This window comes from Microbacterium sp. K27 (assembly GCF_004794435.1).
GTDB lineage: Bacteria > Actinomycetota > Actinomycetes > Actinomycetales > Microbacteriaceae > Microbacterium > Microbacterium maritypicum_A.
This window is the reverse complement of record NZ_SSDK01000038.1, coordinates 56,280-113,950: the sequence shown is the minus strand read 5'-3', so window position 1 is coordinate 113,950 and position 57,671 is coordinate 56,280. Positions and strand designations below refer to the sequence as shown.

The window sequence follows — 57,671 nt, the reverse complement described above, 5'->3', positions numbered from 1 at the left end:
GGTTCTCGACCGAGCAGCGTTCGGTCGTGAAGTGGGTGTTCCATCTGCGCATGATGACGGGCCACCAGGTGCGGCTGGCGTGCACGTCGGCGACATCGCAGTGGATCGCGTACTCGAAGGCGATCGGGTGCGATCCGGTGAGCTCGCGAGAGTCCGGGAAGGAGCCGTCCGTCGGTCCGTCGAAGGGCCCGGCCCCGAGGAACCGCATGTTCGAGATGCGCACCCCCGCGACCGGATCCACCTGCCGCCAGACGAGCTTTCGCCCCTTGTCGAGCGGCCAGCCGTTGAGGTAGTCGATCCGGATGTGGGTGCCGTCGATCTGCTGCGTCACCTGGACGAATCGCTGAAGCTCGCGCTCATCGGCCCCACCGCCGGCGACCGGATCGCACTGCACCGCCCACCAGGTGTCGACGGCGAACGTGGACGCATCGGGCACGGCGACCGCATCGGTCAGCTCCGGCCAGGCTTCCGCCAAAGTGTGCTCGACGGTGACGTCTCTGGATGCCCCGGTGAAGAACATCACCGCACCGAACGGGTTGTCGTGGGTGTTCGCCTCGATACCCTCCGTCGTGATCACATGACCGCCGAAGTCGATCTCGAGGTGGGAACGGGTGAAGCGGTGTCGCCGCTGGAAGAGCAGATCGGTGCTCGCCTCGATCCGCCGGACGCGGAGGTCGTTCACCAGGGCGTCGAGCGCGTCATCGGCCGCCGTCTCGGGCCCGGTGATGCCGAAGACCCGGAAGTCGACCGTGCCGTCATGCTGCAGCAGCCACGTGGTGCCGCGCTTTCCGGCAATCACCGTGCCGCCGTTGGCCGCGACGTCGGCCCCACCGCAGCCTACGTAGACGAGCAGCCCGGAGTCGCCGGGGGTCCGGTAGCCGGCGACGATGGCCACCTCGCCGTCGCGTGCCCGCAACCGGGACAGCTCGGAGACCGTCTCCGCGCGGAGGATGTCCTTCGCACCGGCCGCGACGGGAGCGGCCTGAGCGGTCGTCGCACCGGCGAGAGAGCCGGCAGCGCCGAGGGCGACCGCACCGAGTCCGGTCATGAGGGCGCGGCGACCCGTCGATCGCACACTCGCATCCAGTTCGGCGCGGGACATCACCGCACCCCGGACGTGGCGTCCGCTTTCAACTGCACCTCGGCCGGAACCGTGAAGTCCGCCCGTCGACTCAGCACGAACGCGATGCTCGCGCCGAGCAGGGTGAGCCCGGCGATGAGGAGCAGACCCCAGATCGCCGATCCGGTGGTCTCGCTGATCCAGCCGATCGCATACGGACCGGCGAAACCGGCCAGGTTGCCGACCGAGTTGATGAAGGCCAGCCCGGCAGCAGCCGCCGTGCCCGTGAGCACCATGGGCGGCAGGCTCCAGAACAGCGGTGTCGTCGAGAACAGGGCCGACATGCCGACGCACAGGGCGGCGAGCGCGAGGATCGGCGTGCCCTGGGCCGCGACCGCCGCGATGAGCGAGAGCGCGGTGATCGTGAGCGTGATGCCGATCTGCAGGGGGATGTTGCCCTGCTTCCTGGCTGCGCGCTCCCAGGGGAGCATCACGAGCGCGGCGCACAGGTTCGGCAGGGCGACGAGCCATCCGGTGGTGGAGTTGGAGAAGTCGCCCATGCTCTTCACGATCGTCGGCAGCCACATGCCCAGCCCGTACGCGCCGAACACGACGCCGAAGAAGAGCACGATCAGGGTCCACAGACGCCCGTTGCTGAACACCTCGCGCAGGCGCAGCCGCCCGTGCTTCTGCTCGGTGGCCGCGGTCTCGGCGGCCAGGGTGTCGTTGATCCACCGCTGCTCGGTCGGGTCCAGCCAGCGGGCGTCCTGCGGGCGGTCGGGCAGCCAGAAGAAGACGACGAAGGCGAGGATCACCGCGGGGATGCCCTGCAGCAGGAAGACCAGCTGCCAGCCGTCGAGGCCCCACATCCCGTGCAGTTCGAGCATCCAGCCCGACAGCGGTGCCGCGACCGCGTTCGCGATCGGGTTCGACAAGACGAACACCGCGAGCACCTGCGTGCGGTACTGCCGCGGGAACCAGAGCGTGAGGTACAGGAGCACTCCGGGGAAGAAGCCGGCTTCGGCGATGCCCAGCACGAAGCGTGCGATGGCGAACTGGGTCGCATCCTGCACGAAGGCCGTCAGAGCGGCGACCAGACCCCAGGAGACCATGATGCGCGCGATCCACTTGCGCGCACCGAAGCGCTCGAGCAGGAGATTGCTCGGCACTTCGAACAGCAGGTACCCGATGAAGAAAATGCCGGCGGCGAATCCGAAGGCCGCTTCGGTGATCTGCAGCGCCGCCGTCATCTCCAGCTTGGCGAAGCCCGCGTTGTTGCGGTCCATGTAGGCGACGAGATACAGCAGCCCGAGGAACGGGCCGAGGCGCCAGATCGCCTTCTTCATGGCGGAGGCCCCGACCTCCTCTGACGTGCGCGTATCGGGGGCGATTCCGTTCCCGGACATGACAACTCCTTCGTCATCGATGGACTGGCTTGCTATAGCATCTAGCAAAACCGGCGCCGTGTCCACTCATCCAGAAAATGCCATAGCATCGAGCGAACGAATGCGCGCCCGCTCGACGAGACGGAACCGCGGATCGAGAAGGGCACCGAATGCGCAGCGTCTCGGATCAGAACATCGCCGAACAGGTCGCAGACGAGCTGCGTGCTGCCATCCATTCCGGAGAACTCGCCCCCGGTGAGCGCCTCGTCGAACGCAAGCTCGCCGACCGGCTGGGCGTCAGCCACATCCCGGTACGCGAGGCACTGACCCGTCTCGCCGAGGAGCGCCTCATCACCCGGGAGCCCCGCCGCGGCGCCCGCGTCGCCCAGCTGAGCGCACAAGACTTCCAGGAGATCTCGAGCCTGCGGATCGTGCTCGAGCAGTTCATGGCGATCCGCGTGCAGGAGCGGTGGAACGAGGAATCCGCCGCCCGACTCGGTGCCATCATCCAGGCGATGGCGGATGCGGCACCCGGCGACATCGACGAGGTGCTGCGCCAGGACCGCCTGTTCCACGAGACGCTCGCCGACCTCGCCGAGCACCGCTTCCTCGACGAGTTGAGCGGCCAGCTGCGCGGACGCATCACCGGTTTCCTGCATGCCGCCAACGCCGCCCTCGACCCTGCCGAGCAGGAAGAGCATGTGCGCAGCCACCAACAGATCGTCGATGCCATCGCGAGCGGTGACCCGGAGCAGGCGCAGGCCGTGATCGCCGCGCACGTGACCAGGGCGGTCGAGCGCATCACCCCGTCGACCGACGCGGACACCCCGTGACCGCGCGCACGATCGTCCTCACCGGAGCCTCCGACGGGATCGGCGCGGCGGCCGCCCGCCAGCTCGCGTCGTCCCCGCATCGGCTCATCCTGGTGGGACGTTCGGAGGAGAAGACCCGTGCGGTCGCTGCGGAGACGGGTGCTGCGTGGTTCACCGCCGACTTCGCACGCCTCGATGACGTGCGGGCGCTCGCCACGAAGATCGCGGAGGCCGTCGGCGACGGCGGCATCCACGTGCTGGCGAACAACGCCGGTGGCATCTTCGGCGATCAGACCCCCACGGTCGACGGCTTCGAGAAGACCATGCAGGTCAACCACCTGGCGCCGTTCCTGCTCACGAACCTGCTGCGGCCTCAGCTGTTGAAGGCCGAGGGCGCGGTCATCAACACCTCCAGCATCGCGCACCGCCTGTTCGGCCACCTCGACGTGGACGACCTCGACAATCACCGCCGCTTCAGCGCGAACAAGGCCTACGGCGACGCGAAGCTCGCGAACGTGCTGTTCGCCAAGAGCCTGCACACGAAGTTCCACGCCGACGGGCTGAGTGCGGTCGCGTTCCACCCCGGCACCGTGCAGACGAACTTCGCTTCGGACTCGTCGAGCATCATGCGCCTGCTCTACCGCACACCGCTCAAGCACCTCATGCTCATCGGTGCCGACAAGGGGGGCGCGACCCTGCGCTGGTTCATCGAGGGCACCCCCGATGAGACATGGTTCTCCGGCGCCTACTACGACGAGCGTCAGCTGACCGCGAAGGTCAATCCGCAGGTGGATGACGCGGCCCTGGCCGAGGCGCTCTGGCAGCGCAGCGCCGAGCTCGTCGGCATCCCCTCCACCTAGTCCCGCCTCCTCCCGCCGCCTCGCTCCGGCACCTCTCCCGCCGCCTCCCCCGCAGGTGAGATTCGCCCTTCTCGCGCCCGGTCCACCGAATCGCCCATATACTTGCCACGGAAAGTAAGTCAGTGCTCGTGGAAAGGATTCGCCGTGGACCTGCATCGACTCTTCGATGATGTGATCCGCTTCGAGATGGAGATCTGGGAGGCGGTCGACCGACGTCTCCGCGCCGAGCATTCCCTGCCGCTGAGCTGGTTCGAGCCCATGCGGGCCATCGCCCGGATCGAGAACTGCCGGGCTTCCGACATCGCGACCGAGCTCTCGATCACCGAGGGCGGCACCAGCAAGCTGGTCGCTCGCATCGAAGCAGCGGGCTATTGCGAGCGCACACCGAACCCCGACGACCGGCGGGCCTCGTTCATCACGCTCACGCCGGCGGGCGAGGACATGTTGACGATCGCGACCCAGACCTTCGGCAGAGAACTGGAGCCGTGGTTCCAGAGCGTCTCCGCCGACGACCTTCAGCACTTCGCCACCACTCTCGCCACCCTTCGGGTGCGCAAGCCCATACCGACGACAGGAGTCACCCCATGACCGAGATGATGCGCGCGATCGTGCTCGACGCACCCGGCCCCGTTGAGGCCCTCACCATCCGCGAGCTGCCGATCCCGACACCGAGTGAGGGCTGGGTGCTGATCCAGGTGAAGGCGTTCGGCTTGAACCGCTCCGAACTCCACACCCGACTCGGCCTGGCGGAGGGCGTCACCTTTCCCCGCGTGCTCGGCATCGAGGCGACCGGAGTCGTCGTCGAGGCGCCCGGGGGCGAATTCACCCCCGGCCAGCAGGTCGTGGCGGTGATGGGCGGGATGGGACGCGCGTACGACGGCGGATACGCGGAGTACACCTGCGTTCCCACGACCCAGGTGATCGCTTTCGAGAGCGACCTCGACTGGGGCACCCTCGGCGCCCTGCCCGAGATGCTGCAGACCTCGTACGGATCGCTCACCGTGGGGCTCGACGCTCAGCCGGGCCAGTCGATCCTGATCCGCGGCGGCACCTCGTCGATCGGGATGGCGACCGCGGTGCTCGCGAAGCAGCGCGGGATGACGGTCTTCTCGACCACACGCAACCCCCGCAAGGCCGAGGCGCTCACCCGCATCGGCGTCGACCACGTGCTCATCGACGACGGCGACGTGCAGGCGCAGGTCAGAGCGATCCTGCCCGAGGGCGTCGACACGGCTCTCGAGCTGGTCGGCACGCCGACCCTGCCGGACACCCTCCGCTCGACGCGCGTGCACGGCGTGGTCTGCTTCACCGGGATGCTCTCGAACGAGTGGACCGTGAAGGACTTCTACCCCATCGAGTACATCCCCCGCGGCGTGCGCCTCAGCGCGTACGGCGGAGGCGCGGCCGACCTGCCGCCGGCTGTGCTCCAGGGCTTCCTCGATGCGGTCGCGGCCGGCGAGGCCACCGTGCCGATCGACCGCGTCTATGCCTTCGACCAGATCGCCGAGGCGCACACCGCGATGGAACAGGGCACCGCCGTCGGCAAGCTGGTCGTCGTCACCGGCCTCTGACCCGACACCCCCACACCCCACACCCCGCCGAGTGCACGGGATGCTGCCGAGTGCACGGCTTCTTCACGTCGAGAAGCCGTGCACTCGGCAGCATCCCGTGCGCTCGGCGGCATCCGCTGCACTCGCGCCAGGAAGCGCGCCCGGCTCAGACCCTGAGGTTCGCCGTGTCGACGACGCGCGGGCCCTCGGCGGGGAAGGCCGTGCGCGTGACGCCCGACTCGACGTTGCCGGTGTGCACCAACGTGGACGAGGCGCCGAACGCGGCATCCGCCAGCTCCAGCGCCCCGCCCTCGAAGCGGTTGCCGACCGCGCGGTAGTGAGTCGCGCCCTTCGTGACCGCGACGTGCGTCGCCGCCCCCTCCGCGCGGAAGGTGCTGTCGGAGAGCGTCAGATGCAGCTCGCCGTCGCCGGTCCGGGAGACGCCGGTGCCGCCCTTGACCGCCACGTCCGATCCCGCGATCTCCACGGCCTGCCGCTCTCCTCTGGCCGCGGCGATACGGGCGTTGCGGAGTGTCGATCCCTCGAACCGCAGACGCTCCGACGACGAGGCGATCGGCGCGGCATCGTCAGCCGCCGTGAGCGTCGATCCCCGGAACGTGACCGCTCCGGCTCCCGCGATCTTCATGCCGCCGACCCGGTCGAGCACCGTGTCGACGAACGTGACGGGTGTCTTCACCGTGGCGTTGGTGAGTTCTCCCGGCGCGACGAACGTGAAGTGCGAGTCGGCGATCACCGTCGGCCGTGCGGAATTGTCGGACGCCTGCGTGATCACGAGGGTGTCGGATGCCGTGCACCCGCGCAGCTGCGCGCCGTCGGCGTTGATCCACAGCATGCCGGAGCCGGCGAGCGAGGGCTTGCCGATCACCTGCACGTCTTCGAGCGTGAGGTCGGTGATGCGCACACGGGCGACGAACCACGAGCACACGTGCTTGCGCACCGTGATGCGCTTGGCCGCCGAGCCCCAGGCCGCACCGGAGTTCGCGAACGTCATGAGACCGGAATTGCCGGTGTACGTGAGGTCGTGCTCGTACTGCCCGTGGGTGACGAACGGACCCTGGTCGTCACCGTCGCCGTGGCAGTTCTCGACCAGGCAGTAGGCGCTCGCGGTGAAGTCGTTCAGGTGCCGGGCGTTCGCGGTGTGGCAGTTGGCGACGTATCCGTAGAGGCAGTAGATCTGCTGCGTCAGGTAGCCGGCCCCTCCCCAGGTGACCGAGGTCGGGTTCTTGAGCGTGCAGCTCACGGTCGAATAGTAGGTGTTCCACCGGCGCTGGATGAGCGGCCAGAAGGTCCCCGTGCCGTCGATGTGGTCGACGTCGCAGCGCACCGCGTACTCGAACGCCAGCGGGTGCGATCCCGTGTACTCGTCGGTACCGGTGCCGAGGAACTTCAGGTTCGACACCGTCACGTCCTGCACCGGCACGACCCGGCGCCAGGTCATCGTGCGGTCCTTGCCCAGCGGCCAGCCGTTCTTGTAGTTGATGCGGATGTGCGTGCCGTCCACGATCTGCGTGACCTGCACCATGCGCTGCAGCTCGCGCTCCCAACGACCCGACAGCGCGTTCACCTCTGCCGCGTACCACTCGCCGACAGCGAAGAACGACGAATCGGCGACCGGGAAGATGTCGCCGAGATCCGGCACCACCTCGCCGAGCTTCGCCTCCTGCACCGCATCGGTCACCTCGCCGCGGAAGAACATGACCGCCGCGAACGGATCGTCTTTGCCGGCGTTCTCGATGCCGACCGTGGTCATGAGGTGTCCCCCGAAGTCGAAGGCGATGTTCGACCGTGAGAACGTGTGGCGGCGCACGAAGTTGAGGGGGCTGTGCCCCTCGATGCGGTGGATGCTCGCGTCGTTCACCATGGCGTCGAGGGCGTCGTCGGCGTTCACGCTCGCATCCATGATCCCGAACATCCGGAAGTCCACGACCCCGCCGTGCACGAGCAGCCACGCTCCGCCCTTCGGGGCCGCCAGCACGGTGCCGCCGTTGGCCGCCGGAGCGTCCTTCTTCACGAAGCGGTACAGCCCGGCACCCCCGTCGCCGGCTGCGGCGTAACCGGTCGTGCGGACCAGATCACCGTCCTTGCCCTTGCGCTTCACGAGCGTGGTCGCCGTGCCGCCGTTCGCCACCGACGACGATCCCGAATCTCCCTGCGTCACGATCGGGCCGGCAGCCTGCGCCGGAGTCTGCGCGCTGACGGCCGCCACGCCTCCGATCGCCGCCGCACCGAAGCCGGCGAGCAGCATGCGCCTGCTGCGCAGGGTCGCGGTCGGGCTCTCGAGAGCGGCCGTCTCCTTCTGGGTCGTGCTCATCTTCTGGGTCATGCTCATCCTCCTTGCGGCGTCATCGCCGCGGTCAGGCGTCCGGTCCTTCGGCCGGGCCGCATCATCCGATCGATCCCCCGTCCCCAGCGCTTCTCCGAGCGAGGCGCTCAGAAGTAGTCGCCCGCCGTGAAATGGCGGATGCCGTCGAGCCGCGGCGCACGCCGCAGCGCACGGATCATCCCGGTGCGGTCGTCCTGCCGCACAGCCTCGGGCGCAAAGGCGCGGAGCGCGCGATCCTCCTCCGGCAGGGCGGGAACGGCGAGCTCGCACGATGTCACCCCGGCGGAGTGCCAGTCGACGGCGATGGCGGAGAGCAGCTCATCGCGCACCTCGTCGCCGTCCATTCCCGGGAGCACAGCGCTCTCCAGGAGCGTGCCGATCCCGCCGCGACGCTCGGCGACCGCGTAGCCGAGCACCGTCGACCCCTCGGTCCGGCAGTACAGCGTCGCACCCCGCATCCGCACCTCCGCCATCGCCCTGTCGCGGTCACCACGCACCGGGGCGAGCACGACCCTGCCCGCACGTGAGCACTCGTAGACCTCGCACAGCGGGCGGAAGCTCCCGAGTCCGACGGTCGCGCGCTCGACTCGCGCATCGGTCCCGGCCGACACGGGTGCCGTCCAGGAGCCGGCCAGAGTGCGCGCCATGGAGAAGGTGTCGAAGCCGCTGGACCGATACACCTCCGGGGTGCCGGTGAACAGCAATGCCCAGTCGGCGTCGCCGCCCGTCTGCAGGGTCGCCGCCACGAGTCGACGGGCGAGGCCCTGTCCTCGCGCCCGCTCGGCCACCGCGACGCTGCCGATCGCGTGCACCTCGGCGACGCCATCGGACTCGCGCAGCTGCTTGGGCAGACCGTAGATCGAACCGCACAGGCCGTCATCGTCCTCGGCGACGAGTGTGTGCGCGAGCCGCTCCTGATCGATGAGCCACTGGTCGGGGGCGAGCGGCGGCGTGAACGCCTGCGCCCACAGCGCGGTGAGCGCGGTCTGATCCTCGGCCCGAGCCGCACGGATGATCGGTGCACTCATGCGTCGCTCCGGGCGATCTCGGCCGCGCGGATCGTGTTCGCCACGACCACCCGCGACTCGCCCCAGGGAGCCACGGTCGCCCCGCGCGGTGCCGCATCGAGCAACGCGTGGATCAGGTCACGGAACCCCAGCGTCTCGTTCGGCCCCTCACCCTGATCGCCCCCCGCGTCCTGATCGCCGTCCACGTCGAGCGAGACCGAACGGATGCCGGCGGCCGTCACCACCTCCGCTCCGTACGCATCCGCGCCCGGCGTCCCCGTGACGAGCACCTGCACCGGCACTTCGCGCTCCGCGCCGGGAACCCGCAGCAGACCCTCGATGCCCGCAGCATCCTCCGACGCGCTCGTCGATCCGGGGCGCGTGCGCGTCCAGCCGGACCCCGAGACGAGAGCCGCCCCGGGCAGCAGCACATCGACCATCTCCCAGGCGTGCACCCCGACCGTCACGGCCGTACCGCCACCGCGCCGCGGGTCGTCCTGCCACGCCCGGTCCGGCAGTTGGAAGGCGGCATTGTCGTGCTGTGCGTGCACGCGGAGCGCGAGCACATCCTCGCCCCCGATCTGCCCGGCCAGCGCGACGAGCGCCGGAGCGAAGCGCAGGACGGAGCTCGTGCCGACGGGGGCCGACGATGCCGTCAGCACGCGGTCGATCTCGGCGAGTCGAGCCCCGGTGGGGGCGATCACCTTGTTCACGAACACCGGAGCGTCTCGGCTGCCGAGCAGGTGCAGAAAGCCCCGGACATCGTGCGGGCGCGGTGTCGCGATGACCAGGTCGGGACGCAGCGCCGTCAGCAGATCGACCGAGGCCACCACCGCGCCACCGAAACGCAGGGCGAACTCCTCGGCCGCCCCCGCATCCGCATCGTGCACCCCGACGACTTCGGCACCGAGCGCGCGAACGTTCGCCGCGTCGCTGTAGGGGTGCGAGTGCGCGAGTCCGGCGAAGGCCACACGCAGCGGCGTGCCGGTCATGCCATCGACGACAGCTGGTCGCGGGAGACGGCGTGCGCGAGGGGACGCCCCGCGGCGAAGGCCTCGACCTCGTCGGCGACGATCCGCCCCTGACGCCGTCGCCCCTGGGTCGTCCCGGCGGCGCGGTGCGGGGTGACCAGCACTCCGGGAAGCGCGCGGAACGGGCTGTCCGCGGCGAGCGGCTCCTCGTCGAACACGTCGATCGCGGCGCCCAGCCGTCCCCGCTGCAGCTCGTCGATCAGCGCCGCCTCATCGACGATCCAGGAGCGCGCGGTGTTCACGAGCCCCGCGCCGTGGGGCATCAGCGCGAGTTCCCGCCGACCGATCAGGTGGTGGGTCTCGGGCAGGGTGGGGGCGTGCACCGCGACGATCCGGGCACGCTGGAGTGCCTCGTCGAGCGGGACGAGTGCGGCTCCGAGAGCGGTGGCCGCCTCCGCATCGATGGTCGGGTCGACCAGCAGCGGCTCGGCGCCGAGCACCCGGATCAGTTCGAGGTAGGCCCGCCCGGTGCGGGACGCCCCGATCACCGCGATGGGGGTGCCGAGGATCTCGCGCTGCACGCCCACGGCATCCGCGTCGTACCAGCCGTCGCCGGCGCGCAGGGCGTTGTGCATCTCGGGCACCCGGTGCAGCAGGGCGAGCGTGAAGGTGAGCGACACCTCGGCGACCGGCCGCGCCATGCCCGCACCCGCCTGGGTCACGACGACACCGCGGTCGAACAGCTCATCGGTCGCGAAGGGCTTGATCGTCGCACCGGTGTGTGCGATCAGCTCGAGCTTCGGCAGCGCCGCGAGCACTGCCGCGTCGAAGGGGCCGACGCCCCAGCTCGTGATCACGACGCGTGCGGCGCCGAGCTCTGCCTCTGCGAGTCGATCGACCCGTGCGAACCCGCCGCCCAGACCCGCGGCGACCGCACGGAGGCGTTCGGCATCCGCGTCGGAGAAGAACTCCGTGAAGAGCTCCTCCGAGACGACCGCGACCACGGTCGGCGCACTCATGCCCACGCTCATCTCGACACTCACCGCAACACTCACCTCAACCAGGTCTCGAGGTTCTCGGCGATGAAGGCGTCGTCGTTCAGATCGGGATACGCGAGACGCACCCGCGCGATCTCCTCCGCCTGCCCCGGCGAGAGACCCTCGGCGGGGTCGAGGCACCAGGTGCCATCGAGCAGCCCCTGCTGGCGGAGCATCTCATGCACGCCGGCGATGACGCCGTGGAAATCGTTGCCCGGATCGAACACCGCCTGGTTCACGTCGACCATGTCGGAGGCGATGAGGCCCAGCTCGCGGTAGGCGTCCTCGTCTCCCCCCATCGCCCGCTGTGCGCGTTCGAGCAGCGAGACGGCGGCACGTGTGCCCACGGCCCACTGGCCGAGCAGCCCACCGACGAACCGCAGGGTGCGCGGACCGGTCGGCGAATCCACGTGGAACTCGGAGAGCAGGTCGGCCACGATCGCGTCGTCGTTGCCGGTGTAGAGAGCGATCTCGTCGGCACGGCCGGAGGCGGCGACCCCGCGCACCAGCTCCAGCGTGCGGTAGCGGTCGAAGGGAGCGGCCTTGACGGCGACGACGGCCGGGATCGAGGCGAACTCGCGCCAGAAGTCGCGATCGAGCACAGGTCCACCGATCGCCGTCTGCAGGTAGAAGCCGACCACCGGCAGCACCTCGCCCACCGCGCGGGCGCGTTCGAGCAGAGCCCGCTCGTCGGCACCGGCGACGCGAGGGCTCACGAGCACGGCGTCGTAGCCCAGGTCGCGGGCGAGCTCCGCTTCGGCGACCGCCTGGGTCGTGCCACCGGCGACACCGGCGATGCGCACCACGTCGGCATCCGCGCGGGCATCCAGCTCCTCCGCGGCGAGCGCGAGGACCGGTTCGAACAGGGCGTGCTCCGGATCGCGGATCTCGAACTGGGTCGTGTGCACCCCGACCGCGATGCCTCCGGCCCCGGCGTCGAGGTAGTAGCGGGTGAGCGCGCGCTGACGGCGTTCGTCGATGCGTCGCTCGGCGGTGAGGGCGAGCGGATGCGCCGGGATCACGGCGCCACGGGCGAGGGTCGCCGCGGCCTCCGGGCGCAGAGGGGGAACGGTCATCAGAACTTCCCGTCCCGCACGGCCCACTTGGTCGGCTTGGCGATCATCGGCAGCTCCTTCTCGATCCAGTCGGCCTGGAGGCCGATCAGGGTCTCGGCGGAGACCGCCGGGTATCCGAACAGCGCCATGCACCGGCGGGCGTCGCTGAGCAGCGCAGTGGGCTGCGGCTCGTCGACGATCTCGACCTCGCGGTCGAACAGGGTGCCGAAGCGACGGGCGATCGATTCCACGCTCAGCAGCTCCGGGCCGGTGAGGTTGATCGTGAAGGGGTCGGTCGAGGCGTGCACGAGGCTGCGCAGCACGACCTCGTTCGCGTAACCCTGCCAGATCACGTTGACGTTGGCGGTGGCGACCGACACGGGCTGTCCCGCATGCACGGCGCTGCCGATGTCGGCGAGCACGCCGTAGCGCAGGTCGACGGCGTAGTTCAGGCGGATGATCGCGACCCTGGTGCCGCGCTCCTGCGCCCCGAACTCGAAGACGCGCTCACGTCCCAGGCACGACTGCGCATACTCGCCGATGGGTGCGGGCTGCACCTCTTCAGACGCTCCACCCGAAGCCGCAGGAAGGAACGGGTAGACGTTGCCGGTCGAGAGCACCGAGATCGCGCTGTCGCGGTAGCGGCGGGCGACGCGGTCGGGCAGCGCGGCGTTGACTTCCCACGCCCACGACGCGTTGGTCGCGGCGCCGAACTTCGCACCGACCATGAACACCACGTTCGGGGCATCCGGGAGGGATGCGAAGTCGTCGTTCTCGATCAGGTCGAACGGGACGACCTTCACCCCGGCGCTCTCCAGGCGCTCGCGGATCGCGGCGTCTCCGAAGCGGGAGACGGCGTAGACCGTGTCGCCCTGGCGTCCGGCGGCATCCATCCCGCGGCGCGCGAGCATCGCCAGGGTCGGACCCATCTTGCCGCCGGCGCCGAGGATCACGAGGTCGCCCGCACCGCGTGCGAGATCGGCGATCAGCGCGGCGCTCGGTGTCGCGAGCGCCTCCTCGAGTTCCGCCTCGGAAGTGAACTGGTGCTGAGTCATGTGGTGCTTTCCCTTCTTCTCAGCCCTTGATGCCCGTACCGGCCACGCCCTCCTGCACGTACCGCTGAGCGATGAGGTACGCGAGGAAGATGGGCAGCAGTGCCACGACGGATCCGGCGAGCATGGTGCTCAGCGGCACGTTCTGCTGCTGCAGCGACGAGATGCCGACGGTGAGTGTGAACATCGCGTTGGACTTCGCGATGATGAGCGGCCACAGGAAGTCGTTCCAGTGCCACAGGAAGACGAAGATGCCGAGCGTCGCCAGGATCGGCTTGCACAGCGGCAGCACGATCCGCAGGAAGATGCGGAACTCCCCGGCGCCGTCGATGCGTGCGGCCTCGAACAGCTCGTCCGGCAGCCCCTGGATGAACTGCCGCATCAGGAACACGGCCTGTGCGTTCGCGAGCGACGGCAGGATCAGGCCCCAGTACGTGTCGACGCCACCGAGGTTCGCCATCAGGATGAACGTCGGGATGAGGGTGACATGGAACGGCACCATCACCATCGCGAGGAACGACCAGAACATCACCTCCTTGCCGCGGAAGCGCTTCTTGGCGAACGCGTAGCCGGCGAGCGCCGAGAGGAAAAGCACCGCGACGACCGAGACGAGCGAGTAGATGAGGGTGTTGCCGAGCCAGCCGAGGATGTTCTGCCCGGCGAGCACCTGCTCGTAGGCGTCGAACGAGATGTCCTGGAAAGGCAGCAGGGAACCCGGGAGCTCGACGACCATGCCGGGCTTCAGGCTCAGCACGACCATCGCGTAGAAGGGGAAGAAGCTGAGGATGCCGGCCAGGCTCAGCCAGATCCATCGCCCCACGATCCCCCAGCCGGTGGGCTGCAGCGCGCGGTAGGCGCGGCGCTGCTTCGTCGACGTCTTCGGCGGCGTCGCCGGGGTCTGGGTCGGCGGCTGCAACAGAGCGGTCATTTCTGCTTTCCGATCACCAGGCGCTGGATGAGCGCGACGACGAGGGTCATGACGAACAGGGCCACACCGATCGCGGCCGCGTAGCCGTAGTCGAAGTAGCGGAAGCCCTGGTCGTAGAGCATGTAGACGAGCGAGTAGCTGGCGTTCGCCGGCCCGCCCTGGGTCATCACGTAGATGACGTCGAACACCTGGAACGCGGCGGTCGTCTCGATCACCGCCAGGAAGAAGAACGTCGGCCGCAGCACCGGGAGGATCACGTAGCGGAAGCGCTGCCAGGCGTTGGCGCCGTCCATCAGCGCCGCCTCTTCGAGCTCGCGCGGCACGTCCTGCAGCGCGGCGATGAGGATCATCATCCCGTAGCCGAATCGCGACCAGACGCCGACGACGACGATCGCGGGGATCACCAGGACGGTGCTGCCGAGCCAGGATCCGCCGAGACCGAGGGGCGCCATCAGCGCCGACCAGGGTCCGTTCGCGGAGAAGATCCAGACGAAGATCGACCCGGCCAGCACGAGCGAGGTGATGACGGGGAGGAAGAAGATCGAGCGGAAGAAGCGTGCGCCGCGGAAGGCCTGACGCACGCCGAGGGCCATCACGGTCGAGAGCACCAGCGCGATCGGCACGGCGCACACCGTGTAGATGAGCGTGGTGCCCATCGCCCGCCAGAACAGCGGGTCGGCGATCATGCGCTGGAAGTGGTCGAGACCCCGCCACGAGATCTCACCGGTGATGTCGTAGTCGAAGAAGCTCAGCGCGACTCCGGCGATGCTCGGGCCGAAGCGGAAGGCGATGAACAGGAGGAAGGCGGGGAGCACGAACAGGAACGCGATCCGCGCCTCTCGTCGTGCGAGCACCCGCGTGACCCGCCCTGCGGGCTTCTTCGCCGTGGTTGCCGTCGTCATCAGTGGTACCTCACGTGGGGGGAGTGAAGGGGTGCGGGGGCGTGCGGGGTTCGGGCTCCGCACGCCCCCGAGGTGTTACTTCTTGACCAGCGGCGCCGCGGCGGTCGCGGCATCCTTCAATGCGTCCTCCGGCGACTTGTCGCCGAGGAGCGCTGCCTGGATCTCCGGGGCGAGCACGCCCATCAGCGCACGGGACGAGGCGTTGAGCTCGCCGACCGTGGTGTCGGGAACATACTTCTCGACCTCGCCGAGCAGCGGGTCGTCCGCGTACAGCGGCTCGGTGGTGCTGAGTGCGGAGAAGTAGCCGGCGGCCTTGAGGTACGGCTCGACGACGTCGGCGCCGGTGGCGTACTCGACGAACTTCGCCGCCGCGTCCTGCGCCTTGGAGCCCTTGAGCACCGAGAGCGATCCGACCGTGCCGTAGGCCACGGACTCCTTCTCGGTCAGCGGCGCCATGACCTTGACGTTCTCCTCGCCCCAGAAGGGCACGACCTCGTTGACCGCGTTGTTCCACGTGCACGCGACCTTGCCCTGGGCGACGGCGGTCTGCTCGAGCGGGACGTTGGTGGTGAGCGCCTCGGGGTCGAGAGCACCCGCCTCGGCCAGGTCGGTGAGGAAGGTGAGCGCCTGCACGCCTTCCTTGCTGTCGAAGCCGACGTCGCCGTCCTTCGTGTAGACCTCGCCACCGGCCTGCCACAGCAGCGGGTAGTAGGTGAGGTTGAGGGTGTTCTCCGCGGATGCCGGGTAGTTCAGGGCGTACATGCCCTTCTCGGTGAACCGGGGGGCCATCGCGGTGACGTCGTCCCAGGTCTCGGGGTACTCGGTGACGCCCGCGGCCTCGAACGCGGCGGCGTTGCAGATGAGCGGCTGCGCGCTGGTGAGGATCGGGGCTCCGAGGATGTCGCCGTCGAGCGTGACCGACTTCTTCACGTTGGGCAGCAGGTCGTCCTGACGCTCCGCGCTCAGCAGGTCGTTGAGCGGGGCGATCGACTTCTGGTACGCCGCGAGCTGATCGGGGATCAGGTAGACCACGTCGGGCCCCTTGCCTGCCGCGATCGCGGTCTGGAGAGCCTCGTCGCGGTTCGCCCACGGGAAGATCTCGTACTTCACGTTGATGTTCTCGTTCTGCTTCTCGAAGTCGGCGATCGTCGAGTCCCAGAAGTCCTTGTGCACCGCCTCGTCGGCGATGACCGGGTAGAGCCAGACGGTGATGTCCTGCTCTCCCTCTGCGGTGTTGCCTCCGCCGGCCGAACATCCGGCCAACAGGGTGGAGGCCGCGATTCCCGCGACGACGCCGGTGATCTTGCTGACGCGCATGGTGCTCCTTTGCTTATACCGTGCTGAGTACGGTTCATTATGACACTGCAATGGGATAATTCGTCAAGTACAAGTTCTCAGAGCCATGTTTCCGCCGTGTTTCCCGTTCGAGAACATCAAAGCTTGATCTGAGAATTGGGTGTGCTAATTTGATCGCACCCGACGACGGAGATGAGGAAGGGACCGCACATGGCCGTGAACAGCCCGCTCTCGATCGTCGCGCGATCCGCTCTGCAGCTGCGCGACTCAGGGCCCGCGACCGTGAACGATCTGTCCCGCTCGCTCGAGATCTCGCGCACGTCGGTCGAGAACGCGGTGACCGTGCTGGCCGACTCGGGCCTGATCGTCGACGCCCCCGCCCAGAACGGCGGCGGTGCCGGTCGCCCCGCCCGTCGCTATTCGTTCCACGGTGCCGCCGGGACCGTCGTGGGCGTCGACATCGGTGTCGCGAGCGTTCGCGTCGTGCTCGCCGATCTGTCAGGGGTCGTGATCGCGCAGCGCAGCTACTCCGGTGTGGCCGAGCAGCTCGACGGCGCAGCCAAGCTCGCGGCCGTGATCGACGACGTGCGCCGCACCCTCTCGGTCGTGTCGATCCCCGCATCGAAGGTACGAGCGGTCGGGGTCTCGCTCCCCGGCATCGTCGACGATGCGGGACGCGTGACCACCTCGGTCGTGATCCCCGAATGGTCGGGCATCGACATCGGCTCGCAGCTCCGGCACGCGTTCGGCTGCCCCGTCGCGGTCGACAACGGGGTGCGGCTCGCGGCCGTCGCCGAGCACCATCTCGGGGTCGCGCAACTCGTCGACGACGTGATCTACCTGTCCGTCGGCAACCGGATCGCGATGGGACTGATCCTCGGCGGACGACCGCGCCGCGGCATCCACAACGCCGCGGGCGACATCGGCCGCCTCGCCTTCCGCGGGCTGAACACCGAGACGGGCCAGATCACGTGGCGCACCGCCCCGACCGCCGCCGAGGTGTTCGCTCTGGCCCGCGGGGGCGATCACGCCGCACAGCAGGAGCTCGACGCCTTCATCGACGAGCTCGCGCACGGCATCGCCACCCTGACCATGACGGTCGACCCCGCCATGATCGTGATCGGCGGCGGGCTCTCCGCCGCGCACGAGCAGCTGCTCGATCCGCTCCGGGCGGCCCTGCCCGGCCACCTGGGCCTGCCCTTCCAGGTGCCGATCGCCGAAGCACGGCTGGGCGCCGAAGCCGCCGCGCACGGAGCCGTCGTGCATGCGTTCCAACGGCACGCCGCCGAGATCTACGGCATCGAGGACATGCCGGCGCCGCCCATCACCCCGCGGCCGCTCGAACCGGCGGGGGCGGAAGACACCGTCATCGACACAACCGAGGAGAAGCAGTGAGCACGTTGAAGGTCGGACTCATCGGCGCGGGCGGCATCTCCCGCGTGCATGCCGACGCCTGGCGGGCGCTCGGGGCGGAGGGGTACGTCACCTCTCTCGTCGGAGCGGAGGAGATCGCCGAGGAGTACGGATTCGAGCTCGTGCCCGACGTCGACACCCTCATCGGGCTGGTCGACATCGTCGACATCGTGACCCCCAGCAGCACCCACGCCGACTTCGCGCAGCGCGCCATCGCCCGGGGACTCGACGTGATCTGCGAGAAGCCGCTCGCGGCGACGGCCGAAGCCGCGGCGACCGTGGCCCGATCCGCCGAAGAGGCCGGGGTACGGCTCTTCCCGGCCCACGTCGTGCGGTACATGGGCGAATACGCCCAGATCAAGGCCGGCATCGACGCCGGTCGCATCGGCACGCTCGCCGTGCAGCGGTTCAGCCGTGCCGGCTCCGCCCCGCAGACGCCGTGGTTCTTCTCCGAACGCGCGGGCGGGGGCGTCATCCGCGACCTGATGATCCACGACATCGACCAGGCCGTCTGGTTCGCCGGTCCCGTCGCGAGCGTCTACGCAGTGCAGAACCCGCCGACGATCGACGACCGCGTTCCCGCCCCCGTCACGTCGCACGTGGTGCTCACGCACCGCAGCGGCGTCATCAGCCACATCCACGGCAGCTGGGTCGCTCCGGGCATGCCGTTCCGCACGAGCGTCGAGGTGTCGGGCTCCGAGGGGCGCCTCCGCTACGACAGCGCCGAGGACCATGCGCTGCGCACCGACGCCGTGCTCCCCGCGGGCGACGCCGACTACCTGCCGCCGATGTCTCCGCAGGAGAGTCCGTACTACGCCGAGATCGCCGACTTCGTCGCCGCGCTGCGCGAGGGGCGGGAGGCGAGGGTCAGCCCTGCGGACGGCATCGAGGCGGTCGCCGTCGCCGAGGCCGCATACGCGTCGATCGCTTCCGGCGCCCCCGTGGCGCTGTCCGAACACCGCGCTCCTGAACATTTCGCGCCCGATGCCGAGGAGGCCGCCCGATGACCGCTTCCGCCCCGCTGCGCATCGCCGTGCTCTCGTTCGCGCACACGCATGCCCTCAGTTATGTGCACGCGCTGCAGACGATGCCGGGAGTGGAGCTGATCGCGGCCGACCCCGACGGCGCTTCGGCTCCCGACGACGCCCCTCGCGGCGCAGACCTCGCGTCCGAGCTGGGCGTCGCCTACGTCGAGACCTACGACGACGCCTTCGCCTGGAAACCGGATGCGGTCGTGATCGCCGCCGAGAACTCCCGGCATCGTGCCCTCGTCGAGCGCGCGGCCGCGGCCGGGGTGCACGTGCTCTGTGAGAAGCCTCTGGCCACGACGGTCGCCGACGCGATCGCGATGCGCGAGGCGTGCGACCGCGCCGGCGTGATCCTGATGGTCGCCTACCCGGTGCGGTTCGCGCCGAGCGTGCGCGAGGCGATCGCCGAACTGCGCAGCGGCCGTCTCGGCACGGTCCTCGGCGTCACCGGCATCAACAACGGCAAGCTGCCGCAGGATCGTGCCTGGTTCACCGATCCGGAGCTGGCCGGAGGCGGCGCACTGGTCGACCACGTCGTGCACTGCGCCGACCTGCTCGACGAACTGCTGGGTGAGCGCGCCCAGTCGGTCCGCGCCGTGTCCAACAGCATCCTGCACGCGCAGAGCGAACTCGACGTCGAGACCGGCGGACTCGTGACCATCCGGTACCCGAGCGGGGTCATCGCCACGATCGACTGCTCCTGGAGCTGGCCGATGAGCTCGGCCACCTGGGGTGGACTCACCCTGCAGGTCGTCGCCGAGCGCGGCACGGTCACGGTCAGTCCCTTCGCCAAGGGGGTCGCCGGGCACGATGCGCACGGCGAGACCTGGAGCCCGGTCGGCGCCGACCTCGACGCGCTGCTGCTCGACGAGTTCGTGCGCGCCGTGCGCGAGGGGCGCCAACCGCAGCCCGACGCCGGCGTGGGCATCCGCACGGTCGAGATCGCCACGGCCGCGCAAGCCTCCGCCGCCCGCGGCGGCGCGGTCGTCGCCCTCTGACGCGCCTCGCGACGGACGATAACCAGAGCCGCGGACACAGCCGTCACGAGCTCACCCGAACCGAGCGGTGAGCTCGTGAACCTGGTCACGGTTGATCGTGCAGGTCCCGGCGTGCGACAGCACTCCGTCTGGCGTCGTCTACTCCTTGCAGAAGTAGGCGACGTCGGAGGCGAACGCGGTCCCGCGCTCCGCAAGCTCCTGGGATATCTTCGTCGCATCCGACCCGGCCGGCAGCGCCCTGATATCCACTGCGTACCCGTCCATGGCTGTCGCGTAGTCGGGAGTCAGACCGGAGTCGACATCCTCTTGTCCGCTGATGAACGCCTCACGGATCTTGTCGACCAGCGAAGCCGCAGCTGCGGGGTCGGACTTGACGAGTTCGGAAGCCCTCTCGAGATCAGGCACCACGTCGGCGGCGACCTTCTTGAGAGCCGTGCACATGGCGAGCTCCGCAGTGCTGAGGGTGCTCGCCGACGTGCTCGTCGGTGCCCCCGTGGGCGACCCTGCGGGTGCACCCGAGGAACTGGTGCACGCGGCAAGCAGACCCGCAGCCAGAACCAGTCCACCGAGAGCTGCTGCTGTCTTCGTCTTCATGAGATGACCTCCGGTCCTCGACGTTCGCATCATCCGGATGGACACTCACTGAGCGTGATGCGTAACGTGTTACGCGATCATCCCTGAACCGGACTATGCATCTGCCGAGGCCGCGAGCGAACGGCCGGTCGGAGCGCTCCCGACCGGCCTTCCTCGACGCTCCCGCCTCGGTCCGCGTCAGCTCACGTGTCCGTTCAGATCAGCTCACGTCGTGGCGAGCCCCGCGGCGCCCGCGGAGGACGAGCCCTGCACCGACGGCGATGACCAGCACGGCGCCCACGATGCCGCCGATCGCGACTCCGCCTCCCGTGGTCGCAAGGCCGGCAGCGGGGGGCGGGACCCGGTCGTGCGTGGTCGTGCAGGCGGTGCTGCACCCCGGGCTGGTGACCGTGTTGACCAGGTCACCGTCGCCGCGCGTTCCCACGGTCACCGAATACGTGATCGTGACCACGTCGCCCACTGCCAGGTCGCCTCTCCACGAGAGCGTCCCCGCGGCCGCGTCGAAGGATGCGGCACCGGCAGAAGCGGAGGCATCACCGTTGTAGGCGGCGTCGTCCAGCACCTCGGCGAGATCATCCTCGAGCACCGCTCCGGGAACGGACGCCAGACCGCGTTGGGTCACCGTGAGCGTGTAGGCGATGACGGAACCCGCCGCCACCGAGCTGCCAGACCTGGGGTCCGACTCCTTGGTCACGATGTAGCCGCCGACCGGTGTCTCCGTGGTGTCCGGAGGGGTGATGACAGGGGGCTTACCCGGGGGCGTGCCTGTCCCCGTCGCCGTGTTGACCACCGCGCCCGCGGCGAGATCGGCCGGCGTGATCGTATAGGGCCGGTCCGCCGTGCACACCACCGACTCCGCCGGGGCGAGCGCGTCCGGATCGCAGGTGATGCCGATACCTGCAGCAGCGAGCCTGTCGTCGTCGATCGTGAGTCCCGCGAGCGGAGTCTCGCCGGTGTTGGTGAGTTCGAACTCCCACGTGATCCGGTCGCCCACATCGTCGTAGCCGTTTCCATTGGCGTCGACGACTCCGGTGACCCTCTTGTCGAGGCTCATCCCGGGCACGAGCGGGTCGTTGAACACGGTGCAGACCACGGCGACGCCGGCGATCTGCGGAATCGTGACGCTCCCCGACGGACCGGTGCCGGAGCCGATCGTGGCCCCCGCGGGTCCCTGCGCATCGACGCACTCCCAGCGGGATCCGTAGTCCGCGAGATTCGTCGTTCCCGCGGCGGTCTCGCCGAAGTCGTAGGTGGCGTTCGGCTGCACGATCACCGATCCGGCGGTCTCGGCCGGCGACTGCGTCTGCAGCCCGGACTCAGCCCCCTCGGTGACCCCGATGCTGCCTGGTCCCGGCACGATGCCGCCGCCGGTGATCGAGAGGGCGAACTGATCGGTGGGCTGCACCCGCCCCGCCACGTTCTTCTGCACCGTCAGGGTCGGCGGCGCACCACAGGTCGCGAAGTCCGTCATGTTCGAGGCGACGGCCCCCGAGACCGGCACGTTCCCGACCAATGCCCCGGTGGTGGCGTTCACCCGGAGGATCGGTCCCGCGCCTCCACCGATGTACACCTCGCCGGTCCCACCGAAGGCGATGGCGGCATAGGTCACACCGGCGACGGGCTCGATCGTCGTGAGCAGCGACGAGGTGAGTGCGGAGTTCGACCCCGTCGAGGGGATCGAACCGTCGACGCGGATCAGCGCACCACCGGTCGGTGTGCTGCCCACGATGTACATCTGACCGAGGGTGTCGAACGCGAAGTCGCTGTTGGTGAGCGCGATGCCGTCGGGCAGACGGATCGTCGAGGCGACGCCTCGATTCGTGTTCGTCACGGGGTCGTAGACGGCGATCTGGTACTCGGTGCCGCCGGCGCCGATGCCCCCGTAGTAGTAGAGGCCGCTCGTCGGGCTCACCGCCCCGCCGACGGCCGAGTAGCCCGTGAGCACCTGGGCCGGTGTGGAGTCGAAGGAGTCGGTCGCGAGCGTGTAGTCGTACACGGTCCCCGCCTTGGTGAACAGGAAGTTCCCCCCTCCCGGCGCGATGCCCAGCTGATTGACGACGTTGTCACCGGGAAGGTCGACCAGCGCGGTCGCCGCCCCCGTCGTCGCATCGATCTGCCAGAGATCGCCGTCACCCGCACCCTGGTTGGTGACGTAGACCGTCGACCCCGTGCACTGCAGGACCGGCGCCGCCTGAGCGGCGGGTGCGGTGGCGATGGAGGCCCCGACGAGCCCGGCCGACACCATCAGCACGGCGGCGATCCCACCCCGCAGACCGCGGGCTCGAGGACGACTGAGGGCAGCGGACATGGAGTCTCCTTCGTGCGGCGCATCGTCCGCACACACCGGGCGCACGAAGAGGCTGCGCCGGGAGCGGACGGATCGATGCGGAAAGGGGCGACGCCGGACTCTCCGCATCGCTTCGAGGTCCGATGCTACTAGCAGGTAACGTGCTACTCCACCTCTCGGCGAGCAGAATACTGCTCTGATCGGGGCAGGAGCGCGACCGGGAAGCCTCACAGCAGACAGGAGTATGCTGACGTGTTGGGTCGTTCGGCCCGAAGAGTCTCGAAAGGCGGTGATGGCGATGTCCGGTGATAGTTACGACGCCGCCTTCGCTGCGTCGCGACTCCCTGCGCTAGCGCGTTGACCTTCCGGTCCGCTTTCGCACGTCCTTCTCCGCAGCCGTCGGCGGCGTCATCCGCCCCCTGACGAACCCGCGCACGGAGCTCTCTGCTGCCGTGCACCTGCGAGAACGGAGCCGCATGATGGCGCTCATCGACAACGGCGTGTACGTCCACGGACGTCGCGTGGAGACCCCCAAGAACCTGGACGAGACCTACCGGATGCTGGACGCCGCCGGGGGCATCGCCTGGATCGGCCTGTACCGGCCCAGCCCCGAAGAGGTGGCGTCCGTCGCGCGCGAGTTCGACCTGCATCCCCTCGCCGTCGAGGATGCGCTCTCAGGCCACCAGCGCTCGAAGGTGGAGCGCTACGGCGACACCCTGTTCGCCGTGCTGCGCCCCGCGCGCTACCGCGACGAGCAGGAGTCGATCGAGTTCGGCGAGCTGCACCTGTTCGTCGGCCCCGACTTCGTGGTGACGATCCGGCACGCCGAGTCGCCCAACCTCGCCGCCGTGCGCGCCCGCATGGAGGCGAACCCCGAACTGCTCGCGATGGGGCCGGAGGCCGTGCTCTACGCGATCCTCGATGAGGTCGTCGACGGCTACGAGCCGATCGTGGCGGGTCTGCTGAACGACATCGACGAGATCGAGGACCAGCTCTTCGGCGACGGCGACGACGACAGCGCGCTCTCCCGCCGCATCTACGAGCTGTCCCGCGAGGTCATCAACTTCCAGCGCGCCGTGCACCCGCTGAACGGGATGCTGGAGTGGCTGCGTCGGGGATCGGCGAAGTACCGCATCGACGAGGAGCTGCAGCGTTCGCTGCGCGACGTGCTCGACCACACGATCCGCGTCAACGAGAAGATCGACTCGTTCCGGGCGATCCTCGAGAACGCGCTCACCGTGCACTCCGCGCTGGTCGCACGCCGCCAGACCGAAGCCGGGCTCGCGCAGAACGACGAGATCAAGAAGATCTCCTCCTGGGCGGCGATCATCTTCGCCCCGACGCTGGTCGGCACGGTGTACGGGATGAACTTCGACGTGATGCCCGAGCTGCACTGGGCCTTCGGCTACCCGATGGCCATCGGCGCGATGGTCGCGTTCGCCGTCGGCCTGTTCGGGGTGTTCAAGTACAAGAAGTGGCTCTGAACCGACCGCCTCAGGCGAGCGGCTCACCGGTGCTGATGAAGCGGGGGTCGTTGCGCCGGGCGAAGCTCCGGGCGCTCTGCGCCGACAGGGCGAGCAGCACGAGGATGTCGAGCGCGACGCTCGCGAGCGAGGTGCGGAACGTGACGGGGATGCCGGCGTTCCACCAGTCGAGGAAGACGACGATGATGCTGAGCGAGGCGAAGCTCATCGCCACGATGCGGGCCCAGTTCGACCCGGCGAACACCAGGCCAGCGAGCACACCGTAGAACAGGTACCAGACGCCGAGCGCGCTGAACCCGACGATGAGGAGGACGTCGGCGACATCCGGCGGAACCAGCACGGTTCCGTCGCCGGTGGAGAAGATCTCCTCCCTGATCGCCGTCCAGTTCAGCACGTAGACGAGGATCGAGACGAGCCCCCAGATCACCCGGAGCGACATCAGCACCGTGCCGAGGCCGGTGGCCAGAGGACGCTTCACGACAGACCCCGCAGCTCGGTGACCGGCGCCTCCTCGACGGCCTCCTCCGCGGCATCCGCCGACCGCGCCTGCACCACGCGGCGGAGATCGACCACGGGCAGATCGCCATCGGTGTGGATGCTGTCGCCCCCGCCGTTTCGGGAGTGGTATCCCGTGGAGAAGTCACGGATGATGACGATGCGCACCCCGGTGTGCGCCTCGCGAAGAGTGCGGACGATGTGATCGCGTTCGATGTCGATGTCCGCATCGATCTTGTGGGTGATCTGCAGGGTGAACAGCGAGAACCCGACCGCACGGTCGAATGTGCCGGCGGCCACCCAGTCGACACGGTGCCCACCTGGCAGCATCCAGCCGTCAGGGCAGCGCCAGAATCTGACATGGTGCCGCTTGGCCGGGTTGCCCTCGACCTCCTGCTGATAGGCGAGATCCTGCCGTCTCCCGAACAGGAAGAGCGGGCTGACCGGGGCCTCGTCGTAGCTGCGCCTGAGCATGGTCGACGACACGATCCGCCAGGTCGATGCGGCTGTGATGTCATCGGCGCGTGTCCATCCGGCCTCGGCCATGCACCGGGTGAGCTGCTCCTCGGTGCCGAGGACGGCGAGGTTCACCGGGTCTCCGAGCAGGCCGTCGCTCGTTCGCGCCCGCCCGATGAAGTAGCTGGGCACGTAGATGCGCGTGAGGATGGAGTGCAGCCTCGGCAGCACGAGGTAGGCGAGGATCAGCCAGAACGCCACCGCGAACCCGATGGCCCACCAGCCCCACGAGAACGCCTCCGTGATGATGAGATACGCGAGCCAGATCGCGGCGAGACCGGCGAACACGAAGAAGACGTCGTCGAGAGCCGCGTTGACGGAGAACCGTCGGCGCGGGACCAGAGGGTCCCGCCGCTTGATCGGTTCCGTCATGTCCACATCCTAGGAACTGCGCGCTCGGGTGAGAAGACGCCCAGGGACCGCCCCCTCAGCGCGACCTCTCCTCTGCGGAGCCGAGATCCGCCCGGGCCAGCGCATCCGCTGCACGCACGAGCGCGAGGTGCGAGAAGGCCTGCGGAGTGTTGCCGAGTTGCCGCCCCGCCACCGGGTCATACTCCTCCGACAGCATCCCCACGTCGTTCGCGAGCCCGCACAACCGCTCCATGAGGGCATGCGCATCCGCACGCCGCCCCGTCAACGCGTACTGCTCGACCAGCCAGAACGAGCACGCCAGGAAAGCACCTTCCGAGCCCGAGAGTCCGTCGACCCCCGTACCGGTGCGATACCGACGCACGAGCCCGTCGGACATCAGCGTCTGCTCGATGCGTGCGACCGTCGCCAGCATCCGGGGATCATCCGGCCGGCAGTACCCCACCTGCGGAAGGAGGAGCAGCGAGGCGTCGACCTCGGTGGTCGCGTAGTGCTGCACGAAGTGACCGTCGACGACACCGTCGCGATCGATCTCCTCGCGCATCCGATCCCGCAGCCCGCGCCAGCGCTCCACGGGGCCTTCGAGCCCGTGCTCCTCGACCGCGCGCACCGCGCGATCGAACGCCGCCCACATCATCACCCGTGAGTGCGTGAAGAGACGGGGCTCACCCCGGATCTCCCACAGTCCCTGATCCGGGCGCTCGATCTGCTCGGAGGCGAATCGGACCAACTCGCGCTCCAGAGGCCAGGAGAAGCCCGACTCGTTGAGTCCCGCCGCCCGCGCGGCCGACAGCGTCACCAGCACCTCGCCCACGACGTCGGCCTGATACTGGTCCGCCGCACCGTTGCCGATCCGCACCGGGGCGGAACCCTCGTATCCCGGGAGATTCGTCAGCACGCGCTCCAGGAGATCTCTCTCCCCCGCCGGGCCGTACATGATCTGGAGGTCGGCAGGGTCCCCGGCGACGGCCCGCAGCAGCCATTCCCGCCACTGCCCCGCCACCCCGAGGAACCCGTGGGCGAGCAGCGCTTCGAGGGTGAGGGCGGCATCGCGCAGCCAGACGTAGCGGTAGTCCCAGTTGCGCACGCCCCCGATCTCCTCCGGCAGGGCCATGGTCGCCGCGGCGGCGATCCCGCCCGTCTCGTGGTTGGTGAGTGCCCGCAGGATCAGCAGCGACCGGACCACCTCGTCCCGGTGCGGGCCGTCGTGCGAGATCCGATCGGCCCAGTCCTGCCACCAGGCCTTCGTGGCGTCCAGCTCGTTCTGCACGTCGAGCGCATGGGGGAGGTCGAGGTGCGAGGGGAACCACGTCAGCTGCAGGTCACGCACCTCTCCGGCGTCGACCGCCAGCTCGCCCCGGTGCTGATGGTCGATCGGCTTCAGCGGTGCACCGCGCAGGGCGAGGGCATCCGGGCCCCCCATCGCGACCAGACAGGGGTCTCCCTCCGGCCCGACCTGGCGCACCCAGGGCATCACCCTGGCGTAGTCGAAGCGGATGCTCAGCCGCTGCTCGAAGACCATGGAGCCGCGCACTCCCACGATCCGGCGGACCAGATCGGTCCGCCGGATCGCCGCATCGGGATCGAGTCCCATCGGCATGAAGTCGTGCACCTCGGCGACCGCATCGCCGCTCTCCCATCGGGTGACCAGCACGAAGGTCTCCCGGTCGTAGCGTCGCGTGCTCGTCGCAGCGGGGTCGGTCGGATGCAGCAGCCACCGCCCGTGGGACTCGTCGCCGAGGATCGCCGCGAACGTCGATGCCGAGTCCAGCCGCGGCAGGCACAGCCAGTCGATGCTGCCCGCGCACGACACCAGCGCCGCCGTGCGGCAGTTGCTCAGCAGCGCGTAGTCCTCGATGCGGACGCCCGCCTCATCCCCCACGGCGCCTCAACCCCTCGGGCCGGATGATCGGAGGTCGATGTCCGCGATGTCGATGTCCGCGATGTCGATGTCCGCGATGTCGATGTCCGCACTGTCGAGCAGCGACACGGCCCTCGAGCCCGCTCCCGTGGCGCGGACGCCACCGGCTATCGACACCTCGCCCACACGTCCCCCCACTTCCAGTGTGACCACGTTAGCCCCCGCGGTGACGAGCCGTCCGCCGATGCGGAGCGCGTCGACGGATCCGGTCCCCGTCACGCTCAGCGTGATCGCCGGGAGCGTCATCTGCACGCCTTTGACGAGGCTCAGCCCCTCACCGCCGCTCGTCGTGACATCGCCATCCACTGCAAGCCTCCCCATCGGCCTGCTGATCTGGATGCCGATCGACCCGTCGCCCGTCGTGCGGATGCTCTGGAACCTCGCCTCCCGCAACGTGCCGTCGTAGAGGTTGAAGCCCCGGGCACCCTTCCCCGTCGTGACGATCGGCGCGCGCACGTCGAGGGTGTCGATATCGCCGAAGTTCACGACCCCGATACCGCTCGGCCCGTGCGACGCGACCTCTCCCGTGGCGATCCAGGTGCCCACCGATCCCCAGTTGTCGAGCACCATGTCGTTCGGGCCGTACGTCGTGACGGCCCCCGCGGTGCGCACCGCGTCGACCGTCGCCCCGCTGAGCACGAACACCCCGGCCGAGATCAGGTCCGGCGTCCCCGCCGGGATCGCCCCGTCCGTGTGCACCTCTCCGGTGCGCAGTCGGGTGACGTGCACGGTTCCGCCCGCACCGCGCCCGTCCCGACCTCCGTGTCCCCCGACGAAGATCCCGCTTCCGTACACCGGCTCGGCCTCCGTCCCCGCAGAGATCTCGAGCAGTTCGGCTGTCAGCTCCACCTCGGGATCCGCCTGCCGGTTCCACAGCGTGAAGCCTCCTTGCAAGACGTCCACGCCGAACCCGTGCGGACGGTGGAACCGTCCACGCAGGTCGGCGGTGATCACCCGCACGTTCTCGGCCTGCACGTGCCCGGCACGCACACGGTCCTCCGCCAGGATGACGATCTGCCCCCGCGTGGTGACGTTGCGCAGCGTGAGGGTGCCGAGATCGGTCACCCCCGTGTCGTTGAGGATCGCCGCCTCCTCATCGGCCGTCAGGATCGAGATGTCCTCGAGCGTGTTGTCCGAGGTCAGCCGCACACCCCTGGCCCCGAACTGCAGGGTCCCTCCGCGAAGACTCACACCGGGCGCGAGGGTGAACCCCGGCGCCCCGACGATCACCCCGCGCACCTCGATGTCCTCGACACCTGCGCTGACGGCGGCCAGCAGCTCCCGAGCCGTCGAGACGGTCACCGCGTGTTCGCTCATCGTTCTACTCGGCCGTCAGCAGCGCGACGTTCTCCTGAGCCCACGTGCGGAAGTCCTTGAGCCCGGGAACGAGTTTCCGCAGTGACGTCAGGTCACGCGCCCCGGTGAACTCGGCGTCGAAATCGCCGTAGTACTGGAACATGTTGCCGAACTCGTCACTGCCGGGAGCGCCCGAGCTGCGCGCATCGTCGTACGCGATCGACCGGAATCGCACGGGTTCCCCGAGCACGTCGCTCAAGACGGACGCGTACTCGGCTCCCGTCAGGTGGTCCCCCGCCAACCCGACCGTCCGGCCGATGTACTCGTCGCCCGCGGCCAGGATCGCGAACGCGGTCCGTCCGATGTCCGAGACGTCGACCGCCGACATGCGCTTCCCGTCCTCGAGCGGAAGCGTCAGCGTCAGCACACCGTCGTCCTCTCGACGCGCGCCCATCGCGGAGGCCGCGAGGTTCTGGAAGAAGAATGCCGTGTTCAGGTAGGTGGTCGGCACTCCTGCCGCGGCGAAGAAGGCGTTGCCCTCGCCCTTCGCGTCGAAGTGCGGCACGTTGTAGTGATCCTGCAGCACAGGCATTCGCGGGTCTTCCAGGGGGAGCAGATCGCGCGTGTCCTCCAGCGTCGACCACACCACGTGGCCGACGCCGCTCGCGGCGGCGGCGCGGGCGAGCGTCGCGATCTCCGCGAGCTCCCTGGCAGCGGATCCGTGCGCCCAGAAGTTCGTCACCAGGAACGCGCCATCGACGCCGGTGAGTGCGGCGACCACGCTCGGCTCGTCGGCGAAGTCGGCCTGCACCACCTCCACTCCGCGTGCGGTGAGCGCGCGTGCGGCCGGGGACGCCGGGTCGCGCGTGAGCGCGCGGACGGCGAATCGCTGCTCGGGGTCGGCGAGGATGGCGTCCACGACGCCACCGCCCTGGGAACCGGTCGCACCGGCGACCGCGATCTTCTTCTGTTCGTTCATCGGCTTTCCTTCTGTTGCTCTTCGTGCGGTTGCAGTTCGTGCGGTTGCGGGTTCGGGAAGATCCATCACAGGGCGGCGCGGGCCTCCTCCGCGGTGACGGTCCGGCCGAGCCCACCGATCTCGTGCAGTTCGCCGTACACCTCGATGCGCACGGACTGGTCGAGTCCGCCGACGTTCACGGGTGCGAAACCGGCGGAGCGGATCAGCGAGGCGACGGCCTCCCCTGCCGCACCGTCGTCGGTCGCATAGAGGAGTGCGATCGCAGGATCCTGCCGAGCGCTCACCTTCATCGACTCCGCGCCCAGCGTTCCGAAGGCCTTCACGAGGGATGCTCCGGCGGGGAGCTTCTGGGCCAGGATCTGGCCCGAGGACTCCTCGGGCGCGAGGATCTTCACGTATCCGCCGTTCCCGTCCGGGCCGAGCGGATTGGAGGGATCGACGACGATCTTGCCGTCGAGAGCGTCGCGGTTCTCGTCGATCAGCTTCTTCGACACGTCGAACCAGACGGCGAGGATGACGATGTCGGCAGCGGCGATCGCGGCGGGCACCTCGGCCGCACGCGCACTTCCGCCGACCGCGGCGGCGAGCGACGCCGCCTTCTCCAGGTCGCTGCCGGCGATGATCAGGTCCTCTCCCCCGTCCGCGAGGTCCTGGGCGATGATGCTGCCGATCTTTCCGGTTCCGATGATGGCGGTGGTCATGGTGATCTCCTGTAGGTCTTGTGCGGTCGGTGCTATGCGGACTTGTTGAACATGTAGCGGCTGATCTTCCATCGGCCGTCTTCGACGGCGAAGGTGAACAGCTCGCGATTCGACTCCGGCGTGGTGGTCGACGTGGCGCGGACGGTCTGGGTTCCGTTGCTGCGGGTCAGCGCGGCGGCTGCGGTGTCGCTGAACACGGTCACCTCGTCGATCGTGAACACCACCGCGAGGTGGATCGCCGCGAACACGGCGTCGTAGGCCTGTGTGAGCTCCGGGCCCACGGCCGTGGGCAGCGTCGTCGGCATGAATACGCCGTCTTGCGTGTAACATGACACGGCAAGCGCGGTGTCATCGGTATTGAGTGCCCGCTCGTAGGTGGCGAGCAGCTCGCGGATATCTTCTTCGGCTGACATGGTGTCCCTCTCGGTTCCTGCGATGCCTAGATTACTTTCCGTGGAAAGTATATGGTCGGAGTACGGTAACCGATCCCACGCAGGAGGTATTCCCATGACCACGAAACCGACGATCATCCTCGTTCACGGATTCTGGGGCGGCGCCGCCCACTGGGCGAAAGTCATCGTCGAACTGCGGCGGCGCGGGTACGAATCGATCCAGGCGGTCGAGAACCCGCTCACCTCGCTCGCCGACGACGCGGAGCGCACGCGCACGATGATCCGGCAGGTCGACGGCCCTGTCCTCCTGGTCGGGCACTCCTACGGCGGGGCGGTCATCACCGAGGCAGGAGACCTGCCCAACGTCGTCGGACTCGTCTATGTCGCGGCCTTCGCTCCGGATGCGGGCGAGAACCCCGGGCAGATCAGCGCGGAGCACCCGCCCGCAGCGTTCGAGAACATCGCGCCGGACAGCGACGGCTACCTCTGGGTCGCCCAGGACAAGTTCCAGGAGAGCTTCTGCCAGGATCTGACGGACGATGAGGCGCTCGTGATGGCCGTCACCCAGAAGGCGCCGCTCGCCTCCACGTTCGGCGACGACGTCACCGCACCAGCCTGGAAGGTCAAGCCCACCTGGTACCAGGTGTCGACCCAGGACCGCATGATCCACCCCGACAACGAGCGGCGCATGGCGGCGCGGATGTCACCGCGCAAGATCGTGGAACTGGATGCCAGCCATGCCTCGCTGGCCTCGCACCCCGCCGCGATCTGCGATCTGATCGACGACGCGACAACCGCCATCGCCGGCGCCTGACCCCCGATCGACCGTCGGATGCCGCGGGCCCACGCCGCGGCGTCCGACGGTCACTTCTCGTCGGGGCCGCTGATGTGGTCGAGCAGCTCGTCGAGCGTCTCGAAATCGATGCTCTCGGAACCGTCGAGCTCTCGCACCTCGACCCCGTCGACGTCGAGCTGGTCGTCGAGCTGCACGAGGATGCGCGACTCGGGGAACTGCTTCGGCGCGACGAAGGCGAGCAGCACGGCGTCGGCGAACACCACGACCGAGGTCGCCTCGAGGTCGTCTCGCAGATCGATCTGCTCGACCACGGACTCGTCATCCACCGCATCATCGATGTCGGTCGCCACCTCGTCGATCACCGCGCGCCAACGGGATTCCCCGACGGAGAGGATGCGCGAAACGGCCGCGATCAGCACATCGAGATCGACGTCGTCGCCGTGTTCGTCATCGTCGTCGAGCTCCGGGTCGATGTTGACGTTGACCACGGTTCCCGCCGCGTCGATGCTCGCCCGTCCGTAGACGAGGCCGTTCTCGGCGATGGGATCTTCGAGCAGCCCGCTCTCGACGATGCGGGCCAGGAGGGAATCGAGCGCAGGCGAGGTCATGCCTCCAGTCTTTCGCATCGCCCGGGTTCCCGGGCGGTCATCGCGCGCGAAGGAGGGGAGCGAGGAGCACACCGACGGCCGCCAGAGCGGCAGCCGCGACGAGCACCCCGGGCGCTCCGGCCTGCGCGTAGGCGAAGCCGGCAGCCACGGGACCGACGAACGCCCCCAGGTTCAGCGCTGCCGTGGCATAGGCGCCGCCGAGGACCGGGGCACCCGACGCCTGCCCGACGATGCGGGCGATCAGGGCCGAGCCCACGGCGAACGACAGCATGCCCCCGACCGCGGCGCCGAAGAACACCCCCGGCACGGAATCGACGGACAGGGCGAAGACGCTCCAGGCCGTGGCCGTCACCGCGGCACCCCCCACGATCCAGCCCCGCTCGAAGCGGGCCGCCCATCGGCCGGTCGCGGAGACACCCACGAAGGCTCCCACCCCGAAGGCGGCGAGCAGCAGGGGGATCCCGGTCTCCTCCACCCCGGCATCGGCACCGATCACAGCGAGGAATGTGAAGACGCCGAAGGTCGCGGCGTTCACGAGCACCGCGAGCACCACGGCGACGACCACCGGGCGACGCCTCAGTTCCCCGAGCTCTGCACGCACGGCGATCCTCGGCGAACGCGGCACCGCGACGAGAGTGCGGTCCCGCAGCAGGGCGACCACAGCGGGCAGGCACAGCAGCGCGACGGCCCAGAAGGTCGAGCGCCAGCCGTACGCATTCGCGAGCGCCGCACCGGCGGGGACGCCGACGATCGTGGCCAGGGTCGTGCCCGAGAGGAGGACGGCGACGGCGCGCGTCACCGTCGCCGGATCGACGACGGCCCGGACCGTCGCCAGAGCGATCGCGAGGAATCCCGCGTTCGCCAGGGCAGCGAGCACGCGCGTCGCGAGCAGCAGCCAGAAGGAGGACGCGAGCGCGCCGACGAGGTGCGCGGCGATGAAGACCACCAGCAGCAGCACGAGAGCGCGCCGCGGAGCCCAACGGCTGGCGAAGACCGCCATGGTCGGGGCGCCGATCACCATGCCGACCGCGAAGGCCGAGGTCAGCAGGGCCGCCGTCGACGGATCGACATCGAGATCGACGGAGAGGGGGAGGAGGAGGCCGGCGAGCATGAACTCGCTGGTGCCCTGGGCGAAGATCGCCAGAGCCAGGACGGGGACGAGCAGGGGCATGGAGCATCCAGACACGAAGACGCCGCTCGAATCGCACAGCGCGATGAACAGCGGGTGAGAAGGGTCGACAGCGGATGCGGGGAGCGCGCGGAAGGCGCTCGACCCGCGATCTACGGTCTGTCGGACTCAGGGCTCACGGTCCCAACCTAGCCGATGCCGAAGCGGCCGATAGGCTCGGTGCCGTGTCGAACGCCGAATCCTCCGTCTCCGCATCCGCCGCCTCCGACCTCCGCCGCATCGCTGCGGCCCTCGCGGATCCGGAGCCGCTGAACTGGGTCATCACGGGCGACTCGATCACCCACGGGCTGGTGCACACACAGGGCGGGCGCAGCTACCCGGAGCACCTGCACGAGCTGATCCGCGGCGAACTGGAGCGCGTGCGCGACGTCGTGCTGAACACCGCGATCAGCGGCAACCGCATCGTCGACCTCCTCGGCGACTGGGACCGTCGCGTCGCGTCGTGGCACCCCGACGTCGTCACGCTCATGATCGGAACGAACGACGCCTCCGACGGTGGACCGCGCGAGGTCATCACGGCGGACGACTACGCCGCGTCGCTGCGGGAGTTCGTCGAGCGGGTGCGCGGGTTCGGGGCGATCCCGGTCCTGCAGACCCCGCCCGCGATCGACACCCGCAACGCCCCGGAGCGGGCGCGCATCGGCGAGTTCGCCGATGCCGTGCGGCACGTCGCCGCGAGCGAGGACGTGATCGTGGTCGACCAGTACGCCCGCTTCGCCGATATCGGCGCCGGTGGCATCCCGTGGGGGCTCATGAACGATCCGTTCCACCCGAACACCGAAGGGCATGCGGCCCTCGCGCTCGAACTCGCGCACGTGATCGGCATCCGCCCCGACGGGCCCCGCGCGCGCACCTTCGCCCTGCTCGAAGGAATGGTCGCGACCGCCCGGCTGAACGGCTAGACCGCTCGGACGCCCTCACCCTCGGTGGACGAAAGGCCTCTGGACGCCGCCGCAGGCCCCCGCTAGGTTGAGCGCATTCGCAGTCGTCGGAGAGGTGGGGGCATGTCTCACGTGGTGGCAACAGGGGCCGGGAAGGCCATGATGGAGCGTCGGAACGACCCGACGCACGATTACATCCTCGAGCTCACCGGCAAGGAGCGACCCCGCGTCCTCTTCGTCGGCACGGCCACGGGTGACGACAGCGCGTACATCGTGAGCTTCTACTCCACCTACGACTCCGACAGGTGCGCGCCACACCACCTGCCGCTCTTCCACCGCGCGGTCGACGACCTCGCCGGCTTCGTCAAGGGCTTCGACGTGATCCACGTCGGCGGCGGCAACACCGCGAACATGCTCGACGTGTGGAAGCGGCAGGGCCTCGACGAGATCATGCGCGAGATGTGGGAGGACCCCGACTCGAACGTGGTGTTCACCGGAGGCAGCGCCGGGGGCATCTGCTGGTTCGAAGGCGGCACCACCGACAGCTACGGCCCCACCCTGCAGGTCCTTCCCGAGGGACTCGGGTTCCTGCACGGCAGCTTCTGCCCGCACTACGACGCCGAGGACCAGCGCCGTCCGCTGTTCCACGCCTCTCTGCTGAGCGGCGAGCTCTCCACCGGGTACGCGGTCGGCAACCTCCAGTCCCTGCACTTCGAGAACTCCACCTTCGTGACCGCGGTCAGCCCCGTGGAGGACGCCCTCGCGCTGCGCGTCGAGGCCATCGACGGCAAGATCGTCGAGACCGAACTCCCCACGACGGTGCTCGCCGGGAACGCCCCGATCGTGAAGGGACCGTCGTCATGAACGACAACGTGTGGATCCTCGTCGCCGAGCTGATCGTCGTCATCGGCGCCATCTACATGGGCACCCGCACGAGCGGGATCGGGCTCGGCGTGTGGGGGCTGGTCGGCGTGGCCGTCCTCATCTTCTTCTTCGGCGAGGCGCCGGGCAATGCGCCGGTCGATGCGGTCTTCATCGTCATCACCGTCATCACCGCCGCATCGACCATGCAAGCCGCCGGCGGCATCGACTGGATGGTGTCGGTCGCGGCGAAGGTGATCAGACGCAGGCCGAGATCCGTGGTCTTCCTCGCCCCGGCGATGTCGTTCCTCTTCACGGTGGGCGCCGGAACGGGGAACATCTTCTACCCGTTGCTGCCCGTCATCTACGACGTCTCGTATCAGCAGAAGATCCGTCCGGAGCGGGCGCTCTCGGTCTCCGCCGTCGCCTCGCAGGTCGGCATCCTGTGCTCCCCCGTCTCCGCAGCCACCGCCTCGATGGTGGTGCTGCTCGCCCCTCAGGGAGTCGACCTCGGCGGGCTGCTGCTCATCATGTGGCCGGCCTCGATCGTCGGGCTCTTCGTCGCCGCACTCGTCATGATGCGTCACGGCAAGGACCTGGAGGACGACCCCGAGTTCCAGAGGCGCCTGGCCGACCACCAGATCAAGCCGCCGGAGACCGACGCCCACGAGAAGAAGCTGCCGTCGACCGCCGTCCTCTCCGCCTCGTTGTTCCTGGCCGGCGTCGGCGTGATCGTGCTCTTCGGCCTGTTCGAGAATCTGCGTCCGGTCATCGGCACCGACGACGCCGGCGACCCGGTTCGACTCAGCGTCACCGTGATCATCGAGGTCGTGATGGGCATCATCGCCGCCCTGATCTTCGTCTTCTGCAAGGTGAAGGCGGCCGACGTGCCCAAGCAGCCCACGTTCCCCGCCGGCATCGTCGGCGCCATCGCGCTCTTCGGCATCGCCTGGCTGGCGAACACGTTCGTCGCCGCGAACCAGACCCTCATCGTCGACGGACTCGGCTCGGTGGTCTCCGGGTCTTCGGCTTTCCTCGGTGCGCTGCTGTTCGCGCTGGCGCTGTTCGCAGTCGCGATGCTCACGACCAGCCAGTCGAGCGCCACGAACGCGATCGTGCCGATCGGCATCACGATCGGCCTGCCCGCCTCGCTCCTGGTGGGGCTCTGGCCGGCGGCGATGGGCATCTACACGCTGCCGGCCAACGGCAGCCAGGTCGCGACCGTGGCGTTCGACCAGACGGGAACCACCAAGATGGGCAAGTTCGTCTTCGACCACTCGTTCCAACTGCCGAACCTCATCTACGTGGCCGTGGCGATCATCGTGGGCGTGCCGCTCTCGTTCCTGTTCACGTGAGCTGAGCGGTCGTCCACGACATGACCGACGGCGTCGACCGGACCGCACTGCGACAGTTCCTGCTCGGGTTGGCGCAGGGCATGAACGCCTCGGCCGAATCGGTCGACCGCATCCGCGACACGATGACCGACGTCGCGAAGGCCTACGGCGGCGGTGACGCCGACTTCGTCGTCCTGCCGACGATCATCCTCGTCGAGACCGGGGAGTCGGAGGAAGCCCGCGTCGCGATCCGCTCCGCCACGAACGCCTCTTTCCGCTTCGATCAGATCGCCGCGCTGTACGAACTGATCGGCCAGGCGCGGACGGGGGCGATCCCGCCACTCGACGGCATCAGACGGCTGAACGAGATCGGAGCCATGCGCCCGCGGCTCGACTGGTTCACGCGCACCCTGGGTCACGCCATCCTCACCACCGGGCTCGCCCTGCTGCTCGCGCCGACCTGGCAGGGCGTGATCGTCGCGTTCGTGCTCGGCTTCGGTATCGGGCTGCTCAAGCTGGTGCGGTCGCCGACGCTCCAGCTGATCCTGCCCATCGCCGCCGCGTTCGTGTGTGCGGCGGCGGTCTTCCTCCTGGCCGAGGTGATCGAGATCGGCGATCCGATCCGTCTTCTCATCGCGCCGCTGGTGACGTTCCTCCCCGGCGGCGTGCTGACCACGGCGACGGTCGAGCTGGCGGCCGGACAGATGATCTCCGGCGCCTCCCGCCTGGTCTACGGCTTCGTGCAGCTGGCCCTCCTGGCTTTCGGCATCCTCGCCGCCGGCACCGTGGTGGGAGTGGAGTCGCGATCGTACGAACCGTTGGAGGCCACCTCCCCCCTGCCGTGGTGGGTGGCGATCATCGGAATCCTCGTCTTCGCGCTCGGCAACTATCTGCATTTCTCGGCGCCGCCCTCGACCTTCGGCTGGGTACTGATCGCCCTGGTCGTCGCGTATTCGGGGCAGTGGGCAGGCAACGAGTTCGTCGGCCCCACGGTCGGAGGTTTCGTCGGCGCGCTCGTGATGACCCCCGTCGTCTTCTGGATCGCGGGGCTCCGGCACGGGGCGCCGTCGCAGCTCACGTTCCTGCCGGCGTTCTGGCTGCTCGTCCCCGGAGCGGCCGGTCTGGTCGGACTCACCGAGGCGGTCGCCACCGACGGCGGACTCACCGACTTCGTCGCGGCCCTCGTCTCGGTCATGTCGATCGCCCTCGGTGTGCTCATCGGCACCGCGCTGTACCGCGTCGTGCATCATGGTGCGGAAGAGATCGTGCAGTTCGCCGTGGCCCTGCCCGCGCCCGACGAGACCACGTCGACTCCGAGATTCTGGTCACGGCTCACGGCTCCGTGGCGTCGGTCGGCCGACCGCTGACGCGACCGGACGGCGCAGAGTCCGGCATCCCTCCCCCGGGTATCACCGGCACTCCCTCCCCTTGGCTTGCCCCTCTGGCTTGCCCCTCTGAGATTTCGGAATATCGTAGGGGTGGGGACCTGGGGAGGTACGGTGTCGGCATTTGTCGCGCAGGGGGACGGACACATACCGCGAGTGTCGGCGCACGCCATCAGTCGTCCACGACTGATCGCCGCGCTCGAGACCGAGACGCCGTTGACGCTGGTCCGGTCGGCATCGGGGTCGGGCAAGACCACCGCGCTCGTCGATTGGGCGGCCGCGACCACCTCACGTGTCGTGTGGATCACCGTGACGCCTTCCATCGCGACCGGCGACGCCCTCGCCCGCGCGCTGCTGCGGGTACTGCCGGGCACGGCTCCCGCGCACTCCGCCGCCGCGGAAGACGGCTGGGCCGCCGTGACCTCGCGTCTGTGCGACGTGGACGGTCCACTGGTCGTGGTGCTCGATGATGCGGCCGCCATCGACCGCGAGGGCGTGTTCGCACTGTGTCGAGCCGTCGCCACCACCCCGCTGACCCGCCTGATCGTCGCCACGAACCGCCCCAGCCCCTTCGACAGCGAGGGCCTCGACCTCGTGATCGACACGACGCTCCTGGCCCCCGAAGAGCTCATGTTCGACGCCGAGGAGATCCGCCGGGCGCTCGACGTCGACGAAGACACGGCCATCGCCACGCGCGAAGCGACGGGAGGGTTCCCCGCTCTCATCCGTGCGCTGGCCCTCCGGGGCGCCGGAACGGACGCGGTGTCGTTGCGCGCCGCCGCCACCGTGATCGAGGACTACCTGCAGGATCGGCTCGCCGAATGCGCCTTCGATCGGCAGACCCTGCAGGGCCTGTTGCGGATCAGCGTCACGGAGTCGGTCGACGTTCCGCTCGCGGTGGCGCTGACGGGTGACGCCGAGATCCCCAGAGCCCTGGACCAGGCCGAGACGTTCGGCTTCGGTCGCTGGGCCGCCGACGGGCGCAGCGCCTTCGCCCTGACGCCGCTCACGCGAGGCATGCTGCGCCGCGAGCTCCGCCGGGTCGCTCCGCACGAGATCCCCCAGCTGCGGCGCGTCGCGGCAGAAGGTGCGGTGCGCCGCGACCTCCCGCTCGAGGGACTCCGCCTCGCCCTGGAGGACGACGACCTGCGCCTCGCGACGCACGTCACGATGTCGGGATGGAACCGGCTGCTCCACCGTGACCGGAATGCGGTGGTCGAGCTGCTCGGGGACGTGCCCGTGGCGCGGCTCAAGCGGGAGCCCCTCGTGGCCATGCTGCTCGGGATGTGCCTCAAACCCAACCGGCTCCGACGCCAGCGCGGGCTCCAGCTGCTGCGCATGGCGGTGGCGGCGGCGAACGCCCGCCGCACGACGCTCTCGGCCACGGAGCGGATCTTCATCTGGGCGGCCGAGAGCGCGTCGCTGCGAGCCATCGGTCGACCGGAGCGGGCGGCCCAGGTGGCGGCGCGCGCACTGGCGCTGTTCCACGAGACCCCCGAATCGCAGTGGCAGCAGTACGCCCGCGACATGCCGCTGCTGTGCACCCATCTGGGCATCTCGCTCTATTACGGCGGAGAGCAGGAGGAGGCCATCCGGCTGTGGGAGGAGGCCACCGCCCTGGCCGCGGCGCACGGGAGCACCAACGCCTTCCACGGGATATGCCTCCTCGCCGGGGTCCACGCCCTGAACGGGGATCTGCCGGAGGCGCGTCATTATGTCGGTCTCATCCGCGACGGCGAATGGGACCCGGTGCTCCTCGACAGCTATCGGGGCACCTACTACCGGGTGGCCGAGGCGATGCTCGCGGTCGAGGACGGCGACATCGCCGCGGCGAAGCGGCACATCCGCTTCTTCGAGCCGTACCGGGCGACGAGCGAGCACTGGACGACGATGGCCTCCGTGGAGGCATGGATCGCTCTGCACGAGGGTGAGGCCGCTGCCGGACTGGAGCGCCTGGAGTCGTTCGTCCGTCTCCGGGGAAAGGAGGCGAGTGCGCCTCACGTGCGCCACGCCCTGTCGCGCCCGAGGACGCTCCTGCACCTCGCCCTCGGTGATGTGAGCACCGCCAGGAACATCGTGCAGCGGGATACGCTTCCCGACCGTTTCGGCACGGTCCTCAAACGGGCGCGCCTGGCACTCGTCGACGGCAGGACCGCCGACGTGGTCCGGCTTCTGGGGCAGACCCGCCTGCGCCCCTCCACCGCCCGAGAGCGCGCCGAAGCAGCGGCCGTGCACAGCGCCGCGCTGCACCGGGTGTCCGCTGCGGCCGCGCAGCCGTCGAGCGAGGCCCTGAATGCCCAGCTCACCGACCGGGGACTCACCACCCCGCTCGTGCTCCTGGGCGCCGAGGACTTCGGCGCCGTGCGATCCGATCTCGACCCCACCGGTCGGGCGACCTTCCCGCTGCGATCGGCGCTGCCGTCGTTCGCGACCCGGCCACGACTGTCATCCCGCGAGCAGATCGTGCTGCGCGCCCTGACGTCGGGAGCGCCGCTGCCGGCGATCGCCGACGAGCTCCGCGTCTCGCAGAACACGCTCAAGACCCAGCTCCGCAGCATCTATCGCAAGCTCGGCGCCCACAACCGCGCCGAGGCGATGGAGCAGGCGGCGCGCCACGGCCTGCTCGCGGAGTGACCCGCGGTCCCGCGGGAACGCGGAAGGCCTCGCCCGTCGCATGCGACGGACGAGGCCTTTCCCGTGTCCGCTAGACCTGCGCCCGGCGACGACGCACGATCAGCAGCACGGCACCGCCGAGCAGCAGCGCGATCGCGAGAGCCAGCACCCACGGGGCCAGCAGGCCGCCGGTGAGAGCGAGCGGCGTGAGCACCGGGTTCTCGGTCACGCTCGTCGGCGGAGTGATCGTCTCGCCACCGGGAGGCGTGGCCGTCCCCACGGCCACGTTGCGCAGATTCGCTCCGGCGGTGTCGGCGTGCACGGTCACGGAGTACGTGATCGTGACGCTCTCGCCCTCGGCGAGGCTGCCGGACCAGCGCAACTGCGTGCCTTCCACCGTGGGAGCGGCCACCGTGCGTGCGGATGCCGTGCTGTCGCCGACGACGGCGGTCGCGCCGGCGCGGAGGTCGGCGTGCCGCAGCACTCCGGAGAGATCATCCGTGATGACGACCTCGTCGAGGCCCGTCTCGCCGGTGTTCGTGCCGACGAGCGTGTACGTGACGACGCTTCCCGTGGCGACGGCCGTACCGGTTCCGGGATCGGCGGTCTTGACGAACGCGAAGCCGGGGGTGCCGACAGGGTTCTCCGTCGTGACGGGCGGAGGCGTGATCACCGCACCACCCGGCGGGGTGGCGGTACCGGAGACCGTGTTCGCGATCGTCGCACCGCCCGCGTCGCCGTTCACGGTGACCGAGTACGTGATCGTGACGCGCTGGCCCACGGCGAGAGCGCCCGTCCAGGTGAGCGCGTCGCCGTCCACGACAGGAGCCGGGGCTGACCCGTCGACCACCGTCGCGGTGGCGTCTCCGTTGTAGGCGGCGTGGGCGAGCACGCCCGACAGGTCGTCGCTGATGCTCACAGGCGCCAGTGCGGTCTCACCGGTGTTCACGCCGGTCACCGTGTAGGTGATGACGCTGCCGGGGTCGACTCGGGTTCCCGAGGAGGGGTCGGCCGACTTGCGCACCTCGAAGCCGGGCTCGTTCACCGGATGCTCCGTCGTCGCGGGAGGGGTCTCGATCGGCGGCACACCTCCCGGCGGGGTCGCCGAGCCCGAGACCGAGTTCGCGATGACCGTTCCCCCGGCGTCGGCCTGCACGGTCACGGAGTACGTGATCGTGACGGTCGCACCGACGGGGAGGACACCATCCCACGACAGCCGGTCACCGGTCACCACAGGGGCGGTCGCCGCGGTGGTGCCGATCCTGGCGGTCGCGTCGCCGTTGTAGTCGGCGTGCGAGACCACTCCCGAGAGGTCGTCGACGATCGTGACCGGGTCGAGGATCGTCTCGCCGGTGTTCACGCCGGTCACCGTGTAGGTGATGACACTGCCGGGGTCGACCGCGGTGCCCGCCGCCGGATCGGCGCTCTTCGACACCGAGAATCCGGGCACGTTGACGACGTTCGTCGTGATGCCGGGCGGCGGGGTGATGACCGATCCCCCCGGAGGGGTCGCGGTCGCGGTCGCACTGTTCTCGAGCACGGACCCCACGCCGTCCGCCCCGACCGTGACGGAGTACGTGACGGTGACGGTCTGGCCGACCGCGAGCGCGCCCGACCAGCGGAGCTTCACTCCGGCGACGGACACCGCACCGGCGGGCTGCCCGCCGATCACGGCCACGGCATCGGAGTTGTACGACGCGTACGGCAGCACCTTCGACAGGTCATCCGTGATCTCGACCGGGTCGAGGGCGGTCTGACCGGTGTTGACGGCCGTCAGCGTATAGGTGAGCACGTCACCGGGGTCCACGGCGGTGCCCGGTGCCGGATCGGCCGTCTTGGCGAACGTGAAGCCGGGTGCGTTGACCGGGTGCTCCGTGGTCGAGGGCGGCGGGGTGATCGGCGTGCCCGGGGTCGTCGGGCTGTCGGGGTCGCTCGGGTCCGTCGGGATCAGCGGAGTCGCCGTGCCCGTCGCCGTGTTGGCGACCGTCTCGCCACCGGCGGTCGGATCGACCGTCACCGAGTAGACGATGACGACGTCCTGACCCGGGCGCAGCATTCCGCTCCAGGACAGGGCCCCGCGAGCCACGCTCACGTCCCCGCGGGTGGCGGTCACGTCGTCGTTGTACGACGCGTGGGCCAGCGCACCGCGCAGGTCGTCGGCGATCGAAGCCGGGTCGAGCACGGTGTCACCCGTGTTGGTGCCGGTGACCGTGTAGGTGATGACGCTGCCGGGATCGACGCGCGTCCCGGTGACGGGATCGGCCGACTTGGTCACCGTGAATCCGGGGGTGGCGACCGGGTGCTCCGTCGTCGACGGGGGCGTCGTCACCGGGGTTCCCGGTGTGGTCGGGCTGCCCGGGTCCGTCGGGTCGACCGGAATGAGGGGTGTGCCCTCACCCGTGACGGTGTTGCGCAGCAGCACACCGGTGGCATCCTCGTCGACCGTGACCGTGTAGGTGATCTCGACCCGAGCGCCGGGAGCGAGCGTCCCCTTCCAGGTCAGGGTGGTGCCGTCGAGGGCGATCGCGCCGGTCGAAGCGGTCGCGTCGTCACCGTACCGGGCGTGCGCGAGCACGGCCGACAGGTCGTCGACGATCGTCGCCGGATCGAGCGTCGTGTTGCCCGTGTTGACACCCGAGATCGTGTAGGTGATCGTGTCACCCGCACGCACGGCGGTACCGGAGGCCGGGTCAGCGGACTTCACGACCTCGAAGCCGGTGTCGACGACCGGGTGGTTCGTCTCCACCGCCGGCGGGACGATCGGCGTTCCCGGGGTCGAGGGACCGGCGGGGTCGGTCGGGTCGACGGGGATCTGCGGCGTGGCGGTGCCGGTGGCGACGTTGTGCAGCAGCGCCTTCTGGACACCCGCGTCGACGGTCACCGAGTAGCGGATCGTGACGGAGGCTCCGCGGGGCACCTCACCCGACCAGGTCAGCGTGCTGCCGGTGACGGTGACGGAGCCGCGGTCGGCGGTGACGTCGTCGTTGTAGCCGGCGTCGTCGAGCACACCCGAGAGGTCGTCGACGATGCGGGCCGGGTCGAGGTCGGTGTCACCGGTGTTGGTGCCGGTGATCGTGTACGTGACCGTGTCGCCGGCCGAGACCGCCGTGCCCGACGCGGGATCGGCGGACTTGCTGATCGTGAAGCCCGACCCGATGACCGGGTGCTCGGTGGTGACGGTCGGCGGGACGATCGGCTCGCCCGGCACCTCCGGCCCCTCGGGATCACCGGGCTTCGGCGTGGTCGGCGTCGCGGTGCCGGTGACGGAGTTCTTCAGGATCTCTCCCGAGGCGTCCGCATCCACGGTCACGGAGTACGTGATGGTCACAGCCTGCCCGGGGGCGAGCGCGCCGGTCCAGGCGAGGTCGTCACCGGTGACGGTGGCGGCGCCCGTGGTGAGGGGCGTGCCGGCGACCGAGGTCGCGATGTCGGAGTTGTAGGCGGCGTGCGCGAGCACACCGGACAGGTCGTCGGCGATCGACGCGGGGTTCAGCGTGGTCGCGCCCGTGTTGGTCCCGGTCACCGTGTACTCGATGACCTGACCCGGCTCCACGACCGTTCCCGCTGCGGGGGTGGAGGTCTTGGCGACGGTGAAGCCCGCGACGGGGTGCTCGGTGGTCACGGGCGGGGTGACGGGCGGAGGGAGCGTGCCGGGCGGGGTGCCCGAGGCGGTGACGCTGTTGGCGATCCGCTCACCCTCGACGCCGGCGTCGACGATGACCGAGTAGGTCACGGTGAGCACCTGACCGGGCTCGAGCGCACCGGTCCAGGCGAGGTCGTCACCTGTGACGGTGGCGGCCCCAGACGCCACGGGCGTGCCGTCGATCTCGGTGACGACATCACCCTGGTACTCGGCGAACGCGAGCACGCCGGAGAGGTCGTCGTTCACCTGCACGGGGTCGAGGACCGTGTTCCCGGTGTTCTCGGCCTCGACCGTGTACGTGAGGCGCTGGCCGGCCTGCACGGCGAGGCCGTCGGCGGGGTCGGACGTCTTGCGCAGAGCGAGGCCGGGCACGAGCCGCACGTTCGTGAACGTGCACGTGACGTCGGTGCCGCGCGAGCCCGACGGCTGCGTCACCTCGCCCGAGGCGGTCACCGCCACCGGGGTCGTGGTCCCGTTGGGGTTCACCTGCACGCAGTCCAGCGACTCGGCGTACCGGGTGCGATCCGTCGTGCCGGATGCCGCCTCGGACAGGCGGAAGGTGTCGCCCTGGTTGGTGAAGACCGGGCCCGCGTAATCGGGCTGCAGGCCCGTGCGCTCTCCGCGCGTGGTGGCGTCGGTCTGCGCCACCTGGTAGCCGGCGGGCGACTGCACGCGCAGCGCGAACTGGTCGGTGGCCGAGTGGCGCCCCGCGGGGAGGTCCTTCTTCAGCGTGAGGGTGTTCGGGAAGGTGCAGCTGGACATGTCGGTGGGAGCGAAGGACCCGAGCGACGTGGTGTTGACGGTCTGCCCGCGGGGCAGGTCGACCTCGATGATGCGGTTTCCGCCACCGGACGCGGAGACGAAGATGTGCCCGAGGTTTCCGAACGCGATGCCGTTGCCCTGCACACCGGCACCCATGTCGTGCACCTGCTTGGCCTCGATGGTGGCCGTGCTCGGCGTGACCGTGGCGGGCAGGTCGGCGGAGTAAATGAAGTTGTCCGCGACCAGGACGAGCTGACCCGAGGCACTGAAGGCCATGTCGCCGTTGGCGCCGAACGCGCTGCTGCCGGCGGTCGGGCGGAGGGTTCCGACCTGCACGTAGGTCTGCGGCGTGAGGTTCTCCTCCCACGCGTAGATGTTGATCGCGCCGTTGATCGTGCCGCTGGCGAAGTAGTAGACGCCCGTGTCGGGGTGCACGGCGCCACGCAGCACCGACGAGTTGAGGGTGAACGACGTGCGCGTGGTGACGTCGGTCACACGGTCGTGCTTGGCCAGCACCTTGCTTCCGGCGGCGTTGGTGACCGTGTAGGCGTACTGGCCGCTGGACGAGATGCCCAGGGCGTTGTTGGAGTGGTCGACGCCGAGGGTCGTGGCACCGAGCGTTCCCCCTTCACCGGGGGCACCGCCCTGCTCGTTCACGACGAACTCGCGCACCTCGGTCGCGCTCTGCACGTACACCGCTCCGGGGGTGCAGAGGAACGGATCAGCCGCAGCTGCCGGCGCTGCCGTCAGCGTCCCGCCGATGAAGACCATCGACGAGGCGACGAGCGCCGTGCTCACGGCGCCGCCGATCAGCTTTCTCGCGCGGCCCCGCCAGCGGCTGCGCCGCTCGGACGGAAGGCCATCGGATGTGCGGTCCTTGCGGGCAACACGAAACGCCATGACTGTCTCCCCATTCATCGCTTCCCCGGCGCGCACTCGCGCACGGAAGCCCCCGCCCCCTCAGGCGACCGCCGAGCACCATTCGGGCATGGTGAACTCGGTCCGGGCCACCGCCAGCCTGCCCGTCGGCCGAGACGCGATCCTGCCGATCCCGGAGAATTCACCCCGTCTTTTCACCCCGCACGACGGCTTCCCCCGATCCCGCGAAGAGGGGCGCACCGACGACTCCGGCGCGCCCCTCCGCAGCGTGGCTACTGCCGGGACCCGATCTCGTCGATGGGACGGGTGCGCATGGTCGCCGTGGTCCCGACCCACATCGCCACGAGCGCCAGCACGCCCATCGCCCCGACGATCAGGAACGACCCCAGCACGGGCAACGCGGGGATCGGCTGCCCCGAGATGCCCATGCTCACGCCGATGAGCGGAGGGATCGCGACGACCACGCCGAACACCATCGCGATCACCGCCACGAGCACGGCCTCGATACGCATCATCGAGCGCACCTGCCCGCGGGACGATCCGATCAGCTGCAGCAGAGCCAGCTCCCGTGAGCGCTCACCCGTCGCCATGACGAGCGTGTTCACCACGGCGATCGCGATGTAGCCGAGGATCACCAGCAGTGCGACGAGGTTCACCCACCCGTTCTGGGCGTGCGCTCCAGCCCCCGCGGCCTCCTGCCCCGATCCGTCGGTCACGAGCAGACCGCGCGCCTCCAGCGCGGCCCGGACCTCGCCGGTCGCCGCCTCGTCGACCGCCACGAGCGCGAAGGAATCGAGACCCGTCGTGGTGTGGGCTCTGACCTCTTCGGCGGCCATGGTGAGGTCGCCGAAGCCCAGACCCCGCTCGTACACCGCGACGACCGTGGCCTTCAGCGGCGAACCGTCTCCGAGGTGTCCGACGACCGTGCCGCCGATACCCAGCCCGAGCGTCTGCGCGGCATCCGTGCTCACCGCGACCGTCGCGATGCCGTCGAGGTCGGCGAGCGATCCTTCGCGCACGCGGAGATCGAGACTGTGCGCGATGTTCTCCGGGTCGACGCCCTGCAGCACATGCTCGGCACGCTCCAGCTTGCCCTCGAAATCGAACGAGTCCACCACCGCCGCGCTGAGTGCGACCCCCGACGCCTCGATCACCCCCGGCGTCTCGCGGATCACGTCGACCGCCTCCGGCGAGAGTCCCGACGGCGCGGCCACCCGCAGGTCGGCGATCACCCCGGCGCTGGCCTGGGTCGCCGCCTCCGCGGCGATGATCGACGGCGCCCCGATCTGCACGAGGCCCAGCCCGATGCCGAGAGCGACCGGCAGGATGGCCGACGCCAGCCGCCTGCTGTGCGCCGCGGCGTTCGCCGACGCGAGGAAGCCCGCACACGACGAGCGACGCAGCACGGTGCCGACCAGCCGGACGCTCAACGACACCAGCCACGGACCGAGCACCGCGAGCGCGACGATCAGCAGCATGGCCGCACCGGCAGCCGCGCCGGCGGCGACCTGCCCGCGCACGACGAGCGGCACCGTCGAGACCGAGATCCCCGCGGCGGCGAGCACGATTCCTGTGATGATGCGCGGCAGACCGATGGCCGGAGCGCCCGTCGCCGATTCCCGCAGCGCTTCGACCGGATCGAGCTTCGCGACCCGGGCCGCCGCGATGCGCGCCGCGCCCCAGGCCGAGGCCAGCACGAGCAGCACCGCGCCGACGGCGGGGAGAGGGCCTGTGGCCAGGGCGAAGTCGCCGGGGATCACGCCACCGGATACGAAAGCCGCCTGCAGCACGGTCGACAGCAGGTATCCCGGCGCGATGCCGAGCAGCACCGCGACAGCCGAGACCCACAGCACCTCGCGCGCGACGAGCGCGTGCACCTGGGACGGACTCGCCCCGACGGCCCGCAGCAGCGCGTAATCACGGCGGCGCGACTGCACCGACAGCGACAGGGTGCCCGCCACGATGAACATCGCCACGAGGATGCAGGTGCCGACGAACGCGCTGCCGATGGCCACGAGCGTCGAACGCGCGGCGCCCGAGTCGAGGAACTCGACGTCGCCGCGGGCGTCTCCCGTGCGGGCGATCAGGTCGGGGAAGGCCTCGCGGATCGCACCGGCCGTCTGCTCGGGGTCGACGCCCGAGACGAACACGCCGAGTGCCTGCGCGGCCCCCTCGTGCGGGTCGAGCTGGTCGATGCGACGCTCGCTGAGGAACACGTGCGCTCCTCGCTCCGGCATCACCGGTGCCGCGACCTCGCCGACCACGCGGTACTCCGACGGGACGCCGCCGTGCGCGAGGACGACCGCGTCGCCCACGGCAAGACCGCTGCCCGCGGTGACGACGACCTCGTCGGCTGCCGCGGGCTCCTGACCCTCGCGCAGCTCGAAGCCGGTCAGCGCGGTGGAGGGCCACGGGTGCGCCTCGACCAGGACGGAACCGCCGGCACCGGCATCCGCACCGGCATCCTGCAGGGAGAGCGGAATCGTGACGTCGGCCACGACGCGGTCGACTCCAGGAAGAGCGGCGATGTCGCGCGCTGCGTCGGCGGGCAGCGGCACGCGTTCCCGCAGGGGAACCGGCAGGTCTTCCGGCACATCGACCTGCTGCGGCGCACCGACCACCACGTCGACCGCGGCATAGCGTTCCGGCGCCAAGCCTCCGCGAATACCGGATTCGACGAGGACTCCGAGGCCCGTCACCAGTGCACTCGCTACGAACACCGCGACCGCCACTCCCACGAAGCTCCCGCGGTGATGGCGAAGATCGGCACCGACGAGTCGACTCAAGCCCAGAGTGCCCGACATCACCACTCCCCCAATGCGCTCATGCGGGCGTTGACCTGCGCGGGGTCGGCACCGTCGAGGTATCCCGCGAAGGCTCCATCGGCGAGGAAGATGGTGCGATCCGCGTGCGCGGCCACCACCGGGTCGTGCGTGACGACCACGACCGTCTGATCGAGCTCGCGCGCCGTGTGCGCGAGCAGGTCGAGAACCTGCTTGCCGGAGCGGGAATCGAGCGCGCCGGTCGGCTCGTCGCCGAACACCACATGCGGCCGGGTGATGAGCGCGCGGGCGATCGCCACCCGCTGCTGCTGGCCCCCGGAGAGCTCGGAGGGGCGACGACGACGGTACTCGGTGAGCCCCACGGCGTCGAGCAGGAAGTCGAGCCACGGCGCCTCGAGTCGACGGCCGCCGAGTCGCAGCGGCAGAGTGATGTTGTCTTCGACGTTCAGTGCGGGGAGCAGGTTGTACGCCTGGAACACGAAGCCCACGTGATCGCGGCGGAAGGCGGTGAGCTGGCGTGCCTTCAGCCCCGAGATCTCGGTTCCGCCGAGGTGCACGGTGCCACTGCTCGGCCGGTCGAGTCCTGCGGCGCTGTGCAGCAGGGTGCTCTTGCCCGAGCCCGAAGGGCCCATGATCGCGGTGAACGTGCCCTTCGCGATGGCGAGGTTCACGCCACGGAGGGCCGTGACGCGGCTGGCACCTGTGCCGTAGGTCTTGACGACGGACTGCAGCCGCAGTGCTTCGGAGGGCCGCGCGTCGACGGCCGGGGAGAGTGGGGTGAAGGTCATGATCCGACGCTAGGGACGGGGCGGACGGCATCCCATCCCGCCCGCTGCCGCTTCGATGGTGGTGCTGGCTATACCGTGCCGCTCCGACCGCTCGGGCAGACTGTGAGAGTGAAGGACGGACGGATGCGGCGATGGCTGCGCGCGTGGGGATACCTGGCCGTCGAGGCCGGAGTCTCGATCGCCTCCGTGGTGTTCCTCTGCCTGGGCATCGTCCTGCTTCCCTTCATGATCCTCACCGGCGGCGTGCTGCTGATGCCCGAGACCGTGCAGAGCCTGCACCGCTGGACGGACCTGAACCGCCGTCGTGTCGGCGCCTACCGGGGCGAGGAGCTGACGCCGATCGGCCACGTGCTCCCGCCGGCCTCGACCATCGACGATCGTCTGCGCTTCGCTTTCTCGCGCGCCACCGGCCGCGACGTGCTGTGGCTCGCCGTGCAGGGGCTCCCCGTGCTGTTCGTCTCACTGCTGACGATCTCGCTGCCGGTCGCGGCGGTCAACACCCTCGCGATCACCTACTACTGGCAGTTCGCTCCCGCCGACGACCCCGTGGGCTCGGTGTACCCCGTCACCTCCTGGGAGCTCGCGGCCACGATGCCGCTGCTCGCGGCGGCGTACGCGATCCTGTCCATCCTCCTGATCCCCGCGGTCGCACGGCTGGTGTCGTACGTGTCGGCGACGCTGCTCGCGACGCCGGAGAAGTCGCGCCTCGCCGCACGGGTCGACGCCCTGACCCTCAGCCGCGCCGCCGCGCTCGATGCCCACGCGGCCGAACTGCGGCGCATCGAGCGCGACCTGCACGACGGTGCGCAGAACCGCCTGGTCAACGTGGTGATGATGCTCGGGATCGCCGAGCGCGCGCAGGAGACCGGCGGCGACGTGCTCGAACCGCTGCGGCGAGCGCAGGATGCCGCCAGCGATGCGCTCGCCGGACTCCGCCGCACGGTGCACGACATCTACCCCCCGATCCTCGACGAGCTCGGGCTGGAGGGGGCGCTGGCGTCACTGGCCGGGCGCAGCGCCGTGCCCTGCACGATCGAGACGTCGCGGGTCGGACGCGTCCCGGCCGCCGTCGAGTCGGCCAGCTACTTCGTGGTGGCCGAGGCTCTGACCAACGTCAGCAAGTACAGCGATGCCACGCGGGCCGCGGTGCGGGTCGAACGGGAGGGGGAGGTGCTGCTGATCACGGTCGAGGACGACGGCGTGGGCGGAGCAGCCGAACGCCCGGGCGGCGGCGTGGCCGGCATCCGTCGTCGCCTCGAGGCCTTCGAGGGTGGGCTGGAGCTGTCGAGCCCGGTCGGCGGCCCCACCATCCTGAGAGCGGAGCTGCCATGCGGATCGTGATCGCCGAAGACGACACCCTGCTCCGCGAGGGGCTGGCGCTGCTGCTGCGCAGCGAGGGGTTCGAGGTCGTGGCGGCCGTCGACAACGCCGAGGCATTCCTCGCCCGGCTCGACGAGGCCGATGCCGCCGTGGTCGATGTGCGGATGCCGCCCACCTTCACCAGCGAGGGGCTGAAGGCCGCGGCCGAAGCCAGAGCCCGCCGCCCCGGTTTCCCCGTGCTGGTGCTGTCGGCCTACGTCGAGGATCGGTACGCCGGTGAGCTGCTGGCTGCCGGAGCCGACGGCCTCGGCTATCTGCTCAAGGAGCGTGTCGGCAAGGTCGCGGCCTTCATCGATGCCCTGCACCGCGTGGCCGCCGGCGGCACGGTGATGGATCCCGAGGTGATCTCGCAGCTGATGAGCCGCCGTCGCGCCGACGATCCGGTGCAGACCCTCACACCCCGCGAGCGCGAGGTACTGGGTCTCATGGCCGAGGGGCTCGACAACGGCACCATCGCCGAACGGCTCTTCGTGACCGAGACCGCGGTGAGCAAGCACATCGGCAACATCTTCGCCAAGCTCGGCCTCGCCGCAAGCGACAGCGGCCACCGGCGTGTGCTCGCCGTGCTCGCATACCTGCGCAGCTGACTCGGCACCCGCTCTACCGCCGCGGTGCCGAGCGATGCCATGCTGTCGGGGATGAAGCGCAACACCAGGATCACCACTGCCGTCGTCGTCGTGGCCGTCGCCGGGCTGGTCGCCGTTGCCGCTCCCGCCGTGATCAGCGCCGCACCCGCCGTCGTCGATGCGGCTTCGTGGGCGTCGGAACGCTTCGCCGCCGAACCCTCCACGGCCCCGACGAGTGCCGCCGACGCCTCTGATCCGGTCGGATACGTCGATCTGGGCGACGGCATCAGCGTTCCCGCCGGCGGACCGGGTGATTGCACCACCAACGCGTTCATCAACATCGGGAGCGACGACGGCTCCCCGGCTCACGGGAAGCTCCTGGGCGACCTCGTCGACATGGGCGCGTCGGAGCTGGCACGCGGTCCCGTCACCCTCGATGCCGACGGCGAGATCTTCTCCTACGAGGTGCAGGCCGGCGACAGCCTCATCGCGATCGGCGAGCGCTTCTGCGTCGACTACGTCACCGTCGGCAGCTTCAACCACGTGCGCGGCAATGAGCCGATCGCTCCCGGGGACGTGCTCTACCTGCGACCAGACCCGACGCTTCCGTTCGTCGACATCTACTCGCCGTACAACGCCGAACCCGGGTCTTCGACCATCCCCTACTACGACGGAGTGGCAGCGTTCTCGACCGCTGTCGCCACCGCAGACCTGGGTGCCGCGCGGCTCCTATGGCAGCGACTGGAGAAGGACATGCCCCCGGAGACGGCGGCCGTGATCTCACACGCCCTGAGCACCGACGACCTGGCGCTGCTCCGCCGCATGTTCCCGTAGCAGCGCTTCCCCTCTGCACGCCTCGCCGTCGACGGTCGCCGTCGACGGTCGTTCTCGCGCGCCCGGAACCGCTTCGGGATCTCGTTCGAAAAAGTTTGGTATTCGGTGTTGCTAAGTACCGGTACTCGGTGTTACTTTGTACCGGTACCCAGCAACACTGAGTACCAACCGAAACGAAAGGAGGACCTGATGGGCAAGCAGATGACCGAGATGCTCAAGGGCACTCTGGAGGGCATCGTTCTGGCCCTCCTCGCCGAGCAGCCGGCATACGGGTACGAGATCACCACACGCATCCGCGACCACGGGTTCACCGACATCGCCGAGGGCACGATCTACGCACTCCTCGTGCGCATCGAGCAGAAGAACCTCGTCGACGTCGAGAAGGTCCCGAGCGAGAAGGGTCCGCCGCGCAAGGTGTACACCCTGAACGCACAGGGCCGGCAGGAGCTCGAGGAGTTCTGGAAGACCTGGGACTTCCTCGCGCAGCACATCGCACAGCTGAACAAGACCGACACCGACAACACGAGCACCACCCCGAACAAGGAGAACTGATCATGGCCGCAAAGTGGATCGAAGCGCTCACCGGATCGCTCGAGCAGAAGAAGCAGTACAAGCAGGCCAAGGCCCGCATCGACGCCCTCCCCTCGCCGTACCGCGAGGTGGCGAACGCCCAGTACCGGTACTACCTGTACTACGGCGGCATCACCGACGGCGACACGATCGTCACGATGTTCCTCGACCTCGCCGACCTGTGGGAGCGCGCCGCAGTCGACGGCACCCCGGTCAGCGCCATCGTGGGCGATGACCCCGTGGAGTACGCCGAGGACTACGCCCGTGCCTACGGCGGCACGCAGTGGATCGACAAGGAGCGCGCACGCCTCATCAAGGCGTTCGACGACGCGAAGAAGAAGGAGAACGAGTCATGACGAACCCCGCCATCTCGGTGCGCGGCATCGAGAAGTCGTACAAGGATCTGCACGTGCTGCGCGGCGTCGACTTCGAGGTCGAGAAGGGCAGCATCTTCGCCCTCCTCGGCTCGAACGGCGCCGGCAAGACCACCATGGTGCGCATCCTCTCCACCCTGCTGAAGGCAGACGCCGGCACGGCGACCGTGCAGGGCGTGGATGTCGCCTCCGACCCGGTCGGCGTCCGTGAGCGCATCAGCCTCACCGGACAGTTCGCCGCCGTCGACGAGATCCTCACCGGACGCGAGAACCTCGTGCTGGTCGCGAAGCTGCGGCACCTGCCCGACGCCGGGAAGGTCGCCGACGACCTGCTGGCGACGTTCCGTCTGACCGATGCCGGCGGCCGCAAGGTCGGCACCTACTCCGGCGGCATGCGTCGCCGGCTCGACATCGCGATGAGCCTGGTCGGCGACCCCGAGGTCATCTACCTCGACGAACCGACCACGGGCCTCGACCCCGAAGCCCGCATCGAGGTGTGGGACGTGGTCAAACAGCTCGCGAACAGCGGCACCACCGTGCTGCTCACCACGCAGTACCTCGACGAGGCGGAGCAGCTGGCCGACCGCATCGCGATCCTGCACGAGGGTCGCATCATCGCCAACGACACCCTCGCCGGCCTCAAGCGGCTGCTCCCCGCCGCCAAGGTCGAGTACGTCGAGAAGCAGCCCACCCTCGAGGAGATCTTCCTCACCCTCATCGGCCCCAAGGCCTCCGGAAAGGAGAACGCAGCATGAGCACGCACTTCGCCGCCGATACGGCGACACTCACCGGCCGCTCCATGCGGCACATCTTCCGCAGTCCCGACACGATCATCACCACGGCGGTCACCCCGATCGCGCTGATGCTCCTGTTCGTCTACGTCTTCGGCGGTGCACTCCAGCAGAGCACCGGCACCGACAACTACGTGAACTACCTGCTGCCCGGCATCCTGCTCATCGCGATCGCATCCGGCATCGCCTACACGGCGTTCCGACTGTTCACCGACATGCAGAGCGGCATCTTCGAACGGTTCCACTCCATGCCGATCGCGCGATCGAGCGTGCTGTGGGCGCACGTGCTCACGTCTCTCACGGCGAACGCCATCACCCTGGCGATCATCTTCGGCGTCGGATTCCTGATGGGCTTCCGCACCGGGGCGAGCTTCTGGGCCTGGCTCGGAGTCATCGGCATCCTGATGCTGTTCACGCTGGCGCTCACGTGGCTGGCGATCATCGCGGGTCTGAACGCGAAGACGGTCGACGGCGCGAGCGCGTTCTCGTACCCGCTGATCTTCCTGCCGTTCATCAGCTCGGCGTTCGTGCCGACCGACACCATGCCGGCTCCGGTGCAGTGGTTCGCCGACAACCAGCCGGTCACCTCGATCGTCAACACCATCCAGGCACTCTTCGCCGAGAAGCCCGTCGGCGACGACATCTGGGTCGCCCTCGCCTGGTGCGTCGGCATCCTCGTGGTCGCCTACGTGTTCGCGATCATCTCGTACCGGAAGAAGGTCAGCTGATCTTCGCCCAGCGAGACGGGACGCTCCGACCGGGTCACTCGACCCGGCCGGGGCGTTTCGCCGCGCTCGGCGAGGTGTCGGACCTCGGCGTAGGGAGGAGTTCCCCCTCTCGGGAGGATCCTTCCGCCCGGATGCTCCTCCCGACGCGGAGAACTCCGCCCGGGAGGAGACGCGGGATCACGCCTGGCGCAGAGCCGCGACCACGTCGATCTCGACGAGGATGTTCGCCAGTTGCGAGCCCACGGTTGTGCGCACGGGGTATGGCGCGGTGAAGAACTCCTCGTAGGCCTCGTTGAACTCGGCGAAATCGGCGAGGTCCTGCAGATGCACAGTCGATTTCACGACGTCGTCCGTGGTCAGCCCGTGCACCGCGAGCACCTTCTGGATGTTCCGGAGCACCTGGCGGGTCTGGTCGCCCACGCTCGCGGGAACCGCGTGGTCGTTCGCCGCATCCTGTGGTCCGAACCCCGCAGTGTAGAGGAATCCGTTCGCGACCACTCCGTGGCTGTAGGGGCCGGCGGGCGTGGGTGCCCCGTCTGCGTAGAATCCGGTCTTCGGCATCTTTCTTTTCCTTTCGTTGACGATTCAGGTCTGAGGTGAACGGCGGAGCCCGCGGCCCGGCAGGGCACCGGTCAGGCACCCGTCAGCGAGAACACGGATACCGGCGACGAACACGTCGTCGATACCCGCACCGCGACCCCGAGGGTTCTCGTAGGTGGCGGTATCGGTGACCGTCTCCGGGTCGACAACCACGAGGTCGGCGATCGCCCCGGCCACGACGGCGCCCCGACGCCCGAGACCGAAGCGTCGCGCAGGCAGCGCCGACAGGTGGTGCACCGCATCCGACCACGTCCAGCTCGCCCGCTCCCGCACGTATTCGCGCAGGAAAAGCGAGAACGAGCCGGCCGCTCGCGGATGGGGATGGGCGCCGATGAAGATCCCGTCGGAGCCGCCCATCTGCCCGGGATGCCGGAAGATGCGAGCGAGTTCCGCTCCCGAGCGAGGGCTGCGTACTGCCATCACCGCGCTGCACTCCAGACGGCAGGCGGCGAGCGCATCGAGGGCGAAGTCGACCGGTGCGACGCCGGCACGGGCGGCCGCCTCGCGCAGCGTGAGCCCGTGCGCCCACGCCCACTCGGGCGCGGCGAGGTGAGCGAGTGTGATCATGTCCGCCCATTCCGGGCCGAGGCTGGCGCTGCGTTCCGCCCGCAGCGTGCACAGCTCGCGCAGCTCGGCACGGCGAGAAGGATCCGCGATCACCGCAACCGCCGCCGCCACCGGCAGTGCCGACACCGCAGGTGGGAGCAGCGGCATGCCCAGCAGCGTGCAGCCGCGGGTGTAGGGGTAGGCGTCGAAAGTCGCGTCCACACCGGCGGCACCCAGCGCATCGAGCTGATGCAGCACGATGTCGGCGTCGGCGTGGAAGTGCGAGATGTGCACGGATAAAGGAGATCCCGCATGCGCAGCGGCCATCCGGGCGATCTCCGCGATCTCATCCATACCGGCAGCCGTGTTCGCCTCATATCCTCCGCGCATGTGCGTCACGTACACTCCGCCGGCACGCGCGACCGGTTCACAAAGGGCGGCTATCTCCGCCGCGTCCTGGAAGAGACCGGGCGTGTAGTCCAGACCGGTCGAGAGCCCGAGGGCGCCGTCGGACATGCCTTGCGCGACCAGAGCACGCATGCGTCGGCGCTCGTCCTCGCTCGCTGAACCAGCCTTGCGCCCACACACCTCGAAGCGCACGGTGCCCGCCGGTACGAGATAGCCGGCATTCACTGCTGAGATCCCGTCGACGGAGGCGAGGTAGGCATCTACGCCCCCGCCCCGAAAGGTGGGGTGCGTCCCGTTGATGGCGGCGAAGTACTCCGACGCGTACTCACCACTGCCCGGTGCGTACGACACTCCGTCCTGGCCGGCGATCACGGTCGTGATCCCCTGTCGCAGCAGAGCGAGAGTGACGTCCGGATCGTTCAACAGGCCATCGGCATGCGAGTGCACGTCGATGAATCCGGGAATCACCAGGCGATCAGAGACGTCGATCATTTCGTCGCCGTCATGCGCATCGACCCGACCGACCTTCGTGACGAGCCCGTTCTCGATCGCGACATCAGCGCGCATCGGGCCTGTCGCGTCGACGACTGAACCGCCGCGGAGAACTGATCGAATCATCATCGCTCCCCTCAGAAGTAGGTGCGGACGAGGCCGGTCACGACGTCGGATCCGGCGGACTCGACGACCGGCAGCACGCGCCACTTGTCGAAGGCGGTGCAGGGGTGCGACAGCCCGAGACGAACGACCGAGCCGATCGCGAGAGACTGCTCCGAGCGGACGTACGAGTGCTGATCGTTCATCGCCGAGACCTCGCCGTGCAGCGGCTGCCAGGGCCCGGCGACACCTCTGGACCAGGAGCGCGGGATCGGCAGACCTTCGTCGTAGGGCAGGTCTCGCTTCCCGGCGTCGACGAGAGCCAGTCCCGGTTCCGGCGCCGACACGACGCGCGCGATCGCGTGCATCGCGTTCAGGAATCGAGGAGAGTCTTCCGCCTGCGCTGCCCCCTCATCGAACGGCGAGATGCCTCGATAGAAACCATCGTCATGCACGATGTAGGCGCCGGAGCGAAGGGTGAAATGCGTACGGTCATCGCGCGCGGTCGTCCCCCAGACGTCAGCGACGACATCGAAGTAGGCACTGCCGCCGGCGGTCACGAAGAGCTCGCCGGCGTCGTAGAGAGGCGTGATCGCGGAGTGCAGTTCGAGCTGGGACTGCAGGTACGCGCGGACGGCCGCGAGAGCCGCGGGGGAGCGATCGTGCGCGAGGCTCCCCTCGTATCCGGCCACTCCGGCGAGGCGCAGCACGGAGGATGCGGCGATGCGCTCAGCCACGCGCACGGCCTCCGCGATCGACCGCGCACCCGTGCGACCCCCTTCGCCGCCGAGCTCGACGCAGACGTCGACCGGGCGCGGTATCGCGGTGGAGAGCAGAGCCGCCTCCATCGTCTCGACCGTCGCAACCGAATCGGCCCAGCTCACGAACCGGAAACCCGGATCCGCCAGCTCCTGCGCCAGCCACGCCAGCGCCGGCCGATCGACGGCGGCGTTCGCGAGCATCACCGAATCGACGCCCAGATCGCGGGCGGTACGAACCTGCCCCATGGTCGCGAAGGTGATGCCG

General features: G+C 69.4%; 49 protein-coding genes (2 of these 49 cut by a window edge). 21 read left to right on the top strand and 28 right to left on the bottom strand.

The features are described 5' to 3' along the window. Both DW307_RS09735 and DW307_RS09730 read right to left on the bottom strand, forming a co-directional pair. On the bottom strand, positions 1–1,102 hold the 5' portion of the coding sequence (locus DW307_RS09735) for a peptidase C14 (RefSeq protein WP_136024609.1). Its footprint begins 1,082 nt before the window's first position; only the first 1,102 of its 2,184 coding nucleotides appear in the window; its start codon is at positions 1,100–1,102; its stop codon lies beyond the left edge, outside the window. Further along, entirely contained in the window at positions 1,102–2,466 is a 1,365-nt protein-coding gene (locus DW307_RS09730; RefSeq protein WP_021200230.1) for an MFS transporter, read from the bottom strand. Before DW307_RS09730 ends, DW307_RS09735 begins: the two co-directional genes overlap by 1 nt. Positions 2,467–2,615: 149 nt before the next feature. Between DW307_RS09730 and DW307_RS09725 the strand changes: the two genes are divergently transcribed. The 4 genes from DW307_RS09725 (at position 2,616) to DW307_RS09710 (ending at position 5,688) form a co-directional block, all read left to right on the top strand. Further along, positions 2,616–3,278, top strand: a complete 663-nt coding sequence (locus DW307_RS09725; protein ID WP_136024608.1) for a GntR family transcriptional regulator — start codon at positions 2,616–2,618, stop codon at positions 3,276–3,278. Further along, entirely contained in the window at positions 3,275–4,117 is an 843-nt protein-coding gene (locus DW307_RS09720) for an SDR family NAD(P)-dependent oxidoreductase (protein WP_136024607.1), read from the top strand. The genes DW307_RS09725 and DW307_RS09720 overlap by 4 nt, the downstream gene beginning before the upstream one ends. Before the next feature lie 144 nt (positions 4,118–4,261). Further along, positions 4,262–4,705, top strand: coding sequence for a MarR family winged helix-turn-helix transcriptional regulator (locus DW307_RS09715; RefSeq protein ID WP_021200227.1), 444 nt, complete (start codon positions 4,262–4,264; stop codon positions 4,703–4,705). Beyond that, entirely contained in the window at positions 4,702–5,688 is a 987-nt protein-coding gene (locus tag DW307_RS09710) for a zinc-binding alcohol dehydrogenase family protein (RefSeq protein ID WP_172889118.1), read from the top strand. The genes DW307_RS09715 and DW307_RS09710 overlap by 4 nt, the downstream gene beginning before the upstream one ends. 145 nt (positions 5,689–5,833) lie before the next feature. Here DW307_RS09710 and DW307_RS09705 read toward each other — a convergent pair whose 3' ends face one another. The 9 genes from DW307_RS09705 to DW307_RS09665 form a co-directional block, all read right to left on the bottom strand. After that, positions 5,834–8,011 carry a peptidase C14 gene (locus DW307_RS09705; RefSeq protein WP_136024606.1) on the bottom strand — a complete coding sequence of 726 codons (2,178 nt, stop codon included), beginning with the start codon at positions 8,009–8,011 and terminating at the stop codon, positions 5,834–5,836. 107 nt (positions 8,012–8,118) lie between these two features. Continuing rightward, positions 8,119–9,039 carry a GNAT family N-acetyltransferase gene (locus DW307_RS09700; protein WP_021200224.1) on the bottom strand — a complete coding sequence of 307 codons (921 nt, stop codon included), beginning with the start codon at positions 9,037–9,039 and terminating at the stop codon, positions 8,119–8,121. Beyond that, entirely contained in the window at positions 9,036–10,010 is a 975-nt protein-coding gene (locus tag DW307_RS09695) for a hypothetical protein (protein WP_136024605.1), read from the bottom strand. Before DW307_RS09695 ends, DW307_RS09700 begins: the two co-directional genes overlap by 4 nt. After that, entirely contained in the window at positions 10,007–11,008 is a 1,002-nt protein-coding gene (locus DW307_RS09690) for a hydroxyacid dehydrogenase (protein WP_240750598.1), read from the bottom strand. Before DW307_RS09690 ends, DW307_RS09695 begins: the two co-directional genes overlap by 4 nt. A 32-nt stretch (positions 11,009–11,040) precedes the next feature. Next, a complete protein-coding gene (locus DW307_RS09685) occupies positions 11,041–12,102 on the bottom strand; it encodes a dihydrodipicolinate synthase family protein (protein ID WP_051667878.1) in 1,062 nt (353 codons plus the stop codon). Continuing rightward, entirely contained in the window at positions 12,102–13,136 is a 1,035-nt protein-coding gene (locus DW307_RS09680; RefSeq protein WP_021200220.1) for an NAD-dependent epimerase/dehydratase family protein, read from the bottom strand. The genes DW307_RS09685 and DW307_RS09680 overlap by 1 nt, the downstream gene beginning before the upstream one ends. Before the next feature lie 19 nt (positions 13,137–13,155). Further along, positions 13,156–14,061: a carbohydrate ABC transporter permease gene (locus tag DW307_RS09675; RefSeq protein ID WP_021200219.1), complete on the bottom strand. Its 906-nt coding sequence runs from the start codon at positions 14,059–14,061 to the stop codon at positions 13,156–13,158. Beyond that, positions 14,058–14,963, bottom strand: a complete 906-nt coding sequence (locus tag DW307_RS09670) for a carbohydrate ABC transporter permease (protein WP_136024604.1) — start codon at positions 14,961–14,963, stop codon at positions 14,058–14,060. Before DW307_RS09670 ends, DW307_RS09675 begins: the two co-directional genes overlap by 4 nt. A 75-nt stretch (positions 14,964–15,038) precedes the next feature. Continuing rightward, entirely contained in the window at positions 15,039–16,280 is a 1,242-nt protein-coding gene (locus tag DW307_RS09665; RefSeq protein WP_136024603.1) for an ABC transporter substrate-binding protein, read from the bottom strand. 189 nt (positions 16,281–16,469) lie between these two features. Here DW307_RS09665 and DW307_RS09660 point away from each other — a divergent pair, with 189 nt between their 5' ends. The 3 genes from DW307_RS09660 to DW307_RS09650 are packed head-to-tail and all read left to right on the top strand — an operon-like array spanning position 16,470 to position 19,698. Then, positions 16,470–17,654: an ROK family transcriptional regulator gene (locus tag DW307_RS09660; protein ID WP_136024602.1), complete on the top strand. Its 1,185-nt coding sequence runs from the start codon at positions 16,470–16,472 to the stop codon at positions 17,652–17,654. Next, positions 17,651–18,679 carry a Gfo/Idh/MocA family protein gene (locus DW307_RS09655; RefSeq protein WP_029258868.1) on the top strand — a complete coding sequence of 343 codons (1,029 nt, stop codon included), beginning with the start codon at positions 17,651–17,653 and terminating at the stop codon, positions 18,677–18,679. Before DW307_RS09660 ends, DW307_RS09655 begins: the two co-directional genes overlap by 4 nt. Continuing rightward, positions 18,676–19,698, top strand: a complete 1,023-nt coding sequence (locus tag DW307_RS09650; RefSeq protein ID WP_136024601.1) for a Gfo/Idh/MocA family protein — start codon at positions 18,676–18,678, stop codon at positions 19,696–19,698. The genes DW307_RS09655 and DW307_RS09650 overlap by 4 nt, the downstream gene beginning before the upstream one ends. Before the next feature lie 138 nt (positions 19,699–19,836). On the opposite strand, the gene DW307_RS09645 is transcribed toward DW307_RS09650, so the two are convergent. Together DW307_RS09645 and DW307_RS09640 are read right to left on the bottom strand one after the other, a co-directional pair. After that, the gene (locus DW307_RS09645) at positions 19,837–20,292 is read right to left on the bottom strand and encodes a hypothetical protein (RefSeq protein WP_136024600.1); all 456 of its coding nucleotides are present in this window, start codon (positions 20,290–20,292) and stop codon (positions 19,837–19,839) included. 199 nt (positions 20,293–20,491) lie between these two features. Next, positions 20,492–22,600 (bottom strand): DUF7927 domain-containing protein, encoded by a 2,109-nt coding sequence (locus DW307_RS09640; RefSeq protein WP_168441013.1) that lies wholly within the window; start codon positions 22,598–22,600, stop codon positions 20,492–20,494. A gap of 458 nt (positions 22,601–23,058) precedes the next feature. Here DW307_RS09640 and DW307_RS09635 point away from each other — a divergent pair, with 458 nt between their 5' ends. Further along, a complete protein-coding gene (locus tag DW307_RS09635; RefSeq protein ID WP_029258864.1) occupies positions 23,059–24,063 on the top strand; it encodes a magnesium and cobalt transport protein CorA in 1,005 nt (334 codons plus the stop codon). A gap of 10 nt (positions 24,064–24,073) precedes the next feature. Here the strand turns inward: DW307_RS09635 and DW307_RS09630 are convergent, their stop codons facing one another. The 7 genes from DW307_RS09630 to DW307_RS09600 all read right to left on the bottom strand — a co-directional run bounded on the left by DW307_RS09630 (position 24,074) and on the right by DW307_RS09600 (position 30,753). Next, on the bottom strand, positions 24,074–24,541 hold the full coding sequence (locus DW307_RS09630) for a hypothetical protein (protein ID WP_136024598.1): 468 nt from the start codon (positions 24,539–24,541) through the stop codon (positions 24,074–24,076). Continuing rightward, positions 24,538–25,446: an LssY C-terminal domain-containing protein gene (locus tag DW307_RS09625; RefSeq protein WP_136024597.1), complete on the bottom strand. Its 909-nt coding sequence runs from the start codon at positions 25,444–25,446 to the stop codon at positions 24,538–24,540. Before DW307_RS09625 ends, DW307_RS09630 begins: the two co-directional genes overlap by 4 nt. 55 nt (positions 25,447–25,501) lie before the next feature. Continuing rightward, complete coding sequence (locus tag DW307_RS09620; RefSeq protein ID WP_136024596.1) at positions 25,502–27,325, bottom strand: glycoside hydrolase family 15 protein; 1,824 nt, start codon at positions 27,323–27,325, stop codon at positions 25,502–25,504. Between the two features lie 6 nt (positions 27,326–27,331). Next, on the bottom strand, positions 27,332–28,681 hold the full coding sequence (locus tag DW307_RS09615; RefSeq protein WP_205810451.1) for a hypothetical protein: 1,350 nt from the start codon (positions 28,679–28,681) through the stop codon (positions 27,332–27,334). 4 nt (positions 28,682–28,685) lie between these two features. Further along, the gene (locus DW307_RS09610) at positions 28,686–29,639 is read right to left on the bottom strand and encodes an NmrA/HSCARG family protein (RefSeq protein WP_136024595.1); all 954 of its coding nucleotides are present in this window, start codon (positions 29,637–29,639) and stop codon (positions 28,686–28,688) included. 65 nt (positions 29,640–29,704) lie between these two features. Next, positions 29,705–30,340, bottom strand: coding sequence for an NADPH-dependent F420 reductase (locus DW307_RS09605; RefSeq protein ID WP_021200205.1), 636 nt, complete (start codon positions 30,338–30,340; stop codon positions 29,705–29,707). A 32-nt stretch (positions 30,341–30,372) separates the two neighbouring features. After that, positions 30,373–30,753 (bottom strand): YybH family protein, encoded by a 381-nt coding sequence (locus DW307_RS09600; RefSeq protein ID WP_021200204.1) that lies wholly within the window; start codon positions 30,751–30,753, stop codon positions 30,373–30,375. A 94-nt stretch (positions 30,754–30,847) separates the two neighbouring features. On the opposite strand from DW307_RS09600, the gene DW307_RS09595 reads away from it, so the two are divergent. Next, the gene (locus DW307_RS09595) at positions 30,848–31,546 is read left to right on the top strand and encodes an alpha/beta hydrolase (RefSeq protein ID WP_029258857.1); all 699 of its coding nucleotides are present in this window, start codon (positions 30,848–30,850) and stop codon (positions 31,544–31,546) included. A 50-nt stretch (positions 31,547–31,596) separates the two neighbouring features. Here the strand turns inward: DW307_RS09595 and DW307_RS09590 are convergent, their stop codons facing one another. Both DW307_RS09590 and DW307_RS09585 read right to left on the bottom strand, forming a co-directional pair. Next, on the bottom strand, positions 31,597–32,136 hold the full coding sequence (locus tag DW307_RS09590) for a hypothetical protein (protein WP_029265613.1): 540 nt from the start codon (positions 32,134–32,136) through the stop codon (positions 31,597–31,599). Between the two features lie 37 nt (positions 32,137–32,173). After that, a complete protein-coding gene (locus DW307_RS09585; protein WP_136024594.1) occupies positions 32,174–33,307 on the bottom strand; it encodes an MFS transporter in 1,134 nt (377 codons plus the stop codon). Positions 33,308–33,489: 182 nt separating this feature from the next. Here DW307_RS09585 and DW307_RS09580 point away from each other — a divergent pair, with 182 nt between their 5' ends. From DW307_RS09580 to DW307_RS09560, 5 genes are all read left to right on the top strand, one after another. Further along, positions 33,490–34,227 carry an SGNH/GDSL hydrolase family protein gene (locus tag DW307_RS09580; protein WP_029265615.1) on the top strand — a complete coding sequence of 246 codons (738 nt, stop codon included), beginning with the start codon at positions 33,490–33,492 and terminating at the stop codon, positions 34,225–34,227. 102 nt (positions 34,228–34,329) lie between these two features. Next, positions 34,330–35,070: a Type 1 glutamine amidotransferase-like domain-containing protein gene (locus tag DW307_RS09575; RefSeq protein ID WP_029258853.1), complete on the top strand. Its 741-nt coding sequence runs from the start codon at positions 34,330–34,332 to the stop codon at positions 35,068–35,070. Continuing rightward, positions 35,067–36,422 (top strand): anaerobic C4-dicarboxylate transporter family protein, encoded by a 1,356-nt coding sequence (locus DW307_RS09570; RefSeq protein WP_021200189.1) that lies wholly within the window; start codon positions 35,067–35,069, stop codon positions 36,420–36,422. Before DW307_RS09575 ends, DW307_RS09570 begins: the two co-directional genes overlap by 4 nt. Positions 36,423–36,442: 20 nt before the next feature. Continuing rightward, positions 36,443–37,768, top strand: a complete 1,326-nt coding sequence (locus tag DW307_RS09565) for a threonine/serine ThrE exporter family protein (protein ID WP_021200188.1) — start codon at positions 36,443–36,445, stop codon at positions 37,766–37,768. Between the two features lie 174 nt (positions 37,769–37,942). After that, a complete protein-coding gene (locus DW307_RS09560; RefSeq protein ID WP_136024593.1) occupies positions 37,943–40,420 on the top strand; it encodes a LuxR C-terminal-related transcriptional regulator in 2,478 nt (825 codons plus the stop codon). Between the two features lie 70 nt (positions 40,421–40,490). Here the strand turns inward: DW307_RS09560 and DW307_RS09555 are convergent, their stop codons facing one another. The 3 genes from DW307_RS09555 to DW307_RS09545 all read right to left on the bottom strand — a co-directional run bounded on the left by DW307_RS09555 (position 40,491) and on the right by DW307_RS09545 (position 49,254). Further along, positions 40,491–45,704 carry an isopeptide-forming domain-containing fimbrial protein gene (locus DW307_RS09555; protein WP_136024592.1) on the bottom strand — a complete coding sequence of 1,738 codons (5,214 nt, stop codon included), beginning with the start codon at positions 45,702–45,704 and terminating at the stop codon, positions 40,491–40,493. A gap of 251 nt (positions 45,705–45,955) precedes the next feature. Continuing rightward, entirely contained in the window at positions 45,956–48,487 is a 2,532-nt protein-coding gene (locus tag DW307_RS09550) for an ABC transporter permease (protein ID WP_136024591.1), read from the bottom strand. Further along, on the bottom strand, positions 48,487–49,254 hold the full coding sequence (locus DW307_RS09545; protein ID WP_136024590.1) for an ABC transporter ATP-binding protein: 768 nt from the start codon (positions 49,252–49,254) through the stop codon (positions 48,487–48,489). Before DW307_RS09545 ends, DW307_RS09550 begins: the two co-directional genes overlap by 1 nt. Before the next feature lie 108 nt (positions 49,255–49,362). Between DW307_RS09545 and DW307_RS09540 the strand changes: the two genes are divergently transcribed. The 7 genes from DW307_RS09540 to DW307_RS09510 all read left to right on the top strand — a co-directional run bounded on the left by DW307_RS09540 (position 49,363) and on the right by DW307_RS09510 (position 54,497). Then, positions 49,363–50,595 (top strand): sensor histidine kinase, encoded by a 1,233-nt coding sequence (locus DW307_RS09540; protein WP_231494429.1) that lies wholly within the window; start codon positions 49,363–49,365, stop codon positions 50,593–50,595. After that, positions 50,583–51,221, top strand: coding sequence for a response regulator (locus DW307_RS09535; protein ID WP_136024589.1), 639 nt, complete (start codon positions 50,583–50,585; stop codon positions 51,219–51,221). The genes DW307_RS09540 and DW307_RS09535 overlap by 13 nt, the downstream gene beginning before the upstream one ends. A gap of 51 nt (positions 51,222–51,272) precedes the next feature. Further along, the gene (locus DW307_RS09530; RefSeq protein ID WP_136024588.1) at positions 51,273–52,034 is read left to right on the top strand and encodes a LysM peptidoglycan-binding domain-containing protein; all 762 of its coding nucleotides are present in this window, start codon (positions 51,273–51,275) and stop codon (positions 52,032–52,034) included. Positions 52,035–52,223: 189 nt separating this feature from the next. Continuing rightward, positions 52,224–52,586 carry a PadR family transcriptional regulator gene (locus DW307_RS09525; RefSeq protein ID WP_021200180.1) on the top strand — a complete coding sequence of 121 codons (363 nt, stop codon included), beginning with the start codon at positions 52,224–52,226 and terminating at the stop codon, positions 52,584–52,586. A gap of 2 nt (positions 52,587–52,588) precedes the next feature. Beyond that, the gene (locus DW307_RS09520; RefSeq protein ID WP_021200179.1) at positions 52,589–52,960 is read left to right on the top strand and encodes a DUF1048 domain-containing protein; all 372 of its coding nucleotides are present in this window, start codon (positions 52,589–52,591) and stop codon (positions 52,958–52,960) included. Then, positions 52,957–53,733 carry an ABC transporter ATP-binding protein gene (locus tag DW307_RS09515; RefSeq protein ID WP_029258843.1) on the top strand — a complete coding sequence of 259 codons (777 nt, stop codon included), beginning with the start codon at positions 52,957–52,959 and terminating at the stop codon, positions 53,731–53,733. The genes DW307_RS09520 and DW307_RS09515 overlap by 4 nt, the downstream gene beginning before the upstream one ends. Further along, the gene (locus tag DW307_RS09510) at positions 53,730–54,497 is read left to right on the top strand and encodes an ABC transporter permease (RefSeq protein ID WP_136024587.1); all 768 of its coding nucleotides are present in this window, start codon (positions 53,730–53,732) and stop codon (positions 54,495–54,497) included. Before DW307_RS09515 ends, DW307_RS09510 begins: the two co-directional genes overlap by 4 nt. A gap of 177 nt (positions 54,498–54,674) precedes the next feature. On the opposite strand, the gene DW307_RS09505 is transcribed toward DW307_RS09510, so the two are convergent. From DW307_RS09505 to DW307_RS09495, 3 genes are all read right to left on the bottom strand, one after another. Then, entirely contained in the window at positions 54,675–55,058 is a 384-nt protein-coding gene (locus DW307_RS09505) for a RidA family protein (protein WP_021200176.1), read from the bottom strand. 24 nt (positions 55,059–55,082) lie between these two features. Next, positions 55,083–56,618 carry an N-acyl-D-amino-acid deacylase family protein gene (locus DW307_RS09500; RefSeq protein WP_240750596.1) on the bottom strand — a complete coding sequence of 512 codons (1,536 nt, stop codon included), beginning with the start codon at positions 56,616–56,618 and terminating at the stop codon, positions 55,083–55,085. 62 nt (positions 56,619–56,680) lie between these two features. After that, a protein-coding gene (locus DW307_RS09495; protein WP_051667882.1) for an alanine racemase crosses the window boundary here: on the bottom strand, positions 56,681–57,671 show its 3' portion. 269 nt of this gene lie beyond the right edge of the window; 991 of the gene's 1,260 nt are visible here — the last part of the coding sequence; its start codon lies beyond the right edge, outside the window; the stop codon is at positions 56,681–56,683.

Bases quoted from the DNA above. Each gene is read 5' to 3' on its own strand.
- DW307_RS09730 (WP_021200230.1), bottom strand. From the start codon at position 2,466: ATGTCCGGGAACGGAATCGCCCCCGATACGCGCACGTCAGAGGAGGTC.
- DW307_RS09725 (WP_136024608.1), top strand. From the start codon at position 2,616: ATGCGCAGCGTCTCGGATCAGAACATCGCCGAACAGGTCGCAGACGAG.
- DW307_RS09710 (WP_172889118.1), top strand. From the start codon at position 4,702: ATGACCGAGATGATGCGCGCGATCGTGCTCGACGCACCCGGCCCCGTT.
- DW307_RS09705 (WP_136024606.1), bottom strand. From the start codon at position 8,011: ATGACCCAGAAGATGAGCACGACCCAGAAGGAGACGGCCGCTCTCGAG.
- DW307_RS09700 (WP_021200224.1), bottom strand. From the start codon at position 9,039: ATGAGTGCACCGATCATCCGTGCGGCTCGGGCCGAGGATCAGACCGCG.
- DW307_RS09695 (WP_136024605.1), bottom strand. From the start codon at position 10,010: ATGACCGGCACGCCGCTGCGTGTGGCCTTCGCCGGACTCGCGCACTCG.
- DW307_RS09690 (WP_240750598.1), bottom strand. From the start codon at position 11,008: ATGAGTGCGCCGACCGTGGTCGCGGTCGTCTCGGAGGAGCTCTTCACG.
- DW307_RS09685 (WP_051667878.1), bottom strand. From the start codon at position 12,102: ATGACCGTTCCCCCTCTGCGCCCGGAGGCCGCGGCGACCCTCGCCCGT.
- DW307_RS09680 (WP_021200220.1), bottom strand. From the start codon at position 13,136: ATGACTCAGCACCAGTTCACTTCCGAGGCGGAACTCGAGGAGGCGCTC.
- DW307_RS09675 (WP_021200219.1), bottom strand. From the start codon at position 14,061: ATGACCGCTCTGTTGCAGCCGCCGACCCAGACCCCGGCGACGCCGCCG.
- DW307_RS09670 (WP_136024604.1), bottom strand. From the start codon at position 14,963: ATGACGACGGCAACCACGGCGAAGAAGCCCGCAGGGCGGGTCACGCGG.
- DW307_RS09665 (WP_136024603.1), bottom strand. From the start codon at position 16,280: ATGCGCGTCAGCAAGATCACCGGCGTCGTCGCGGGAATCGCGGCCTCC.
- DW307_RS09660 (WP_136024602.1), top strand. From the start codon at position 16,470: ATGGCCGTGAACAGCCCGCTCTCGATCGTCGCGCGATCCGCTCTGCAG.
- DW307_RS09650 (WP_136024601.1), top strand. From the start codon at position 18,676: ATGACCGCTTCCGCCCCGCTGCGCATCGCCGTGCTCTCGTTCGCGCAC.
- DW307_RS09645 (WP_136024600.1), bottom strand. From the start codon at position 20,292: ATGAAGACGAAGACAGCAGCAGCTCTCGGTGGACTGGTTCTGGCTGCG.
- DW307_RS09640 (WP_168441013.1), bottom strand. From the start codon at position 22,600: ATGTCCGCTGCCCTCAGTCGTCCTCGAGCCCGCGGTCTGCGGGGTGGG.
- DW307_RS09635 (WP_029258864.1), top strand. From the start codon at position 23,059: ATGGCGCTCATCGACAACGGCGTGTACGTCCACGGACGTCGCGTGGAG.
- DW307_RS09625 (WP_136024597.1), bottom strand. From the start codon at position 25,446: ATGACGGAACCGATCAAGCGGCGGGACCCTCTGGTCCCGCGCCGACGG.
- DW307_RS09615 (WP_205810451.1), bottom strand. From the start codon at position 28,681: ATGAGCGAACACGCGGTGACCGTCTCGACGGCTCGGGAGCTGCTGGCC.
- DW307_RS09610 (WP_136024595.1), bottom strand. From the start codon at position 29,639: ATGAACGAACAGAAGAAGATCGCGGTCGCCGGTGCGACCGGTTCCCAG.
- DW307_RS09605 (WP_021200205.1), bottom strand. From the start codon at position 30,340: ATGACCACCGCCATCATCGGAACCGGAAAGATCGGCAGCATCATCGCC.
- DW307_RS09600 (WP_021200204.1), bottom strand. From the start codon at position 30,753: ATGTCAGCCGAAGAAGATATCCGCGAGCTGCTCGCCACCTACGAGCGG.
- DW307_RS09595 (WP_029258857.1), top strand. From the start codon at position 30,848: ATGACCACGAAACCGACGATCATCCTCGTTCACGGATTCTGGGGCGGC.
- DW307_RS09590 (WP_029265613.1), bottom strand. From the start codon at position 32,136: ATGACCTCGCCTGCGCTCGATTCCCTCCTGGCCCGCATCGTCGAGAGC.
- DW307_RS09585 (WP_136024594.1), bottom strand. From the start codon at position 33,307: ATGCCCCTGCTCGTCCCCGTCCTGGCTCTGGCGATCTTCGCCCAGGGC.
- DW307_RS09575 (WP_029258853.1), top strand. From the start codon at position 34,330: ATGTCTCACGTGGTGGCAACAGGGGCCGGGAAGGCCATGATGGAGCGT.
- DW307_RS09570 (WP_021200189.1), top strand. From the start codon at position 35,067: ATGAACGACAACGTGTGGATCCTCGTCGCCGAGCTGATCGTCGTCATC.
- DW307_RS09565 (WP_021200188.1), top strand. From the start codon at position 36,443: ATGACCGACGGCGTCGACCGGACCGCACTGCGACAGTTCCTGCTCGGG.
- DW307_RS09555 (WP_136024592.1), bottom strand. From the start codon at position 45,704: ATGGCGTTTCGTGTTGCCCGCAAGGACCGCACATCCGATGGCCTTCCG.
- DW307_RS09550 (WP_136024591.1), bottom strand. From the start codon at position 48,487: ATGTCGGGCACTCTGGGCTTGAGTCGACTCGTCGGTGCCGATCTTCGC.
- DW307_RS09545 (WP_136024590.1), bottom strand. From the start codon at position 49,254: ATGACCTTCACCCCACTCTCCCCGGCCGTCGACGCGCGGCCCTCCGAA.
- DW307_RS09535 (WP_136024589.1), top strand. From the start codon at position 50,583: ATGCGGATCGTGATCGCCGAAGACGACACCCTGCTCCGCGAGGGGCTG.
- DW307_RS09530 (WP_136024588.1), top strand. From the start codon at position 51,273: ATGAAGCGCAACACCAGGATCACCACTGCCGTCGTCGTCGTGGCCGTC.
- DW307_RS09525 (WP_021200180.1), top strand. From the start codon at position 52,224: ATGGGCAAGCAGATGACCGAGATGCTCAAGGGCACTCTGGAGGGCATC.
- DW307_RS09520 (WP_021200179.1), top strand. From the start codon at position 52,589: ATGGCCGCAAAGTGGATCGAAGCGCTCACCGGATCGCTCGAGCAGAAG.
- DW307_RS09515 (WP_029258843.1), top strand. From the start codon at position 52,957: ATGACGAACCCCGCCATCTCGGTGCGCGGCATCGAGAAGTCGTACAAG.
- DW307_RS09510 (WP_136024587.1), top strand. From the start codon at position 53,730: ATGAGCACGCACTTCGCCGCCGATACGGCGACACTCACCGGCCGCTCC.
- DW307_RS09505 (WP_021200176.1), bottom strand. From the start codon at position 55,058: ATGCCGAAGACCGGATTCTACGCAGACGGGGCACCCACGCCCGCCGGC.
- DW307_RS09500 (WP_240750596.1), bottom strand. From the start codon at position 56,618: ATGCGCGCTGATGTCGCGATCGAGAACGGGCTCGTCACGAAGGTCGGT.